Annotated in this window: 51 protein-coding genes (1 of these 51 only partly in view); 22 read left to right on the top strand and 29 right to left on the bottom strand. The window is 70.0% G+C overall.

Annotated features, from left to right (window positions below; all coding sequences use genetic code 11):
* Positions 1-321: 321 nt before the first annotated feature.
* The 10 genes from H149_RS0114240 to H149_RS0114285 form a co-directional block, all read right to left on the bottom strand.
* Entirely contained in the window at positions 322-2,571 is a 2,250-nt protein-coding gene (locus H149_RS0114240; RefSeq protein WP_020650438.1) for a C1 family peptidase, read from the bottom strand.
* 85 nt (positions 2,572-2,656) lie between these two features.
* Positions 2,657-3,889 (bottom strand): multiheme c-type cytochrome, encoded by a 1,233-nt coding sequence (locus H149_RS0114245; protein ID WP_020650439.1) that lies wholly within the window; start codon positions 3,887-3,889, stop codon positions 2,657-2,659.
* Positions 3,890-3,903: 14 nt separating this feature from the next.
* Positions 3,904-4,155 (bottom strand): sulfurtransferase TusA family protein, encoded by a 252-nt coding sequence (locus H149_RS0114250; protein WP_026353183.1) that lies wholly within the window; start codon positions 4,153-4,155, stop codon positions 3,904-3,906.
* A 17-nt stretch (positions 4,156-4,172) separates the two neighbouring features.
* Positions 4,173-5,606: a YeeE/YedE thiosulfate transporter family protein gene (locus H149_RS0114255; RefSeq protein WP_020650441.1), complete on the bottom strand. Its 1,434-nt coding sequence runs from the start codon at positions 5,604-5,606 to the stop codon at positions 4,173-4,175.
* Between the two features lie 14 nt (positions 5,607-5,620).
* Positions 5,621-6,814 carry a selenite/tellurite reduction operon porin ExtI gene (gene extI / locus H149_RS0114260; RefSeq protein ID WP_020650442.1) on the bottom strand — a complete coding sequence of 398 codons (1,194 nt, stop codon included), beginning with the start codon at positions 6,812-6,814 and terminating at the stop codon, positions 5,621-5,623.
* The gene (locus H149_RS0114265) at positions 6,811-7,329 is read right to left on the bottom strand and encodes a hypothetical protein (protein ID WP_020650443.1); all 519 of its coding nucleotides are present in this window, start codon (positions 7,327-7,329) and stop codon (positions 6,811-6,813) included. Before H149_RS0114265 ends, extI begins: the two co-directional genes overlap by 4 nt.
* Positions 7,326-7,637, bottom strand: a complete 312-nt coding sequence (locus tag H149_RS0114270) for a hypothetical protein (protein WP_154654823.1) — start codon at positions 7,635-7,637, stop codon at positions 7,326-7,328. The genes H149_RS0114265 and H149_RS0114270 overlap by 4 nt, the downstream gene beginning before the upstream one ends.
* 65 nt (positions 7,638-7,702) lie before the next feature.
* The gene (locus H149_RS0114275; protein ID WP_026353184.1) at positions 7,703-9,208 is read right to left on the bottom strand and encodes a sulfurtransferase; all 1,506 of its coding nucleotides are present in this window, start codon (positions 9,206-9,208) and stop codon (positions 7,703-7,705) included.
* Between the two features lie 201 nt (positions 9,209-9,409).
* Positions 9,410-10,840: a bifunctional D-glycero-beta-D-manno-heptose-7-phosphate kinase/D-glycero-beta-D-manno-heptose 1-phosphate adenylyltransferase HldE gene (gene hldE / locus H149_RS0114280; protein WP_020650446.1), complete on the bottom strand. Its 1,431-nt coding sequence runs from the start codon at positions 10,838-10,840 to the stop codon at positions 9,410-9,412.
* Positions 10,841-10,918: 78 nt separating this feature from the next.
* Positions 10,919-11,842: a branched-chain amino acid transaminase gene (locus tag H149_RS0114285; RefSeq protein WP_020650447.1), complete on the bottom strand. Its 924-nt coding sequence runs from the start codon at positions 11,840-11,842 to the stop codon at positions 10,919-10,921.
* A gap of 134 nt (positions 11,843-11,976) precedes the next feature.
* On the opposite strand from H149_RS0114285, the gene H149_RS0114290 reads away from it, so the two are divergent.
* The 4 genes from H149_RS0114290 (at position 11,977) to H149_RS24245 (ending at position 16,344) form a co-directional block, all read left to right on the top strand.
* Complete coding sequence (locus H149_RS0114290) at positions 11,977-13,056, top strand: glycosyltransferase family 9 protein (protein ID WP_020650448.1); 1,080 nt, start codon at positions 11,977-11,979, stop codon at positions 13,054-13,056.
* On the top strand, positions 13,053-13,403 hold the full coding sequence (locus H149_RS0114295; RefSeq protein ID WP_020650449.1) for a YciI family protein: 351 nt from the start codon (positions 13,053-13,055) through the stop codon (positions 13,401-13,403). The genes H149_RS0114290 and H149_RS0114295 overlap by 4 nt, the downstream gene beginning before the upstream one ends.
* A 96-nt stretch (positions 13,404-13,499) precedes the next feature.
* Positions 13,500-14,996, top strand: a complete 1,497-nt coding sequence (locus H149_RS0114300) for an alanine/glycine:cation symporter family protein (protein ID WP_020650450.1) — start codon at positions 13,500-13,502, stop codon at positions 14,994-14,996.
* A gap of 139 nt (positions 14,997-15,135) precedes the next feature.
* Entirely contained in the window at positions 15,136-16,344 is a 1,209-nt protein-coding gene (locus H149_RS24245; RefSeq protein ID WP_020650451.1) for a Fic family protein, read from the top strand.
* A gap of 155 nt (positions 16,345-16,499) precedes the next feature.
* On the opposite strand, the gene kdoO is transcribed toward H149_RS24245, so the two are convergent.
* Positions 16,500-17,378, bottom strand: a complete 879-nt coding sequence (gene kdoO / locus H149_RS0114310; protein WP_020650452.1) for a Kdo hydroxylase KdoO — start codon at positions 17,376-17,378, stop codon at positions 16,500-16,502.
* A gap of 65 nt (positions 17,379-17,443) precedes the next feature.
* Here kdoO and H149_RS0114315 point away from each other — a divergent pair, with 65 nt between their 5' ends.
* The 3 genes from H149_RS0114315 (at position 17,444) to H149_RS0114325 (ending at position 20,531) form a co-directional block, all read left to right on the top strand.
* A complete protein-coding gene (locus H149_RS0114315) occupies positions 17,444-18,544 on the top strand; it encodes a glycosyltransferase (RefSeq protein ID WP_020650453.1) in 1,101 nt (366 codons plus the stop codon).
* On the top strand, positions 18,541-19,284 hold the full coding sequence (locus tag H149_RS0114320) for a polysaccharide deacetylase family protein (RefSeq protein ID WP_020650454.1): 744 nt from the start codon (positions 18,541-18,543) through the stop codon (positions 19,282-19,284). Before H149_RS0114315 ends, H149_RS0114320 begins: the two co-directional genes overlap by 4 nt.
* A 116-nt stretch (positions 19,285-19,400) precedes the next feature.
* Entirely contained in the window at positions 19,401-20,531 is a 1,131-nt protein-coding gene (locus tag H149_RS0114325) for a glycosyltransferase (protein ID WP_020650455.1), read from the top strand.
* Here H149_RS0114325 and H149_RS0114330 read toward each other — a convergent pair.
* The 7 genes from H149_RS0114330 to H149_RS23310 form a co-directional block, all read right to left on the bottom strand.
* Positions 20,501-21,598 (bottom strand): glycosyltransferase, encoded by a 1,098-nt coding sequence (locus H149_RS0114330; protein ID WP_020650456.1) that lies wholly within the window; start codon positions 21,596-21,598, stop codon positions 20,501-20,503. The genes H149_RS0114325 and H149_RS0114330 overlap by 31 nt on opposite strands.
* Positions 21,598-22,749, bottom strand: coding sequence for a glycosyltransferase (locus H149_RS0114335; protein WP_020650457.1), 1,152 nt, complete (start codon positions 22,747-22,749; stop codon positions 21,598-21,600). Before H149_RS0114335 ends, H149_RS0114330 begins: the two co-directional genes overlap by 1 nt.
* A complete protein-coding gene (asnB, locus tag H149_RS0114340) occupies positions 22,746-24,563 on the bottom strand; it encodes an asparagine synthase (glutamine-hydrolyzing) (RefSeq protein ID WP_020650458.1) in 1,818 nt (605 codons plus the stop codon). The genes H149_RS0114335 and asnB overlap by 4 nt, the downstream gene beginning before the upstream one ends.
* Before the next feature lie 126 nt (positions 24,564-24,689).
* A complete protein-coding gene (locus tag H149_RS0114345; protein ID WP_020650459.1) occupies positions 24,690-25,355 on the bottom strand; it encodes a sulfotransferase family 2 domain-containing protein in 666 nt (221 codons plus the stop codon).
* Positions 25,352-25,708, bottom strand: a complete 357-nt coding sequence (locus H149_RS23305; RefSeq protein WP_154654826.1) for a hypothetical protein — start codon at positions 25,706-25,708, stop codon at positions 25,352-25,354. Before H149_RS23305 ends, H149_RS0114345 begins: the two co-directional genes overlap by 4 nt.
* A 65-nt stretch (positions 25,709-25,773) precedes the next feature.
* Entirely contained in the window at positions 25,774-26,967 is a 1,194-nt protein-coding gene (locus tag H149_RS0114350; RefSeq protein WP_020650460.1) for a glycosyltransferase, read from the bottom strand.
* A 570-nt stretch (positions 26,968-27,537) separates the two neighbouring features.
* The gene (locus H149_RS23310) at positions 27,538-28,500 is read right to left on the bottom strand and encodes a glycosyltransferase family 2 protein (RefSeq protein WP_020650461.1); all 963 of its coding nucleotides are present in this window, start codon (positions 28,498-28,500) and stop codon (positions 27,538-27,540) included.
* Positions 28,501-28,581: 81 nt separating this feature from the next.
* Between H149_RS23310 and H149_RS23315 the strand changes: the two genes are divergently transcribed.
* Complete coding sequence (locus tag H149_RS23315) at positions 28,582-29,349, top strand: glycosyltransferase family 25 protein (protein ID WP_020650462.1); 768 nt, start codon at positions 28,582-28,584, stop codon at positions 29,347-29,349.
* A gap of 163 nt (positions 29,350-29,512) precedes the next feature.
* Complete coding sequence (locus tag H149_RS21120) at positions 29,513-30,736, top strand: glycosyltransferase (RefSeq protein WP_083930994.1); 1,224 nt, start codon at positions 29,513-29,515, stop codon at positions 30,734-30,736.
* A 15-nt stretch (positions 30,737-30,751) separates the two neighbouring features.
* Here the strand turns inward: H149_RS21120 and H149_RS21125 are convergent, their stop codons facing one another.
* From H149_RS21125 to H149_RS0114380, 3 genes are all read right to left on the bottom strand, one after another.
* Entirely contained in the window at positions 30,752-31,753 is a 1,002-nt protein-coding gene (locus H149_RS21125) for a glycosyltransferase family 2 protein (RefSeq protein WP_020650464.1), read from the bottom strand.
* 13 nt (positions 31,754-31,766) lie between these two features.
* Complete coding sequence (glnE, locus tag H149_RS0114375) at positions 31,767-34,571, bottom strand: bifunctional [glutamate--ammonia ligase]-adenylyl-L-tyrosine phosphorylase/[glutamate--ammonia-ligase] adenylyltransferase (RefSeq protein ID WP_020650465.1); 2,805 nt, start codon at positions 34,569-34,571, stop codon at positions 31,767-31,769.
* A gap of 76 nt (positions 34,572-34,647) precedes the next feature.
* A complete protein-coding gene (locus tag H149_RS0114380) occupies positions 34,648-36,147 on the bottom strand; it encodes an amidase (RefSeq protein ID WP_020650466.1) in 1,500 nt (499 codons plus the stop codon).
* 73 nt (positions 36,148-36,220) lie between these two features.
* On the opposite strand from H149_RS0114380, the gene H149_RS0114385 reads away from it, so the two are divergent.
* Positions 36,221-36,991: a methyltransferase family protein gene (locus H149_RS0114385; protein WP_020650467.1), complete on the top strand. Its 771-nt coding sequence runs from the start codon at positions 36,221-36,223 to the stop codon at positions 36,989-36,991.
* 388 nt (positions 36,992-37,379) lie between these two features.
* Here the strand turns inward: H149_RS0114385 and H149_RS0114390 are convergent, their stop codons facing one another.
* From H149_RS0114390 to H149_RS0114410, 5 genes are all read right to left on the bottom strand, one after another.
* Positions 37,380-37,733, bottom strand: a complete 354-nt coding sequence (locus H149_RS0114390; protein WP_020650468.1) for a DMT family protein — start codon at positions 37,731-37,733, stop codon at positions 37,380-37,382.
* A gap of 126 nt (positions 37,734-37,859) precedes the next feature.
* Positions 37,860-38,507, bottom strand: coding sequence for a DUF1134 domain-containing protein (locus H149_RS0114395; protein ID WP_020650469.1), 648 nt, complete (start codon positions 38,505-38,507; stop codon positions 37,860-37,862).
* A gap of 98 nt (positions 38,508-38,605) precedes the next feature.
* Positions 38,606-39,037 (bottom strand): tellurite resistance TerB family protein, encoded by a 432-nt coding sequence (locus tag H149_RS0114400; protein ID WP_020650470.1) that lies wholly within the window; start codon positions 39,035-39,037, stop codon positions 38,606-38,608.
* Between the two features lie 15 nt (positions 39,038-39,052).
* Entirely contained in the window at positions 39,053-39,793 is a 741-nt protein-coding gene (locus tag H149_RS0114405) for a DUF6588 family protein (RefSeq protein ID WP_020650471.1), read from the bottom strand.
* A 74-nt stretch (positions 39,794-39,867) separates the two neighbouring features.
* Positions 39,868-40,533 (bottom strand): alpha/beta hydrolase, encoded by a 666-nt coding sequence (locus H149_RS0114410; protein WP_245540534.1) that lies wholly within the window; start codon positions 40,531-40,533, stop codon positions 39,868-39,870.
* A gap of 92 nt (positions 40,534-40,625) precedes the next feature.
* Here H149_RS0114410 and H149_RS0114415 point away from each other — a divergent pair, with 92 nt between their 5' ends.
* Both H149_RS0114415 and H149_RS0114420 read left to right on the top strand, forming a co-directional pair.
* Positions 40,626-42,467, top strand: a complete 1,842-nt coding sequence (locus H149_RS0114415) for a DCC1-like thiol-disulfide oxidoreductase family protein (RefSeq protein WP_020650473.1) — start codon at positions 40,626-40,628, stop codon at positions 42,465-42,467.
* Positions 42,464-43,303, top strand: coding sequence for a TatD family hydrolase (locus H149_RS0114420; RefSeq protein ID WP_020650474.1), 840 nt, complete (start codon positions 42,464-42,466; stop codon positions 43,301-43,303). The genes H149_RS0114415 and H149_RS0114420 overlap by 4 nt, the downstream gene beginning before the upstream one ends.
* 66 nt (positions 43,304-43,369) lie before the next feature.
* Here the strand turns inward: H149_RS0114420 and H149_RS0114425 are convergent, their stop codons facing one another.
* From H149_RS0114425 to H149_RS0114435, 3 genes are all read right to left on the bottom strand, one after another.
* Positions 43,370-44,008, bottom strand: coding sequence for a peroxiredoxin (locus H149_RS0114425; RefSeq protein WP_020650475.1), 639 nt, complete (start codon positions 44,006-44,008; stop codon positions 43,370-43,372).
* A gap of 148 nt (positions 44,009-44,156) precedes the next feature.
* A complete protein-coding gene (locus H149_RS0114430; RefSeq protein WP_020650476.1) occupies positions 44,157-46,082 on the bottom strand; it encodes a CocE/NonD family hydrolase in 1,926 nt (641 codons plus the stop codon).
* Positions 46,083-46,315: 233 nt separating this feature from the next.
* On the bottom strand, positions 46,316-47,692 hold the full coding sequence (locus H149_RS0114435; protein WP_039749080.1) for an MATE family efflux transporter: 1,377 nt from the start codon (positions 47,690-47,692) through the stop codon (positions 46,316-46,318).
* Positions 47,693-47,868: 176 nt separating this feature from the next.
* Here H149_RS0114435 and H149_RS0114440 point away from each other — a divergent pair, with 176 nt between their 5' ends.
* The 10 genes from H149_RS0114440 to hemH all read left to right on the top strand — a co-directional run.
* Positions 47,869-49,182 carry an Nramp family divalent metal transporter gene (locus H149_RS0114440; RefSeq protein WP_020650478.1) on the top strand — a complete coding sequence of 438 codons (1,314 nt, stop codon included), beginning with the start codon at positions 47,869-47,871 and terminating at the stop codon, positions 49,180-49,182.
* A gap of 28 nt (positions 49,183-49,210) precedes the next feature.
* The gene (gene cutA, locus H149_RS0114445; protein WP_020650479.1) at positions 49,211-49,570 is read left to right on the top strand and encodes a divalent-cation tolerance protein CutA; all 360 of its coding nucleotides are present in this window, start codon (positions 49,211-49,213) and stop codon (positions 49,568-49,570) included.
* Positions 49,570-50,028, top strand: coding sequence for a protein-disulfide reductase DsbD domain-containing protein (locus H149_RS0114450; RefSeq protein ID WP_083931005.1), 459 nt, complete (start codon positions 49,570-49,572; stop codon positions 50,026-50,028). Before cutA ends, H149_RS0114450 begins: the two co-directional genes overlap by 1 nt.
* A 1-nt stretch (position 50,029) precedes the next feature.
* On the top strand, positions 50,030-50,554 hold the full coding sequence (locus H149_RS0114455) for a TlpA family protein disulfide reductase (RefSeq protein ID WP_020650481.1): 525 nt from the start codon (positions 50,030-50,032) through the stop codon (positions 50,552-50,554).
* Between the two features lie 129 nt (positions 50,555-50,683).
* The gene (gene aroQ, locus H149_RS0114460) at positions 50,684-51,127 is read left to right on the top strand and encodes a type II 3-dehydroquinate dehydratase (protein WP_020650482.1); all 444 of its coding nucleotides are present in this window, start codon (positions 50,684-50,686) and stop codon (positions 51,125-51,127) included.
* A gap of 25 nt (positions 51,128-51,152) precedes the next feature.
* The gene (accB, locus tag H149_RS0114465; RefSeq protein WP_020650483.1) at positions 51,153-51,596 is read left to right on the top strand and encodes an acetyl-CoA carboxylase biotin carboxyl carrier protein; all 444 of its coding nucleotides are present in this window, start codon (positions 51,153-51,155) and stop codon (positions 51,594-51,596) included.
* A 22-nt stretch (positions 51,597-51,618) separates the two neighbouring features.
* The gene (gene accC / locus H149_RS0114470; RefSeq protein ID WP_020650484.1) at positions 51,619-52,980 is read left to right on the top strand and encodes an acetyl-CoA carboxylase biotin carboxylase subunit; all 1,362 of its coding nucleotides are present in this window, start codon (positions 51,619-51,621) and stop codon (positions 52,978-52,980) included.
* A 313-nt stretch (positions 52,981-53,293) separates the two neighbouring features.
* A complete protein-coding gene (locus tag H149_RS0114475) occupies positions 53,294-54,583 on the top strand; it encodes an acetyl-CoA C-acetyltransferase (protein ID WP_020650485.1) in 1,290 nt (429 codons plus the stop codon).
* Between the two features lie 163 nt (positions 54,584-54,746).
* Positions 54,747-56,156, top strand: a complete 1,410-nt coding sequence (locus tag H149_RS0114480) for an amino acid permease (protein ID WP_020650486.1) — start codon at positions 54,747-54,749, stop codon at positions 56,154-56,156.
* Positions 56,157-56,208: 52 nt separating this feature from the next.
* On the top strand, positions 56,209-56,706 hold the 5' end (the start) of the coding sequence (gene hemH / locus H149_RS0114485; protein WP_051101875.1) for a ferrochelatase. Its footprint extends 585 nt past the window's final position; the window shows 498 of its 1,083 coding nt (coding positions 1-498); the start codon lies at positions 56,209-56,211; its stop codon lies off the right edge, out of view.

Consider the following 56,706-nt stretch of genomic DNA (forward strand, 5'->3'; position numbering starts at 1 on the left):
CTGGTCGGGATGCTTGAGCGGGTGGTCAGTGACGAGGGGGGCATGGCCGCCGGGTCGGCGGCTGGCGGCGGTGAATTGAATATTTCAGGACCGACGACTTAACGAACGTCCACGGAAAGCTTTGAACTACGAAACACCAACTGAGCGATATCGACAAGCCGTTGCGTCGGTCGGTTGACTCCGCATCCCTATTCCGTCATGGCGAGGAGCCGCAGGCGACGAAGCCATCCAGTAGCGCCCTGCGGAAGCGACGTTCCTGGATCGCCGCGGCCGCCGCGCGGCCTCGCGGCCTCGCGGATGACAGATTTACTCAGAAGTTCACTAGTAGTCGAGCCACTCCAGCGGTGCCACCAGCGGCTCGCCGCGGATGCGCTGCAGCGTCTCGGTGATGACCTCGATGTTGGCGTCGAAGGAACCGTGCGTGGCCGGGATGCGGTCGCCGCGCCGCGTCGTCAGCACGGTCGGATCGCGCCAGGTCGCGCCCTGCCCGGCCGGCCAGCGCGCCTGCCAGGCCTGCATCGACGCCAGCTCGGTCTCGGCCCAGTGATCGGTGCTGTGCGCGTAGCGCGAATCGAGCGCGCGTTCCATGCCGAGCAGCGGCATCTTGCGCTGGTCGTCGAGCGCCCGCGAGACGAGGTACAGCAGCGACTTGCCGTAGGCCTCCCGCTTCGGCGACGGCAGCGCGTCGGCCTTCTCATTGGCGTCCGAAAGGTGATGGAGGAACAGGCGTTCGAGCGGCAGCAGGCCGCTGTCGGCGGCCGGCAGATAGTGATCGACAGCGAAACGTACCGAGCAGGCCGCAGCGTAAAGGCTGCAGCTCTGCACGGTCAGGCCGGCACCGGCCGCGCCCAGCTCGTTGAGCCGTGACAGCAGGTGACCGAGCAGGATTGAGCCGGCCGAGTGGCCGATCAGATGCAGGCGCAGCGGCCGGCCGGCCTTGGCGGCACGCTGCGACAGGCGCAGCAGGTTCTGCGCGAGCAGGTCGAGGCCGCGCCCCGGCTGCGCGCCGAGCGCGGCGTTCTCGCGCATCTCGCTCCAGACGCCGCGACCGAACAGGCGCGCGAGCACTTCGACGGCACGATCGCGCACGTCGCCGAGCACTTCGAGCGCACCGGCGGCGCGCTCCGGCGCCTCGCCGCCGAGCGCCTTGCGCGCCCAGTCCTGGACGATGTCGGCCAGCGTCTCGCCGGGGCCGGTGCGCCAGGTCAGGAACAGCGGATAGATGCCGTTGGCGGCGAACATCGGCGCCAGCATGCGGACGCGTCGGATCGAGTCGTCCTCGCTGTTGAGACCGCCGTGCGCGTAGATCGCCAGCACCGGCGCCCGCGTGCGGTCGGCGCCGAACTGCCGCCACGGCGAGTCGTAGGCGATCTCGCGCACGTAGTCCTGCGCGCCGGCGTCGACGCCGTGCGTGAAGTCGCGGACCATGATCTGGCCGTTGTTGCCGCTGACCAGCGTGTGCGCGTAGGCACGCGCCGTGCTCCACGGCTCGTACGGCGCGTAATCGTAGGGATGGTCGACCGGCCACGGATCATCCGGCGGATTGTTCGCGGCGCGCGTCGCCGGATCGAGCGCGCCGAGCGCCTGGCCACCCGGCACCGGCCAGCGCGCGCCGGCCAGCCGCGCGTCCGACGGCAGCACCGGCACGCCGAGCGCGACCGCCCAGGCATCGGTCGCGTGCGCGATCCAGTCCTCGTACGGCAGCAGGCCGAAGCCGCCGGCGCCCCAGATGCGGCCCCAGGAGTTCTGCACGACGAAGCCGCGCTCGTTGTAGCCGACCAGCGCGAAGGCGTGGCCGCCGAGCTTGTTCGGCTGCTTCGGCAGCGCGATCACGGGCAGGTCGCGATGCCGGCGCGGCGCCGCCCGCGGCCGCGCGCTGACCAGCGTCTCCCAGCCGTCATGCACCTGCGCCGAGACGTAGACGGCGCCGATCTCGGCGATCGCCGCCTGCAGATCGACGACCGAGGCGCGCTCGACGCGGTAATAGACGCCGAGCGTGCGCGAAGCGGCGTCGGTCTCCCAGCCGTCGAGCGGCGGCACGAACAGCGGCTTGCCTTCGGCGTCGAAGCGGTACGGCCAGCGCGCCTCGCTGCAGACGCCGTGCTTGTGCCAGCCCTTCAGCGCGCCGCGGCAGCTGGAGCCTTCGTAGCGCTCGCCCGGCCACTCGTCGTAGCGTCGCGCCAGCTCGTAGAACATGCGCGGACTGACCGGCGCGAAGCGCGTGCGCAGCCCGGCGCCGACGTGACGGCGCCACAGCAGGTAATTGGCGACGCAGGCCAGGCCGAAGCCGGTGCAGGCGCCGTCGCGGCCCTGGTCGAGCACGAGGCCGGCGCGCACGTAGGCCGGCAACAGCCTGGCGACCATCGCATCGTCCGGAAAGCGCGGCGGCAGCGATTGCAGCGGCGGGCGGTACGGCAGGTCGCGGAAATCGAGGCGGTCCGGGCGCGCATCGAACAGTCGCGTGTTCAGCGCGGTCGGCGCGCGCTCCGCCTGCCGGGCCTGCACCGCGCGGGCGTGGCGCCCGTCGACCGGCTGGCGTGAACCCTTCTTCCCCGTCGCGGCTTTGGCCATCGTCGTTCTCCCGTTAGCGCGGCGAGCATGCTACGGCAGGCCGCGGCACGGTGTGACGGCGCGCTCAGGCGCAACCGGCACGCGCTCAGCGCTCGCGGCGCAGCGGCGCGCGCAGGCGCAGGGCTTCGTAGCGGGTCGCCGCCGCTTCGTCGCGCGCCTGCCGCAGCAGGTTCAGGGTCGCGGCGTCGAGCTGCGCGCCATCGCGGGCGAGCGAGCGTTCGAAGAGGCGCACATAGTGCTCGCGCGGCGCGACATCGACGCGCAATTCGACGACGCTGCCGTCCGCGGCGGCATCGAGCGGTGCGTCGAACTGCAGCGCCGCCCCGGGCGGCAGGCGCGTGTCGTCGATCTCGCGATCGAGATCGAGGCCGACGCGCCAGCCGATGACGCGCTGCGCCAGCGTGCGGATCTCCCGCCCGTCGGCATCGACCAGCGTCAGCGTCGCGGTGACCTCCGGGACCATGTAGGTCGGGAAGAAGTGGCCGGCGCCGACGTTGCGCAGGCGGGCCTGCGCGCGCCAGCGGCCGTCCGCGCCCGGCTCCAGGTCGAGCCGCACGTCGAGCGCCTTGAGCACCATGTCCTTGCTGTGAATGCCCTGCCACTGATGCCGGCGATCCGGCATGTGGCAGCTCTGGCAGGACTGCCCCTCGGCGGCGTAGCGGCTCGCCTGCCACTGCGCGTAGGTGTCCTCGTGCAGCTTGCCGGCGGTGGCCGGGCCGTCCGGCGGAAACTGATGGCAGGCGGCGCAGAAGCGGCTGTCCTCGAACGCGGCGGCGGCGACGAAGCCGCCGTGCGGCGCGCCTTGCGCGGCGCCGCCCGACCGCGGCGGCGGCCCGTAGCGCTGGTGCGCGCGCACATGGCAGGCCGCGCAGACCAGTCCGTCGTGCGCGAGCGTCTCGGGCACATGGTCCGGCGCCGCCGACGCCGGCCGCTGCGGCCAGGCGAAGGCCTGCGCGACGAGCGCCTTCTGCTCGGCGAGCGGCGCATGGCAGTCCATGCAGCGGTTGGCCTGCGCCTGCGTCATCAGGTGGAACTGCCACTCGATGCCCGGCCCCATCGCGCGGCTGTGCAGGCTGCGTCGCCAGTCCTCGTGCTGCTGCACATGGCAGCTGCCGCAGGCCGCCGGATCGAGCGAGCGCTCGAGCGCCGAGTACGCGGCCGGCGGCTCGCCCTGCGCCGGCAGCGGGCGCTGCCAGTGCTGGGCGAGGAACGCCGACGTCGCGTCGGTGTCGCGTCCGAACCCGTACCGCGCCGCCACGGCGACCGCCGCCGCGGCGAGCCCCGCGGCCGCGATCCGCAGCGGCAGTCGATGGCGCACGCGGCCGCGTGCGCTCAGGCCTTGGCGATCGTCCAGGTGAAGGTCCCGCCCTGCTTGTCGCGTCCGACCAGTTCGTGCCCTTCGGTTTCGCACATGAAGAGGATCGATTCGCCGGACGACGGATTGTCGAAGCGCACCGTCAGCCGCTCGCCGCTGGCGAGGTCCTGCAGCGCCTTGTCGGTGTAGACCTGGACGTGCGGGCAACCGTATCCGGTGATGTCGAGCAGATAGGCGCCGTCGCCGACGCGTTCGAGTTTGTAGGCCATGCCGATGACTCCGATGTTCAGGCCGGACCGGCGGCGGCGAGCCGGCGGTCGATCCACCACTTGAATGCGCGCACGCCGCCGTAGCCGCCCGCCACCAGGCCGGCGAAGAAGATCCAGCCGCTCGGATCGCCGTTGGTGACGGTCGCGAAGAACGCGCCGATGTTGCAGCCCATGCCGATGCGCGAGCCGAGCCCCATCAGCGCGCCGCCGGCGAGCGCGAACACGGCGGTCTCGGCGCTCGGCAGCTTCCACTTGAACTCGCCGTTCAGATTGGCGATCACGGCGGCGCCGGCAATGATGCCGATCGACATCAGCCCCGGCGCGTTGAGCCAGGGCGCGGGCACGCCGTTGTCGAGGCCGAAGAACAGATTGTCGCGCATCGCCAGGCCCAGCTTGTCGAGCGCCCAGCCGGCCCACTGCGCTTCCTGCGTGGTGATGTACCAGTAGCCCGGATCAAACACCGTGTCCTGCAGCGACAGGCCTTCGCTGTGGCCCATCTGCGCCAGCAGCTCGCCGAAATTGAAGATGCCGTAGTGGTCGCGCAGCGCGCTGGTGATCCACATCTGCAGCCCCGCCAGCGCGCCCAGGCCGAGGCCGACCAGCGCCGTGCGCTTGGAGGCCGTCAGCATCACCCAGATGCCGCGCAGGTGGTCGCCGATCCGCGCCTGCGCGACCTTGGCGCGGCGCAGGTATCCCTTGCGCCAGGCCGTCGCGTAGAGCAGCGCCAGCAGCGCCGCCGCCGGCAGCAGCGCCGTCAGCAGGGCATTGGCGACGGCACCGGCCACCGCGCCCTGCACGCCGAGCGCCTGCGCAACGGTTTCCGCCGGCAACGTCCAGAGATAGCCGGCGGTGAACTGGTCGAACCAGCCATCGGTGATGCCGAGCGCGGCCGGCATGTCCTGTGCGGCAGCAGCTTCGGCCCAGGCCTTCGGCACCGCGCGGTTGCTCCAGCTGCTGGCGCTGACGAACAGCGCCTGCGACACCGAGATCGCCAGCAGCACCAGCATCGACGCCACGTTGCCCTCGCCGCTCTTGTACAGCGAACTCGACGCGCAACCGCCGGTGAAGATCATGCCGAAGCCGAAGATCGCGCCGCCGATCAGCACGTGCCAGCCGAGCGGATGCGGCGCGAAGGTGTTGACGCCGGCCACGTGCACGATCGCGGCGATCAGTGCGTACAGCACGATCGCGACGATCACGCCGACCGCCATGCGCGGCACGCGCACCATGAAGAGGTCGCGTACCGCGGACGCCATGCAGAAGCGGCCGTACTGCAGCAGCAGTCCGTAGGCGACGCCGAACCAGGCGTAGACCAGCAGGTAGACGTAGCGCGTGTCCAGCGCCAGATAGACGCCGGAGACCAGCGCGACGGCGAGGACGATGCCCGCGGCGCTGGGCAGGCCCGCGCGTCCGCCGGCCGGCGACCACGCACCGGATTCGCTGACAGCCATGTCGCGTCGGCTCCTCAGAGGATCAGCTGGAAGCCGAGCGTCAGCTGCCAGTTGTCCTGCGCGGCCTGGCTCGACGGATCGGCGCGGTGGTAATCGACGTCGTCGTACTCCAGCGTCAGCTTCAGCTGCTGGCCGTCGATGTAGTAGTTGAGGCCGCCGCCGTTGAGCTGGTTGTCGAGGTAGCCGCTGTTCAGGTTGTAGTCCGAGCGGTCGTGGCGGGCGAAGACCTGCAGGCGGCCGATGCCGATTTTCTGCGGGAACAGATAGCCGCCCTTCACGTAGGAAGCGTGCAGCTCGGTGTTGCTCGGCAGATTCGCGTCCGGCGCCTGGTTGATGGCATCGCCGACGCCGTAGTGCAGATAGGCGCTCGACAGCGTCACCGTGCCGAAGCCGAACGGATACTCGAAGAAGCCGTCGACGGTCCACGCCTTGTAGTCCTTGGCGTCGCTGCGCGTCGCGTAGTTCGCATAGGCGACGTCCGGCTGGTAGTCGTAGGCGGCGCCGATCGTGAGGATCTTGCGCGTGCCCAGATACGTGCCGCGATAGCCGTAGTCGAACTCGGGGTCCAGGGCGCTCCAGTGAACGCGCGCCGTGACGCGCGGCGATTTCTTGGCAACCTCGTCGCCCTCGCGACCATCGGCCACCATCACGCGGTACTGCAGCGCCGCGTCGGCGAGATTGCCCCAGATCGCGATGCCGTCGTCGCGCGTGCCGCCGAAGGGCGTGTACGACATCAGCGAGCGATCAAGCGTCAGCGGTTCCAGGCAGCCTTCCAGGTTCTCGCGCGAGAACGTGTTCTTGAAGCGCCCGAGGATGAAGCGCGCGCCGTCGGCGTAGTCGATCGTCACATAGGCGTCGCGGTAGTAGACCGACTTGTCGTTGTCGCCGTCCTTGCCTTCGTTGCCGGCTTCGAGCTGCGCGTAGAAGCCGATGAGGTCGTTGTACTGACCGCTGAACGTCAGGCGGTTGCGGCGCAGGAAGAAGTCGGTGCTGCTGCCGCCGTCGGTGGCCGACGTGTAGCTGCTCGCCTGCGCCCAGGCCTGCAGCGAATAGTCGAGCGTCAGATAGCGCTGATCGTCGACGTTGATCGTCACGCCGGCCTGCGCGGTGCCGGCCCAGGCCATGGCGCCCAGCACGCAGGCCTTGACCGCCCACTGCGGCAGCGGGACGGCGTTCGACACCGGCTTCGGGGTGCTCGGGATGTTCACGACTGCGGGCCTCCGTTCAGGACCTGCTGATAACGACGGGTAAAGGACTCGACCTGCGCCGGGTTGTGGCAGGTCGCGCAGGTTTTCTCGGGCGCGGCGAGCGGCTGGGCGACCAGCTTCTCGTGCGCGATTTCCTGCTTGAGGATGCGCGGATTGCCTTGATGGCAACCGGCGCAGGAGTAGTTCACCGCCTGGTGATCGACGTGCCAGGGATGCAGCCTGGCGTCGAGCGACGGCGACGGCGCGCGCTTGCCGTTGTGGCACTTGAAGCAGCTCGAAGCGCCGAGTCCGCAGGCATTGGCGGGCGCGACCGGCGACAGCGCCGCGAGGTCTTCACCCCAGGCGTGCAGCGCTTCATCGCCCCAGGCGCTGGCCGGCGCTGCCGCACGCGGCGACTCGCCCGCAGTCGAGAAGATCCAGCCGCCGGCACCGACCAGCAGCAACAGCAGCCACAGCAGCAGGCCGCGCCCGAGCCAGGCACCGACGCGGCGGCCGAGATGACGAAGCGCGTTCACGGCGTCTCTCCGCGGGCCGCGCCGTGCGTGGGTTGAGCGCTATCCGCCGCGGCTGCGGTGGACGCTTGAAGCGGCGATTGCGCGACGCTGATGTCGGCCTCGCTCAGGCCGCCACTGCACATGCAGACCGGGCCCTGGCGGTACTTGAGCCGCGACGAGGGCGGCGGCGGCTGCGAACCGAAGCTGACGGTGTACTGCTTGACGGCGGCCGGCGCACGGGCGGCCGCTCGCGGCTCGTCGGCATGCGCGGCGGACAGGCCGGCGAGGAACAGGCAGAGCGCTGCCGCGGCGCGACTAGCATGGCGCATCGGATTCTCCATGAGAGAGCGAAAGAAGGGGCGCGGCGTCCGCCGCGCCCGTCGATACGGAACGGTTAGCCGCCGCAGGGATTCGGCGGCGGCGAGCTGCCGCCGGTGGTGCTGCCGCCCGTGGTCGCACCGCCCGTCGAGCCGCCGTCGTCGACCGGATCGTTGGCGCGTGCGTAGGCCTTGTCGGCGAGGATGGCCTCGTCGGCATGCTCGGCGCCGGCATTGACCACGTAAGGCGTCGTGCTGGCGTCGTTGCGCGGCGCGATCTGCGCCTGCACCCCGGGCTTGAAGAACGACAGCACGTCGGTCCGCCACACCGACTTGGCCGGCAGGATGAAGTTGCCGTTCTTGTCGGCGATGTACGACAGCGAGTTCCACTCGATCATCGACCCGTCGTAGAGGCGCGTCGGATGGCCGAGGATCACGGCGCTGGCGACGGTCGTGATCGCCGCGCGCACCGCCGTCTCGCAGTAGGTATAGACCACGTCCCCCGGCTGGTAGGCGTTGCCGGAGCCGACCGGCTGCAGCGTGCCGTCGCGGAAGCCCTTGCCCGCCGCATCGACCTCGCCGTCGAAGTAGGCCTTGATCTCCGCCTTGGACTTGTAGCGTCCGTCCGCGCCGCCGTTCACCAGCACGTTGGTGTACTGCAACTGCAGCGCACCGCGCGGATGGCCCTGCCGCGAACCGCCGTTCTGGAAGCTGCTGGTGTAGTTGTAGCCCTCGGGCGGCGCGCCGCTCTCCAGCAGCTCGCCGGCGCTGAACTGATCCAGGCTGCGCGCATCCCACAGGAAGATGCCGTCCGTGCTGCGGTTGCCATCCTCCAGCGGCAGGACGTTGATGACGTCCTCGAGCGTGGCCTGCAGCGCCGTGTTGTCTTCCTTGAGGTCACGCACGCTGCCGGCGTACTTGTTCGTCACCGGGCTCGCGGTCGCGGCGAAATCGGTGGCGCTCCAGCCGCCTTCACTCGAAGCCAGATACTGATTGCCGCCGTTGAGCACGGCGAGATGATCGGCGGCGACGCCCCAGTAGCGCAGCGTGTACCAGCAGCGACCCTGGATCATCGCGTTGGACGCGCTGCCCGTACCCGGCGCGCAGACGATGAGATCCTCGCTGGGATTGACGCCGTAGCGGCGCAGCAGCGCATCGATCTGCGCCCCGGAGAGCACCATGCCGGGCGTCTTGATCACGCCGTTCGAGCGTTCTTCCTGCCAGGCGTTCTCCTGGTAGGAGAAGACCGTTTCGTTGTCGGCCTTGATGAACTCGGCGCCGGCCGGACCCTTGCTGATCTGGAAGATCACCAGATTGCCCTTGATGCCGGCCGGGCGCTCCTGCAGCCAGTTGTCCTTCCAGCGCTTCAGGGTCTTGCCGGTGATGAGGCCGCTGCGGTTGTCGTCGTAGTCGTCCGCCGACTCCTGCGCGATCTGCGCCGGCGTGTTGACGATCCGGCTCGCCGCCGGCGTCGTCTCGGCGCCGGAGCGATCCTCTCCGCCGCAGGCCGCGAGCATCGCGATCACCATGCTGGCGGCAACAAGCCGCCCTGCCCCGCCGTCGCGGCGCCAGCTTCTCGACATCGTCTGTTCCTCGTGTTTTCCGGGAGCCGTCGCGTCTGCCGGATGACAGAACGCCCTGAGACGGCTCGTAGCGGCCGCGAGATTAGGAGCTCGCTCCGGCCCGAGGAAGGAATTCGTGAAGCTATGGTTATGCCGAGACTGCAGCGCAGCGCCGCAACGCGCGAAGCGCAGGGCGGCGCGAGCGCCGCGTGCAGGCTTGCCTCAGCGGCGCGCCTTGTCGATCAGGCTCGTGGTCGAATAGCCGTCGTGGAACGGCAGCACCAGCACGCGGCCGCCGTTGGCAGTGACGGCGTCGTAGCCGGCGATCTGCTCGGGCCGGTAATCGCCGCCCTTCACCAGCAGATCGGGCAGCACGCGGCCGATCAGGCGCGCCGGCGTGTCCTCGGCGAACGGCACGACCAGATCGACACAGCGCAGCGCCGCGAGCAGCGCCATGCGGTCGGCGGTCGCGTTCAGCGGCCGCGTCGGGCCCTTGAGGCGGCGCACCGAGTCGTCGTCGTTGACGGCGACGATCAGCAGATCGCCGAGGCGGCGCGCATCTTCGAGATAGCGCGCGTGGCCGACGTGCATGACGTCGAACACGCCGTTGGTCATGACGATGCGCTTGCCGGCGGCGCGCGCGCGCGCCACGGCCTGCAGCAGCACGGCCTCGTCGACCACGCCGCCGTCGACGTCGCGGCGGCCGCTCAGCGCGGCGCGCAGTTCGTCGCGTGACACCGTCGCCGTGCCGAGCTTGCCGACGACGATGCCGGCCGCGGTGTTGGCGAGCCGGCACGCGGTCGCCAGCGTGCTGCCGGCGGCGAGCGCGGCGGCGAGCGTGGCGATCACGGTGTCGCCGGCACCGGTGACGTCGAAGACTTCGCGCGCCTCGGTCGGGATGTGCAGCGGTGCCTGACCGGGCTCGATCAGCGTCATGCCGTGCTCGCTGCGCGTGATCAGCAGCGCGTCGAGCCGCAGTTCCGCGCGCAGCTGCTCCGCCTTCGCCACCAGCTCGGCCTCGTCGCGGCAGCGGCCGGCGACGGCCTCGAATTCGGCGAGGTTCGGCGTCAGCAGCGTGGCGCCGCGGTAGCGCTGCCAGTCGCTGCCCTTCGGGTCGACGAGCACCGCCTTGCCCTGCGCGCGCGCCGCCGCGACCAGCGCCGCGACGTCGCGCAGCGTGCCCTTGCCGTAGTCGGACAGCACCACGACGCGGCACGCGCCGAGCGCTTCGGCATAGCGCGCCGCCAGCTCGGCGGCGTCGAAGGCGCCGACCGCTTCGAGCGCTTCCTCGAAGTCGAGGCGGATCAGCTGCTGGTTGCGCGACAGCACGCGCAGCTTGGTGATGGTCGGCGCCTGCTCGGTGCTCACGAACTGCGCGCGCACGCCGCGCGCCGCCGTCTCGTCGGCGAGCAGGCGCGCGGCCTCGTCGCGGCCAACGACGCCGAGCAGGCTCGCCTGCGCGCCGAGGCTGGCGATGTTGAGCGCGACGTTGGCCGCGCCACCCGGCCGCGTCTCGTCGCGGCGGATGCGCACGATCGGTACCGGCGCCTCCGGCGAGATGCGCGAGGTCGGCCCGATCCAGTAGCGGTCGAGCATCACGTCGCCGGCGACCAGCACGCGGGCCGCCGCGAAGTCGGGCAGCAGCGCGCTCATCGCGCGACCCGGCCGGCGGCCATGGCGTATATGCGGATCGGCAGCGCCGGCAGGTCGGACATGCGCGCGTTCAGGCGCTCAGAGATGCGCCAGCCATTCCGGATAGTGGCTGCTCTGGCCGTTGACCAGCGCCAGGTACGCCGCCTGCAGCTTGGCGGTGATCGGGCCGCGGCGGCCCTCGCCGATCGGACGGTTGTCGACTTCGCGGATCGGCGTGACTTCGGCGGCGGTGCCGGTGAAGAAGGCTTCGTCGCTGATGTAGACCTCGTCGCGCGTGATGCGGCGCTCGACGACCTTGTAGCCGAGGTCGCGCGCGAGCTGGATCACCGTGCGGCGCGTGATGCCGTCGAGCGCGCTGGTGACGTCCGGCGTGCTGATGACGCCGTTGCCGACGACGAAGATGTTCTCGGCGCTGCCTTCGGCGACGAAGCCGTCGGTGTCGAGCATCAGCGCCTCGTCGTAGCCGTCGCGCAGCACTTCATTGAGCGCCATCGACGAGGTCAGGTAGTTGGCGCTGGCCTTGGCGCGGCACAGCGAGGCGTTGACGTGCTGGCGCTGGAACGAGCTGGTCTTGATGCGGATGCCGCGCTCCATGTTGTCGGCACCGAGGTACGCACCCCAGGTCCAGGCGGCGATGATCACGTGGGTGTTGAGGCCGGTGGCGCGCAGGCCCATGCCTTCCGAACCGTAGAACACCATCGGCCGGATGTAGGCGGACTCGAGCTTGTTGGCGCGCAGCACTTCCTTCTGCGCGGCGTTGAGCTGGTCCTGCGTCCACGGCATCTTCATGCCGAGGATCTTGGCCGAGTTGAACAGGCGCTTGGTGTGATCCTCGAGACGGAAGATCGCCGTGCCCTTCGGCGTCTTGTACGCGCGCACGCCCTCGAAGCAACCGACGCCGTAATGCAGCGAGTAGGTCAGCACGTGGGTCTGGCATTCGCGCCAGGGCTTGAGTTCGCCGTCGTACCAGATATAGCCGTCGCGGTCGGCAAAAGAAGTCATCGGTAATCCTGCCTTTGGGGGCGCATGGGTGACGAAGGCGCGCATTATAGGCCCAGTGCCGGACCTGTCAGGGCCGCTTGCGCGCGTCGCCGCCACACCGCAGCATGCGCGCTCGACTTCGCCTGCCAGCTGCTGTGTCCGATTTCCTCATCGCCCCGCCCGCGCCCGCCACGGCCGATGCGCCGCGCATCCTGATCGTGCGGCTGTCCGCGCTCGGCGACATCGTTTTCGCCAGCAGCATGCTCGACGCGCTGCGGCACCGCTGGCCGCGCGCGCACATTGCCTGGCTGGCGCAGCCGGGCTTCGCCGCGATCCTCGGCGACGATCCGCGCATCGACGAGCTGATCCGCGTGCCGGCCGAAATCTTCAAGTCGCCGGCGGCGCTGTGGCGGCTGCGCCGCGAGCTGCGCGCGCGCCGCTACGACTGGGTGTTCGAGGTCCAGGGGCTCGCCAAGTCGCGCCTGCTCGCCTGGCTCGCCGGCGGCTGGCGCGCCGGCTTTGCGTCGAAGGAGCCCGGCGCGTTCCTGATGCAGCGCCTGCTGCCGAAAGGCGGCGATATCGCCGACATCGCCTCGGAGTACCGCTACTTCGCCGCGGCACTGAGCGGCGAGCGCGCCGGCCCGCCACGGCTGCCGGTATCCGACCCCGCCCGCGCCGCGATCGACGCGCAGCGCACCGCGCTCGGCCTGCCGGCCGGCTTCGTCGCGCTGTGCCCGTTCACGACGCGGCCGCAGAAGCACTGGATCGAATCGTACTGGCCGCAGCTCGCGCAGCGCCTGCACGAGGCCGGCCTCGGTCCCTGCGTGCTGTTCGGCGGGCCCGGCGACGTCGAAGCCGCCGCGCGCATCGCCGCGGCGACGACGGCGCCGCTCGTGAACCTGGTCGGCAAGACCAGGCTCGGCGAGCTGCCGGCCTGGCTCGCGCAGGCGCGGCTGGTGGTCGGCGTCGACACCGGGCTCACGCACACCGGCATCGCCGTGCGCACGCCGACGGTCGCGCTGTTCGGCTCGACCTGCCCGTACCGGCAGGGCGCCGAATCGCCGCTGGCGGTGCTCTACGACGCCCTGCCCTGCGCGCCCTGCCGCCGTCACCCGAGCTGCGACGGCCGCTACGACTGCATGCGCGGGCTGACGCCGGCACGCGTGGCGGCCACCGCCCGCCAGCTGCTCAATCTGCCACCGTCAAACCAAGCCGCCGCCCCGGAGCCCGCATGAGCTACCTGCTGCTGATCGTCGAACCGCTCGGCCAGCGCGCCGAGCGCACGCCCGCCGAAGGCGAAGCCGCCTACGCCAGCATGCTGCGCTACACCGAGGAGCTGCGCGAACGCGGCGTGCTGATCGCCAGCCAGTCGCTGCTCACCGCACGCAGGCGCCTGCAGGTCCGCGACGGCCGCACGACGGTGCTCGACGGCCCGTACGCCGAGGCCAAGGAAATGATCGGCGGCTTCTTCTACTTGAACTGCGACAGCCTCGACGACGCGTTGGCGCTTTCTGCCAAGTGCCCGGCCGCGCAATGGGCGACCATCGAAGTGCGCGAGGTCGGTCCCTGCTGCGCGGACTAGTGGGGCCGGCTTGCGCCGGTCCCGATTCTTGCTTGCGAATCGGCAGCGGACCTTGCGGCCGTCGCCTGGCGGCACCCTTTTGCATGGAGATTTGCTGTGGATGCCATCATCGGCGCAATCAATGACCTCATCTGGAGCCGGGCGCTGATCGTCCTGTGCCTCGGCGCGGGCCTGTACTTCTCGATCCGCACCCGTTTCATGCAGGTGCGCGGCCTGCCGGAGATGCTGCGCCTGACGATCCGCGGCCAGAAGTCCGAGGCCGGCGTGTCCTCGTTCCAGGCGCTGGCCATGTCGCTGTCCGGCCGCATCGGCATCGGCAACATCGCCGGCGTCGCCACCGCCATCGCCGTCGGCGGCCCCGGCTCGATCTTCTGGATGTGGGTGATGGGCTTTCTCGGCGCGTCGACCTCGTACATCGAATCGACGCTGGCGCAGATCTACAAGGTCAAGGACGCCGACGGCCGCTACCGCGGCGGCCCGGCCTACTACATCGAAAAGGCGATGGGCCTGAAGTGGTACGCGATGACCTTCGCGGTCGCCACCATCATCGCCGCCGGCTTCCTGATGCCGGGCGTGCAGGCCAACGCCATCGCCGACAGCGCCGCCAACGTCTGCGCCGGCAGCTCGCTGTGCGGCGCGATGGACGGCCAGTGGTTCGGCCTGCCGGCGCGCGACGCGTTCAAGCTCGGCGTCGGCATCCTGGTCGCCGTCATGCTCGGCGCCATCATCTTCGGCGGCGTCAAGCGCATCGCCAACTTCGCCGAGGTCGTCGTGCCGTTCATGGCCGGCGGCTTCATCCTGATGGCGCTGACGGTCATGGTGCTCAACGCCGAGCGCGTACCGGAGATGTTCTCGATCATCTTCCAGAGCGCATTCGGCGCGCATGCCGCGTTCGGCGCGATGTTCGGCCTGGCGGTGGAATGGGGCGTCAAGCGCGGCATCTACGCCAACGAAGCCGGCCAGGGCACCGGACCGCACGCGGCAGCCGCGGCCGAAGTCTCGCACCCGGCCAAGCAGGGCTACGTGCAGGCCTTCGCGATCTACTTCGACACCATGCTGGTCTGCACCTCGACCGCGTTCCTGATCCTGGCGACCGGCAAGTACAACGTGCACGCCCCGGGCGGCGGCGCGGCGCTGTACGAAGGCGTGCCGGGCGTCGAAGAAGGCCCGGGCTTCGCGCAGGCGGCGGTGGAATCGGTGCTGCCGGGCTGGGGTTCGGGCTTCGTCGCGATGGCGCTGTTCTTCTTCGCCTTCACGACCATCATGGCCTACTACTACATGGCCGAGACCAACCTCTCCTACCTCAACGGCGACCGCCACCGCCCGCTGCCGGTGCTGCTGCTGCGCCTGGGCATCGTCGCGATGGTGATCTTCGGCGCCTTCCGCAACGCGCAGCACGCCTGGGCGCTCGGCGACATCGGCGTCGGCCTGATGGCCTGGCTCAACATCATCGCCATCCTCATCCTGCAGAAGCCGGCGCTGATCGCGCTGAAGGATTACGAGGCGCAGAAGAAGGCCGGCAAGGACCCGGTGTTCGACGCCGAGGCCGCCGGCATCCGCAACACCAGCCTGTGGAAGCGGGACAAGACGTAAGGCGGAGGACCCTCTCCGCTGGCATGGCGTGAGCGGCAGCATCGCGTTTTGCGACGACAACGGAACCGGCATTCCGAACCTGCTGCGACGGAATATACTTTAGGCCCGTCAAGCAGATAAACCGGAACAGGAACCGGCAATGCTGGCCGCGACGCGCCTGTCGTTCTACCTGCTGGAGAGCCCGGACATCCGGGAGCGGGAGACTGCGCTCGCCCGCCAGAGCGGCGAACTGGCCGGCCGCCTGCCGCCCGCCACGCGCGCCGCGCTGGCCCGGTGCCTCGAAGGCATCAACAGCTATTACTCCAACCTGATCGAAGGCCAGGGCACGCGGCCGATCGAAGCCGAGCGCGCGCTGCAGCGCAGCCTCGCCGAACGCAAGCCCGGCAAGGCGGACGATCTGGCCGCGCTCGCCGTCGCCCACATCCGGACCGAGCGCTGGATGCGCCAGCGCCTCAAGGACGAGCTGGCGCTGGACGTAGCCAGCCGGGACTTCATCTGCGCGCTGCACCGGCACTTCGTCGGACAGCTGCCCGACTCGCTGCGCGTCGTCACCGGACACGACGGCGAAACGGCCGTGAACGTGCCCGGCGCATTGCGCACGCGCCACGTGGACGTCGGCGCGCATCGGGCGCCGGCTCCCGAGGACGTACCGGACCTGCTCGCCGCCTTTGCGGAAGGCTGGAGGCACCTGCCGAAAACGCCCGCGCACCTGCTGCTGGCGCATCACCGCTTCGCTTGGATCCACCCGTTCCTGGACGGCAACGGCCGCGTCGCGCGCCTGCTGAGCACGGCCATGCTGGCGCGCTACGGCTTCGAGGCCGACGGCCTGTGGTCGCTGTCGCGCGGCCTCGCCAAACGTCGCGATCGCTACTACGAACACCTTGCCCTCGCCGACTCGGAGCGGCAGGGCGATTTCGACGGGCGCGGCGCGCTGTCGCTGAAGGGCGCAACGCAGTTCGCGAACTTCATGCTCGATACCTGCGAGGACCAGATCGCCTTCATGGCGGCACGCCTGCAGATCGAACACGTGAAGGATCGCGTCGCGCGCTTCTGCGCCGAACGCAAGCTGGTGCTGGGCCGCGACGAGCGCGCCGCGCCGCTGCTGATCGAGGCCATGTTCATGGGCCGGCTGGAACGCGGCGCGGCGCCGCGCCTGCTCGACCTCGGCGAGCGCGCCGCGCGCGCCGTGGTGTCGGAATGCGTCGAGGATGGCTTGCTCACCGCGCCCAGTCATCGCGGCGATCTCACGCCGGTGTTTCCGGTCTACGCCGCCGCGTATCTGTTCCCGCATCTGTTCGAAATCGACGATCCGCAGGCGGCGATGCGGGAAACGCTGCTCGTCGCATAACCCGGCCACCTCACCCGCGCGCGCCCGGTCGCCGGGCACATCGCCGCACGCATGAGCCGGGCGACTCTGGCAGCGTCGGCCTCATCCGGCACGCTTCACCGCCGCAAGCAAGGTGGCGATGCAGCCGCCGACCGTTCCGCTTCCGCGACGCGACTTCAGACCAGCGCGCGGCCGGCGAGCCGTTCCAGCACGCGCAGCGGCGAGCGCTCCGGGTAGCGCTGCGCGGCGACCGGCACGTAGTAGGTCTGTTCCAGCATGAAGCGGCCGGACAGCACGGCGTGCGAGGCCTGGTCGGAATAGACGATCCAGGTTTCGCCGGGCTGGAACTCGGCGGCGGTCTTGGCGACTTCGCGCTGGTAGTCGAGATCGGCCTTCATGGCGTCGTGCAGCGCCAGCATGTAGTGATCGTAGGCGCTGCGCTTCGACTTGGTGATCTTCACCAGCGCCATCAGCCGCGCCTGCAGCGGGCTGTCGGGCGGCAGGCGCGGGAAGAAGCGCGCGGCGACCTGATCGAACGGCTCGCCGACGTTCCAGCGGCGCGGCTCGCCGTGCGGGTTGACGTTGTTGAAAAAGCGCAGCAGGCGGCGGCCGTGCACCGGCGTGGCCGGAAAGGCGTCGACGTGCAGGCGCGTGTCGTCGTGGCGCCAGGACTTCGGCACGCGGCCGGCGATCTCGGCCGGGCGGTAGCTGGTACGTCCGTCGCGCATCTGGCCGGCGTACGGCGCGAACAGCTGCAGCGCCAGCGCCCGGGTCGAAGCGTGATAGCGGCCGAGCATGCCGCGCAGCAGCGCTTCGAGCGGGGCGTCGCCGTCGGCGCCTTTGACCGAATCGTCGGCCGGGTTGTAGCTGATGTTCTTGCGCGCGCCGCTGAGCAGGCGGTCGGACAGCAGGATCTGCTCGTCCGCGTTCACGACGAAGGGCAGCGGCAGGCGCAGCACGCAGCCGGCCTCCAGCACGTCGAGCGCGTGCGCCGCCAGCTCGGGCGCCACCGGCGCGTGCCAGTCGCGGATCGCCAGCGTTTCGATCGGGTTCATCGTCGGGTCCGGGACCAAAGAGGCGCCCAGTATAATGGCCGGCATTCCCCGGCCCGCGGTTCAAAATGTCCAAGCTCAAGGTGATGCACGTCGAAGCCGGCGAGAACTTCTACGGCGGCGCGCGTCAGGTCGCCTTCCTCGTCGATGGGCTCGCCAGACGCGGCGTCGACAACGTCGTCGTCTGCCCGCGCGGCTCGCTGACGGCGCGGCGCATCGCCGAGCTGCCGGTGACGCTGCGCGAGATTCCGATGCACGGCGATCTCGACCTGCTGCTGACGCCGCGCCTGCTCGGCCTGCTGCGCGCCGAGAAGCCCGATCTGCTGCACCTGCACAGCCGCCGCGGCCCGGAAATCCTCGGCGCGATCGCCGGCCGCCTGCACGGACTGCCGATCGTCTACTCGCGCCGCAACGACCACTACGAATCGCCGCGCGTCACGCGCTTCAAGTACCGCCTCTACGACCGCGTCGTCGCGATCTCGGCGGCGATCGGCCAGGTGCTGCAGGACAGCGGCGTGCCGGCCGGCAAGATCCGCGTCGTGCGCAGCGCCTTCACGCCGGACCCGGTGACGCCGCTGTCGCGCGACGCGCTGCGCGAGACTTTCGGCCTGCCGCACGACGCGTTCGTGATCGCGATCGTCGCGCAGCTGATCCGCCGCAAGGGCCACGCCGTTCTGCTCGAAGCGATGCCGCGGCTGCTGCAGGCGATCCCGAACCTGCACGTGCTGTTCTTCGGCAAGGGCGGCTTGCAGCAGGAGCTCGAACAGCAGATCGTCGGCGCCGGCCTCGGCGCGCGCGTCACGCTCGCCGGTTACCGCGAGGATCTGCCGGCGCTGCTCGAAGGCCTCGATCTCATCATTCATCCGGCGTTCGCCGAAGGCCTCGGCGTGTCGCTGCTGCAGGCCTCGGCGAACGGCGTGGCGATCGTCGCCTCGCGCGCCGGCGGCATTCCGGAGGCGGTGCGCGACGGCGTCAACGGCCTGCTGGTGCCGCCGCACGACGTGCAGGCGCTCGGCGACGCGATCATCGCGCTCGCCGGCGACGATGCGCGCCGCCACGCGCTCGGCGCCGCCGGCCGCCGGCTGATCGCCGAGGAGTTCTCGGTCGACGTCATGGTCGACGGCAACCTCGCCGTCTACCGCGAACTGCTGCCCGAGGTGCGCCCATGAGCGGCATCAGCATCTTCATGTATCACCAGGTCGGCCGCTTCGCGCCGATGCGCGACCATCGCGCCAACTACTGCGACGTCGACCGCTTCCGCGCCCAGCTGCGCTATCTGAAGCTGATCGGCGCCAGCGTGCTGTCGATGAGCGATGCGCTCGCCGCGCTGCAGGGCCGCCGACCGCTGCCGCCGCGCGCCGTGGTCCTCAGCTTCGACGACGGCTGCGAGAACTTCCACGAGTACGCGCTGCCGGTGCTCGAAGAGTTCGGCTATCCGGCGATTGCCTACGTCATCGCCGGCATGACCGGCGGCAAGGCCGAATGGCTCGCCGCCGCCGGCCATCCGACGCCGCCGCTGATGGACTGGTCGCGTCTCCGCGAGATCGCCGCGCGCGGCGTCGAGATCGGCAGCCATGCCTACCACCACGTGCGCCTCGCCGGCCTCGACGCGGCGACGCTCGCGCACGAGGTGACGGACAGCAAGCGCCGCATCGAGGACGAGCTCGGCCAGGCCGTGCCGCACTTCTGCTATCCGTACGGCTCGCATGATCTGGCGACGATGGACGCCGCCGCCGCTGCCGGCTACCAGTCGGCCGTCACCTGCCAGCGCGGCGCGGCGACGCCCGCCTTCGATCCGCTGGCGCTGCCGCGCAAGGGCATTTCCTACGGCGACAACGCCCTCGGCTTCGCCTGGAAGCTGCACACCAAGGACCGCCCGAAAGGCGCCGCGCTGCACCGCACCGCCTGAATCCGGCCGCCGCCGGCGGCGACCCGTTTTTTCACCTTCCATAGACGTGGCGCACCGCAGAGTGCGCGCCAGATCGCGCCCCGCTCCGGGCGCGTACCGTCGCGGGAGGTGCCGGCATGCGCATCATCATGGTCGAACACAGCCACCTGCTGGGTGGCGTCGAGCGCCATGTCCTCGACCTGCTGCTGGCGCTGCGCGCGAACGGCCACACCGTCTGCTTCGCCGGACCGCTCGACGGCTGGCTCGGCGAGCAATGCCAGCGTCACGATCTGGCGACGCTGGCGCTGCCGATGCGCGGCATGCTCGACGTGCTGTCGGCCCTGCGGCTGGCGCGCTTCGCGCGGCGCTGGCAGGCCGACCTGCTGCATGGCCATACGCAGCGCGGCACGCGCTACGCGACCTGGGCCGGACGCTGGACCGGCATCCCGGCGCTGGCGACCGCGCATTCCACGCATGCACACCGCCGCTTCGAGCGCGCCGCACGGACGATCTGCGTATCCGACGCGGTGCGCGCATCGCTGCTCGCGCACGGCCTGCCGGCCGCGCGGCTGACGCGCATCCATTCCGGCATCGCCGATCCGGCGCCGCTGGCGCCGCCGCGCGGCGATGCGCGGCGGATGCTCGGCCTCGGCGACGACACGCTGGTGCTCGGCATGATTGCGCGCTTCGTGCGCGCCAAGGGGCATGAAGTCGCGATCGAGGCGCTGGCGCGGCTGCAGCGCGCGAACGCCGTGCTGCTGCTGGCCGGCGCCGACGACAACGATCAGGCCGAGGCCATGCGCCGGCTCGCGGCGGAGCGCGGCGTCGCCGGCCAGATCCGCTTCCTCGGCGAGCGCAGCGACGTGCCGCGCATTCTCGCCGCCTGCGACCTGGTGCTGGCGCCCTCGCATCGCGAGGCGCTGTCGCTGGCGCTGCTCGAAGCGGCGGCGATGGGCGTGCCGGCCGTCGCCAGTCGCGTCGGCGGCATTCCGGAAGCGGTCGAGGACGGCGTCACCGGCCTGCTCGTGCCGGATCGCGACCCGGCCGCGTTCGCCGCCGCGATCGCCCGCCTCGCCGACGATCCGGCCGCGCGCCGGCAGATGGGCGCCGCCGCGCGGCAGCGCTTCCTGCTGCGCTTCGCGCGCGAGCGCATGTGCGAAGCGGTCGAGTCCGTGTACCGCGAAGTGCTCGACGCGCACGCACCGCGCCGGCTCGGCGCCGGCGCGCCGCTGGCGACCTACTCCAGCAGCCCCATCAGCCGCAGATAGCGCTGTGCGCTGGTCGTCGCACGGTATTCGTCGACGGCCTGCTGCAGCGTGGGCGCCGGCAGCGGCGCGCGCAGCGTCGCCGCCATCGCCGCCGCCAGCCCCTCGTCGTCGCCGATCCTGACCAGCGCGCCGTAGCGGCCGCGGTCGAGGATTTCGATCGGCCCGCTCGGACAATCGGTCGACACGCTCGGCACGCCGAGCGCCAGCGCCTCGGTCAGCGCATTCGGCGAACCCTCCCAGGCCGACGACAGCACGAACAGATCGGCGCGCGACAGCCAGGCATACGGGTTCTTCTGGAAGCCGGCGAGCAGCAGGCACTCGGCGACGCCGAGTTCGGTCGCGAGCTGCACGAGCGCCTCGCGATCCTTGCCCTCGCCGAGCAGGATCAGCCGGCTCGGCTGCTGCGCCTGCAGCCGCGCGAACGCACGCAGCAGCGTCGGGAAATCCTTCTGCCGCGTCAGGCGGCCCATGCCGACCACCACCGGCAGCGTCTTGTCGGCGAGCCAGGCGTGCGGCACCGGCTCGGCCGCCTGCGCGGCGAGCCGCGCGGTGATGACCGGATTGCGGATCACGTGCACGCGCGACTCGGGCAGGCCGGTGACACGCACGGTGTCGTCCTTGACGCCCTGCGAGACGGCGACGACGCCGGCGGCATGCGGATAGATGCGGCGCATCGGGAACACGCGCAGCCAGCGGCTGAACGCGTCCTTGCGCTCGAGCGCCGCCGACAGATTGGTGCCGAGGCGGATCCACACCGGCACCTCGCTGCCGCTGCGGCGCTTGGCCTTCAGCGCGGCGCGTCCGGCGCGGTCCTTGGCGACCAGCAGCGCATCCGGCCGCACCTCGCGCAGATAGCGCGCGATCTCCGGCACCGCGGTCCACGCGTGCCGCGCCTGGAGCTGGATCAGGTTTACCGTTGGCGGCACGCGCGAAGCGTGCCCGCCGGCCGACTTGATCGCCAGCAGGTCGACCTGCACGGTGTTGGCGAACTCGGCGCAGAGGTTGGTGACCATGCGCTCGACGCCGCCGTCGCCGGAGAAGGAAATCAGTACACCCAGGCGCTTCATCAAAGCTCCACGTCGGAAGCGCGCGGCGGCAGGCCGAACGCGCGCAGGTATTCATCGGTCGCCGCTTCGATCTCGTAGCGGCGCGCGGCCGCCTGCAGCGTCTCGCGCGGCAGCGGCGCGTCGAGCAGCTGCGCCAGCGCGGCGGCCAGCGCCGCGTCGTCGTCGACCGCCACCAGCGGGCCGTAGCGGCCGTCGGCGAGAATCTCGCGCGGGCCGCTCGGGCAGTCGGTCGCCGCCGACGGCGTGCCGCAGGCGAGCGCCTCGATCAGCACGAAGCCCAGCCCTTCCCAGCGCGAGGCCATCGCGAACGCGTCGGCGTGCGCCATGAACGCGTAGACGTCGCGGCGGAAACCGGGGAAATCGACGTCGGCGCCGACGCCGAGCCCGGCGGCGAGCGCCTGGAACTGCTCGCGCTGGCCTTCCTTGCCCTTGCCGACGATCACCAGTCGCGCCGCCCGCTGCGCGCGCAGCCGCGCGAAGGCGCGGATCAGCGTGTCGCAGCCCTTGCGATGCGACAGCTCGCCGACGGCGACGATCACCGGCACGGTCTGGCCGGCGCCGAACCACGGGTGCTCGGGCGGCGGCGGCTTCTGCGCGAACAGGCTCGCCGGCACGACCGGGCTGGCCACCGCGCGGATGCACGCGCGCGGCAAGCCGGTGTACGCGCTCATGTCGTCGGCGACCGCCTCGCAGGTGACGATCACCTGATCGGCGTGGCGGTACAGATGGCCCATCGACCAGCGCTGCAGCGCGCGCTCGAACGCGCCGCGATGCTGCAGGTCGATCGAAATCGTCGTGCCCGAGCTGAGCACGAGGCGCGTGTCGCGCGCGCCGGCCAGCCAGCGCGCGGCGAGCGCGGTGCGGTTGACGCGATCCTTGTCGGCGAGCAGCGCGGCCGGCCGCTCGCGGCGCAGATAGCGCACCAGCGCCGGCAGCGCCGCGTAGGTGGTACGCACGCCGGTGTCGATGACCCGTACGTTCTCGGGAATCTCGGCCAGATTCGGCCCGTGCTTGCGCACCTTCAGCAGGTCGACCGCATAGCCGCGTGCGGCCAGCGCCGGAATCAGGTGCTGCATCGCGCGATCGACGCCGCTGTGCCCGGACGTCGACAGGAAGATCGCGATGCGCCGGCGGTCGACGGCGCCGCTCATGCCAGCCACGCCAGCGGGTCCTGCTCGCTGCCGGGCACGGCGCCGGAGTTCTCGATGAAGAGGCGGTGCCAGATCGCGAACTGCATCAGGCTCCACAGCTCGCGCGTGACGTCGCCGCGCGCGCGCTGGCGATCGAGCAGCGCCTGCACCGCCGCCGGCTCGCACCAGGCTTCGATCGCCGCCGATTTCGGCAGGCGCCGGCCGAGCGCGTCGAGAAAGCCGGCGTCGCGCATCCAGGTGCCGACCGGCACGTGGAAGCCGCGCTTGTGCCGCCACAGGTGATCCTTGGGCAGGAAACCCTCGGCCCAGCGCTTGATGAAGACCTTGCCGGCCTTGCTCGAAACCTTGAGCCGGCCCGGCAGCGTCAGGCCGAACTCGACGACGCGATGGTCGAGGAACGGCACGCGGCCCTCGATGCTGTAGGCCATCAGCATGCGGTCGGCCTTGACCAGCAGATCGTCGGGAAGATTGGTCTGCAGGTCGGCGTACTGGCGGCGCTGCAGATCGGTCCAGCTCTTCGGCGTCTCGCGCCAGGCGGCGATCACCGGTGCACGGTAGCGCGCCAGCGCCGGCTGCAGCGCCGGCTTGAACAGCCGCCGTACCCACTGTTGATCGAGTTCGGCACGGACGCGGAAACCGCCGCTGCCCGGATAGCGCAGCTGCTTGAACCAGCGCTCGAACGGATCGGGCCGGTAGCGGCCGTAGCCGGCGAAAGCCTCGTCGCCGCCCTCGCCGCTGAACACGACTTTCAGCTCGCGGCCGGCGGCTTCGGCCAGCGCCAGCGTCGGCAGGCAGGCGTAGTCGCGCATCAGGTCGTCGGCCGCCCACACCGCGCGCGGCAGGCGGTGGAACACGGCGCGGCTGTCGAGACGGATCGCGCGGTGCTCGGTGCCGAACTGCGCGGCGATGCGGCCGGCGTCGTCGAGCTCGTCGCTGCCGCCGTCCTGCCAGCCGATCGAATAGGTCTTGATCGGCTGCGAGTGCAGGCGCTTGAGCTGCGCCAGCAGCACCGCCGAATCGACGCCGCCGGACAGGAACACGCCGTACGGCACGTCGGAGCGCATGTGCTCGCGCATTACCTGCTCGAACAGCGGCTCCCACTCGGCGACCGCGTCCTCGTAGCTGCGCTCGCGCGGCGCGCCGACGTCACGCGCCGACCAGTAGCGGTGCGTTTCGGTCCTGAGGTCGGCGCTGATGCGCAGCGCCGTGCCCGGCAGCAAGCGGCGCACGCCGCGGATCACCGTGTCGGCGCCGGTCGAGAACTGGTTCTGGAAGAACTGCGCGAGCGGCTCCGGCGCGATCTCGCGCTGCGGCAGCAGCGGCAGCAGGGCCTTCAGCTCGCTGGCGTAGAGCACGCGGTCGCCGAGTTCGGCGACGTACAGCGGCTTGATGCCGAGCCGGTCGCGCACCAGCCACAGCTCGCGCTGCGCGTGGTCGTACAGCGCATACGCGTACATGCCGTGCAGGCGCTTGAAGCTCGACGGCCCCCACTGCGCGAAGCCGTGCAGCGCGACCTCGCTGTCCGAGCCGGTCAGGAAACGGTGGCCCAGCGCCTCCAGCTCGCGGCGCAGCTCGATGAAGTTGTAGATCTCGCCGTTGCAGACCAGCGCGTAGCGGCGCGCGGCATCGAACAGCGGCTGGTGGCCGCCGGCCAGATCGATGATCGCCAGACGCTGATGGGCGATGCCGAAGCTGCCCGAGACGTAGGTGCCGGCGTCCTCGGGGCCGCGGTGCTCCAGACACGAGGCCATGCGCAGCAGCTCGGCCTCGGCGACCGGGCCGTCGCGGCGCACCATGCCGGCGATGCCGCACATGACTCAGCTCCGGGCCGGCAGCGCCGGCGGCGGTTCGATGGGGCGACGGTCGGGGTTGCGCACGGCGATCGGGCTCATGCCGCGATTATTGCACGCGCTCCGTCGGCGCAAGACGACCGTCCTGTTTCAGGACTCCGGATCGAAGCGGTAGCCGAGCACGTCGATGTCGCGCGCGAAATAGCGGCCGACCAGCTCCGCGAGATCGTCGCTGTAGTAGCGGCGGTAGTCCTTGCTGCGATCGGTCGCCTGGCGCTTGTGCGGCAGCTGCGGCGTCGGCACGCCGATGCGCTTGCAGATCACGTCGAAGTCGTCCTGCAGGCGTTCATAGCGGCCGAGGTAGTCGGTCAGCACCTTGCCGTGCAGGTCGATCAGATAGTCGGTCTGCACCGTGATCGCGGTGTCGAGGTGGTACTGGTACGGGCGCTGCGGATCGAGCTTCCAGCGCGTGAAGTCCTCGAACGACTCGTGCCCCTCCAGCAGATGCGGACGCTCGCGCTTGAGATGGTGATAGGAGCTGACCTGCAGATCCCAGGGATTGCGCACGAACGCGAACTTGAACAGCCCGTCGAAGAACTCGTGCGGCAGCATTTCCTGCGCGGCGATGATCTTGGCGTGGCGCGGCAGCTTGGCGGCGATGCGATGGCCGGTCAGGTGCGAAAGCCGCGAGCAGATGAACTGGGCGATGTAGTACGGGTCCTTCCACTGCAGCGACTTGAGCGCGGCGCGCACGCTGGTGCCGCCGGTCTTGGCGATATGGACGTAGAGGAAGTTGTAGCGGTTCGAAAGGATCATAGATGCGAACTAGAGTTGAGGTTCGCCGGTAAGCGGCGCTTAAGGATCTCGGTGATCGGTGGCTCGCCTGCAGCGCACACTTCGCCAGAATGCGACAGCGCCTCTCCGGCGATGACGCGCTCATAAAGCACCTGATAGCCGACAGCCATGTCGGCAACGCTGGTCACACGCTCGCGGCAGCGGCGCGCCCACAGAGAACGCTCTGCCGGCGACATCGCCAAAGCGCGCCGCGTCGCTTCCAAGGCTTCCTCATAGCTATGCACCATCCAGCCATTGACGACGATGCGTTCGGCTGCGCCATAGGTTGGTGGCGGCACTTGAAACGGCGTCGATGCGAAATGGACGATATGCATGCGCTCAGCTCAGCCTGCGACCGGGGTGCAGACAGCGTCGGAGAAACAATGGCAATGTCGATGCTTCATGCTGAAGCCCCTTTCGCTGCACCGAATGCAACGGTGTCGCGCATGCGCTTCAACAACTCTCCAGCCAGATGCCGCGCTCCGTATTCACGCATGACGGCGAAACGCTCCTCATAGCGCTCGGGGGCGTCGTCAACGGCCATGGCGCTCTCCATCGCTTCGGCGAGCAAAACATCGGAATCCGGGGGAACCGCACGGGCAGTCGCGCCACAGCGCGCAAGCAGCTCGCAGTCCGGGCTTTCTGGCTTCGCAATCAGCAGATACGGCCGGTTAACCACCAGCGATTCCACCGTCTTGGTCAGCGAATAGACGGGCTCCTCGTTGAGATTATCCATGGCTAGCAGCACATCAGCAGCCGCCATCAACGCCAGAACATCCTGGCAGTAACCAACGCGCTCGACATGCTCCGTCAAACCTAGTTCGGTGACGGCGGCATCCAGCCTGCGGCTCGGCGGTCCAGCGAAGGTGAACCGCGCCTGCGGATGACGCGTAAGGTACCGCTGGAAGGCGCGCAGCAACAGCGCTGGATCACGCTTACTGTTAAACGATCCAATATAGGCGAAGCGGTGCGCGAACGGACGCGGCGCCAGAAAGATGGGATCGGGAGCAACATGAGGCACGATTACGCCCCAGTCGGGATGAGGGAAACGCAGCCTTTTGCTCTGATAGTCGCGTGTCTTGGCATTGGTGAAGGTGCACGCTTGCGCACGGTCGGCAAGCCGCTGGAAGTCAGCCTGTCGCTGCCGATCCAGCGGCGGATCGGCAGGCGGCGGGAACGGATCGCTGAAGTGCAGCCATAGCGGCAGTCCATGCCGCACCGCGAGACGGTAGCCAGCCATCAGGCTACTATCCGGCCAGGCACGGGCATAGACGAGATCGACAGGCCTGCGCAAACGGGCCGCCGCAACGCGGCGTGACCAAAGGTAGAGGTTGCAATCCAAGCCGTCGGTCAGTCGAGCCCAGGCACGGAAGAGCCATTTCGGATCGCGCGGCTGCACCGGAAAAACCTGCACCTCAAGCCTCGGGTGCGTATAACCCAGCTCCGCGCGGTCGGACGTTACGAGTGTGACGAAGGCACCCGCGTCGAGCATGCCGCGGACGAGGCGCCCCGTGCAGATGCCCTCGGCCTTGCGGTCGAACAGTGCGCTAACAACCAAGACATGCAAGGGTTGGTCACAGTTACCAATCGCCATAGAAGCCTGAAACAATTCGTTAGGAATCCCTAAGGAAGGTCTGAAAAACTCCGTCATTGCGAGGCCGCGCAGCGGCCGTGGTGATCCAGAGACGTCATCTGCCCCGTGCGCCACTAAATGGCTTCGTTGCCTACGGCGCCTCGCCACGGCGATGGATGAGCTTTTTCAGAGGTTCCCTAATATCTACATAAGGATAATGGAAACCGGAGTGGCAGAATTGGTCGTCCCGAAATTTGCAGGGAGCCGCGGCGAGAACGCCAGTCATCGCTGCGGCTGCTGCGCCTATCGAACAGGTAGCCGATGAGCGGCACATCAACAGACCGCAGATGAGTAAAGCCGGCCAGGACTCGGCATAGGCAACCTCTGAATAACTCCGTCATTGCGAGGCCGCGCAACAGCCGCGGCAATCCAGATACGTCGCTGGCGCAGGGAGCTGCAGGATGGCTTCGTCGCTTCCGGCTCCTCGCAATGACGGAATAGGAACTTATTCAGATCTTCCCCGGGCTACGACGAACTCATCGTCGATCGGAGTGATGAGGCGACGCACGCGCCCGTGGCGCCGCTCCAGCTTCAGCGCCGGTGCGGGCGCAGCGCGTCGAGCACGAGATGCCGTGCGTAGCGACGCAGCTCCGGCGCGTCGAGCAGGCCGCGCGCGGCCAGACCGGCGCGCAGATCGCGGACGTGACCGAGCAGGCGCGGCAGCGCGGCGGTGCGTGCGGATTGCTTCGGAAAGGCCAGGGCCGCCAGATCGGCGGGCGACGGCTCGACGCCGCAGTCGCGCCACAGCCGCGCCATCGCGTGCAGATGATGGCCGCGCATGGCGTCCGGCAGCCGCGCGATCGACTGCGCGGGGTGGCGCCGGTAGCGCACCAGCACCTCGGGCAGCATGTCGATGCGCGCCGCCAGCGCCGTCCGCGCCAGCAGTTCGTAGTCCTCGGCGCAGGCGAAATGCTCGTCGTAGCGCAGGCCGAGCGTCCGCAAGGCCGCGACGCGCAGCATCACGCTGCTGTGCAGGACCGGGTTGCGGAACGCCAGCCGCGTCGCCAGCCGCCGGTGGTCGAGCCGCTCGGCGCGCCGGTTCAGCACCTGTGCCGGAGATTCCGAGGCGAACACTTCGTAGCCGCTCGCGCACAGCGCGCAGTCCGGATGTCGTTCGAGGAACGCCACCTGCGTGGCGAGGCGCTCCGGCAGCGCGAGGTCGTCGGCGTCGAGGATCGCCAGATAGCGGCAGCGGGCACCGTCGAGAATGCGGTTGCGGCTCGCCGGGATGCCGCGCGGCGGCTGACGGAGCACCCGCAGCCGCGGCCAGTCCGCGGCCCAGCGCTCGGCGAGCGCCGCCGTGGCGTCCGTCGAACCGTCGTCGAGCAGCACGACATTGAAATCGTCGAAGCGCTGCGCGCGCAGCGACGCCAGCGTCGGTTCGAGATGGGCGGCGGCGTCGCGGGCGATGATCGCGACGGTGACCAGCGCTTCGGGGAAACGCTCGACCGGCGCATCGGACTCGGCGGAATCGTGGCGCAACGTGATCGGCATGCCAGAGGAGCGGAAGCACCCATGATAGCGTGCGCGGCGTCGCGACCGTCGCGGCGTCAGCCCCCTCCGCCATTGCCCGCCATGCCCGTTTTCGTGATCTCGCTGCACGCCGCCGAACCACTCTGCACCCGGCTGCATCAGCAGCTCGGCGAAGCGCCGACGGTGCTCGGCATCGACGGACGGCCGATGCCGGCATCCCGCTACTTCGAGCTCAACCGCGCGCGCATTCGCCGCCGCCAGCGCCCGCTGACGCCGGGGGAAACGGGCTGCGCGCTCTCGCATCTGGAAGCCTGGCGCCGCCTGCTCGCCTCCGGCGCCGACGCCGCGCTGATCTTCGAGCACGACGTGCAGCCGGGCGCGGCGCTGGCACGCCTCGACACGCAAGGCTTCGCGCCGCATTTCGACGTCGTCGTGCTCGGCTGCCAGCAGGGGCTCGAAGGCGAGCAGCTCCTGTACGGGCGCCGCCTGCCGGCACCGGCCGGCGCGGCGGAACCGCCGCTGTTCGCGGTGCCGAGGCGCTTCACCCGCTATCTGTTCCGCAGCACCGCCTACTGGCTCCGCCGCGACGCCGCTGCGCGCCTCGTCGAAGCGCAGGAGCGCTACCTGCGCCCGGCCGACAGCTGGGGCCACTGGACCGGCGAGCTGGGCCTGCACCTCGGCTTCGTCGATGCCTGTGCGCACCCGCTCGATCTCCGCGACAGCCTGCTCGAAGGCGAGCGCCAGGCGATCGGCTACTCCCTGCCGCGCCCGTCGTGGAAACAGTGGCGCGCGCGCCTGCACGACCGTTACGCGCGCTGGCGCGGCGGTCTCGAACGCTGCTGCGCCGGGCCCGCGCTGTCAGGTCAATGACCAGACGCCGCGCCCGCGCCACCCTAGCCTTCAGCGTGCAGCCAGCTGGCTGCGACACACTGCGCAGCGCAGCGCTTCACGGCCGTGTAGAAACGCGCTCGCCTGCCGCGTCGCGCCGCCCTGGACGGCCGCCGTGATCGCACGTTACGGAATGATCTAGACCATGAGCCCCTCCGACCTCGGCAACGGTGCCGAAAGCCCGGACCCCGCCACAATCCCCCCGCCGCTGCGCGTGGCGCTGCTCAGCAATCTGCTGCACCGGCCGTGCACCGGGCTCGGCGGCGTCGAGCGCTGGGGCGTCGAGCTCGCCAACGGCCTGCGCGCACGCGGCGCCGAGGTCTGGGTCCTCGCCAACGCCCCGCTCGGCAGCCGGCCGTGGGACGAGCGTCTGGATCCGCGGGTGCGCGTGCAGACCGTCGGCGGCTCGCGCGGCATGGCCATCTTCAACACCTGGCGCTGGGCGCTGCACCACCCGGACACGGTGCTGGTCTCGGCCTCGCCGCGCTACAACCTGATCGCCAGCGACGTGCGCCGCCTGCCGGGCCTGCGCCTGCACACGGTGCTGACCGCGCACGAGCACCTCACGTACGCGACCGGCCTGCAATCCGCGGCGCGCCAGCGGCGCCGCCGGCGCGAGCTGCGGCCGCGCTACGCGGCCGCCGACGCGGTGGTCGCCGTCAGCGCCGCGATCGGCGCCGACCTGGTCGAACACTGGGGCGTGCCGCGCCAGCGCCTGCACCTGATCTACAACCCGCTGTCGCCGATGCCGCCGCTCGGCGCCCCGCCGCACCCGTGGCTGCGCGAGCGGGCCACGCCGGTGGTCCTGGCCGCCGGCCGGCTGACCGATGCCAAGGGCTTCGACACCTTGCTCGCCGCCTTCGCGCGCCTGCGCGAGGTCTCGCCGGCACGCCTGCTGCTGTGCGGCGAAGGTCCGCTGCATGGCACGCTCGAAGCGCGCATCGCGCAGCTGGGGCTCGGCGAGCGCGTGCAGCTGCTCGGCCACGTCGAGCCGCTGCACGACTACCTCGGTCACGCCGATCTGTTCGTGCTGTCGTCACGCTACGAAGGCCTGCCCTATGTGCTGCTCGAGGCGCTGCAGGCCGGCTGCCCGGTGGTCAGCACCGATTGCCCGAGCGGCCCCGCCGAGATCCTTGAGCAGGGCCGCTACGGCGATCTGGTGCCGGTCGACGATGCGGACGCGCTGGCCGCCGCGATCGGCGCGGCGCTCGGCAGCGGACGCGCGGCCGTGCAGGCGCGCCTGCAGCAGCGCGCCGCGGCGTTCTCGGCGAAGCGCGCGGTATCCGCCTACGAAACGCTGTTCCGCAGCCTCGGCGGGCCGCGACCCGGCACCAGCGGTGCGGCGCCGGCGCGGTTGCCGGCGCATTAGGCCTGTTGCCGCCGTTCAGCTGCCGGCCGCGGCCGACGACGGCAGGCGCACGGCGGCAGCCGAGGGCGCCGGCCGGGCGCGGACGCTGCGCCACCAGTGGCGCCAGATCGAGACCCGGTGTTCGAGCTTCTTCAGCGGCCCCAGCGGCGCCCGGCGCAGCAGCGCGAGATAGAGATCGCGCTCGGCGGCGGTCGGCTGCGGTCGCGACTTGAACTCACCCTTGACCCGCGTCAGCCAGCTGGCGTCGATCTCCAGGCGGCGGCGCAGATGGGCGATCAGACGCCGGAGCCGGTAGTTCTCGCGCAGGCCGCGCGCGTAGTTCGATTCGCGCTCGACGCTGTCATTGTCGCCGTGGAAGCGGTAGTGCACGCTCGGATGATCGAGGAACAGCGTGCGCGCCGCGCGCAGCGCGGCGTTGCAGACCAGCACGGTGTCGGCCCCCATGCGCCAGTCGGCGGCGATCTCCGGGGCGATGTCGAGCGCGTGGCGCGCCCAGGCCCGACGCATCGAAATGCCGGACGTCGGCACGCCGATCCAGCGCTGTCCGAAGGCGACCGCCAGCACCGACAGCCCCGCATCGTGGTCGCGTCCCTGCGGCAGCCAGTAAGCGAAGCGCGCCTTCCACGAGCCGCTGCGCCGGCCGCAATAGGCGAGATCGGCGTAGACCACGTCGTAGCGCGCCGGTAGCGCGTAGGCCCGCCGCAGCCGTTCGAGGTGGTCGGGCGCCCAGTAGTCGTCGGCGTCGAGAAAGCAGACCACGTCGCCGCGCGCGACGTCGACCGCGGCGCGCATCGCCGCGTACTGCCCGGCGTTCTCATGCTGAAAGATCAGGCGCACGCGCGGATCGTGGCCGTAGGTCTGCTCGAGCCAGTGCGGCGAGCCGTCGGTCGAGGCATCGTCGACGACGATGACCTCGAGTGGCGCGTGCGTCTGCGCCAGCGCCGAGGCGATCGCCTCGGGCAGGAAGCGCCCGTAGTTGTAATGGTTGATCGCGACCGAGAACCGCAAGCCGTCCACGACGAGCCTCCTTTCAAGAAGGCGCCGTCTCCAGGATGCGGCGCCACAGCGCGGCGACGGCCTGACGCTCCGCCACGAAGCGCGAGGCCTCGACCAGCGAGCCCTGCGCCTGCAGCGACTGCGCATGCGTCCACGCGCGCAGGCTGCGATAGGCGGCGATCAGCGCGTCGCGGTCGGCGTCGTCGAGGCTGCCGGCCCGCGCCAGCGCTTCGAGCTGGCGCCAGTTGTCGCTCCACTCGACGATCGCCGCGTCGCGATGCGCGTCGCGCAGCACCAGGTACTGGGCGATGAACTCGATGTCGATCAGCCCGCCCTCGCCCTGCTTGACGTCCCAGCGGCCGCTGCCCGATTTGTCGAGGTTGGCACGCATCTTCGCGCGCATGTCGACAATGTCGTGACAGAGCGTGGCGGCGTCGCGCGTGCGCATCAGCACTTCGCGGCGCACGGCGGCGAAGCCGTCGGCGATCGCCGCCGTGCCGGCGACACAGCGCGCGCGCGTCAGCGCCTGGTGCTCCCAGGTCCACGCCGACTCGCGCTGATAGGCCGCGAAGCTGGCAAGACTGGTGACGAGCAGGCCCGATTTGCCGTTCGGGCGCAGCTCCATGTCGATTTCGTAAGCGCGGCCGGCCGGCGTCTGCGTCGCCAGCCAGTTGATCAGGCGCTGCGCGAGGCGCGCGTAGAACACGCCGTTGTTGATCGCGCGGGCGCCGCCGACGGTATCGCCCTCGAGCTGGTCGCAGTCGTGCAGGAAGACGAGATCGAGATCCGAGCCGTAGCCGAGCTCGATGCCGCCGAACTTGCCGTAGCCGATCACCGCAAAGCCGGCCGCCATGCCGTCGGCGCGGTGCGGCGCGCCGTATTGCTCGCGCATCTCCAGCCAGGCGCGCTGCAGCGCCTCGTCGACCAGCGCCTCGGCGAGCCAGGTCAGGCGGTCGCTGACCTGCACCAGCGGCAACTGCCCGGCGAGGTCGGCGGCGGCGATGCGCAGCGTCATCTCCTTCTGGTAGCGGCGCAGCAGGTCCATGCCGGCCTCGGTATCGGTCGGCGCCAGCTCGGCGGTGCGGCGCGCCAGCTCGCGGCGCAACTCGTCGCGGTCGGGCGGCGCGTACAGCGTGCGTGGATCGAGCAGCGTGTCGAGCAGCACCGGCGACTGCGCGATGAACGCCGTCAGCCACGGACTGGCGGCACACAGGCGCACGAGCTGGATGCGCGCCACCGCGTTGTCGTGCAGCAGCGCGATATAGGTCGAGCGTCCGGCCAGCGCCTGCACGACGCCGAGCGTGCGGCACAGCGCCGTCTCCGGCTGCGGCTGCTCGCGCGCCGCCGCCAGCAGCGCACCGAGCAGGACCAGCAGCTTCTGCTGCGCGCCTTCCGACATGGCACGCACCAAGCGCACGCCGCGCAGTTCGTCGAAGGCCTCCAGCACGCGCTGCGGCTCGCGCCCGAAGCCGGCACCGGACAGCGCGTCGAGCGCCTCGTCCGCCTCGACGAGCCCGAACCACAGCGCGCGTACCAGGCGCGCGTCCGGACCGTCGGCCTCGCCGCCGCGCTCGGCGAAGATGCGGCCGAACTGCTGCTGCACGATGTCGCGCACTGCGCCGAGCCGCGCTTCGAGCGCCGCCCAGTCGGCGACGTCGAGCGCCGCGCACAGCGCCGCGCGCGCCTCGTCCTGCCGCGGCAGCGCGTGCGTCTGCTGGTCGGCGTACATCTGGATCGCGTTCTCGAGCCGGCGCAGGAAGACGTAGGCCTCGTCGAGCTCGGCGGCGACTGCCGCGTCGAGATGGCCGGCTTCGCCGAGATAGCGCAGCACCGGCCGCAGGCGCGTGTCGCGCAGCGCCGCCTCGGCGCCGCCGCGCACCAGCTGGAACGACTGCACGATGAATTCGAGCTCGCGAATGCCGCCGTTGCCGAGCTTGACGTTGTCTTCCTGCCCGCGCCGCACGACATCGTCGGCGATCAGGCGCTTGAGCTCGCGCAGGCTGCCGATCGCGCTGTAGTCGAGATAGCGGCGGTAGACGAACGGCCGCAGTGCCTGCAGCAGGCCGCGCCCGGCCTCGATGTCGCCGGCGACCGGCCGCGCCTTGATCAACGCATAGCGCTCCCACTCGCGGCCGTGCACCTGGTAATACTCTTCCAGCGCGGCGAACGACGCCGACAGCGCGCCGGCCGAGCCGAACGGCCGCAGCATCAGGTCGACGCGGAACACGAAGCCGTCCTCGGTGACCGCGGCCAGCAGCTTCTGCACATCCTGCGCGAGCTTGGCGAAATACTCGTCACTGCTCAGCGCGCGCGCGCCGTCGGTCTCGCCGGCGGCGCGATGGCAGAAGATCAGGTCGACGTCCGACGAAAAGTTCAGCTCGCGGCCGCCGAGCTTGCCCATGCCGAGCACGGTCGGGCGAATCGGCTCGCCCTGCGCGTCGCGCGGCACGCCGTGGCGTGCCTGCAGGCGCCGCTCGCTGGCGCCGAGCGCGGCCTCGATGCAGGCCTCGGCGAGGCCCGAAAGATCGGCCAGCGTCTCGTCGAGCGGCGCCAGACCGGCGATGTCGCGAAAGGCGATGCGCGCCATCTCGGCGCGACGGTAACGGCGCAGGGCGCGCATCAGCGCGGCGTCTTCGTCCAGCCTCGCCAGCGCGGCGAGCGCGTCGGCGTAGGTGCCGGGCGCATGCGGCGCGGTCCAGGCGGCGAACGACTCGCCGTCGTCGAGCAGGCGCGCGCAGGTCTCGCGCACGAAGCGGCTGGCCGCGAACACGCGCGGCGCGTCGATCGCGAGCGCCGGCGCGCGCGCGGTGAAGCGGTTTAGCAAATCGGAATCGGACATGGTCGTGGCGAATGCGCACGCCTCGCGGCGGCAGCAGCCGTGCGTGGCGGACAGCGATGGGAATGGGCGGCGCGCTTCACGCGGCGGCGTGCACCGGCGGCCGGCGCTGCGCCCAGGGTTGTGCCTGCTCGAGTTGCGCGGCGAGGCGGATCAGCAGGCCTTCGCCGCCGGGCGCGGCGCCGAACTGCACGCCGAGCGGCAGGCCGTCGGCGGTCCAGTGCAGCGGCACCGACATCGCCGGCGTGCCGGTGAGGTTGGCGAGCTGCGTGAACGGCACCCACTTCAGGTTCTCCTGCACCATCTGCTCGACGATGCGGGTCTTCAGCACCAGGCCTTCGAGATGCAGCGCCATCAGCACGCGCAGTACCGCCTGCTGCCAGCCCGGCGTGCGGATCTCGCCGACGCGCGCCGGTGGCAGCGCCAGCGTCGGCGTCAGGAACAGGTCGTAGCGCTGGTGGAATTCGCCGAGGCGGCGCGCGTAGTCGTTCCAGCGCAGATAACCCTCGACGTAGGTGTTGGCGCGCGTCGCGCGGCCGAATGCCGCCATCGCGTGCGTATCGAGTTCGAAACCGTCGTTGCCGCTGCCGGTGCGGCGCTTGACCTCGTCCATGGTCGCCGCGCAGGTCGCGAACCACATGGTGATGAAGTCCTTGCCGAGCTGCATGCCGTCGATCTCCGGCTCGGCTTCCTCGACGTGGTGGCCGAGCGATTCGAGCAGCCGCGCGGTGTTGCGCACCGCCTGCATGGCCTCGGCGTCGACCGCCGTGCCGATCGGCGAGCGCGTCGAGAAGGCGATCGTCAGACGGCCCGGATCGCGGCCGACCTCGTCGAGATACGGTCGCTCCGGCGGCGCGATGTGGAACAGCGAGCCGACCTCGGGACCGTGCGTGGCGTCGAGCATCGCCGCGCTGTCGCGCACGCTGCGCGTCAGCACGTGGTCGATCACCGCGCCGTGCATGCGCTCCATGAAGTGCGGGCCCTGCGGCGTGCGGCCGCGGCCCGGCTTGAGGCCGAACAGGCCGCAGTGGCCGGCCGGGATGCGGATCGAGCCGCCGCCGTCGTTGGCGCCGGCGATCGGCACGATGCCGGCCGCGACCGCCGCAGCCGAGCCGCCGCTCGAACCGCCCGGCGTGTGCGCCGGATTCCACGGATTGCGGCACGGCCCCCAGGCCTGCGACTCGGTGATGCCCTTGGCGCCGAACTCCGGCACGTTGGTGCGGCCGAACACGACGACGCCGGCGCGCAGCCAGCGCTCGACGATCTCGGCATGCTCGGCCGGCGCAAGGCGCGCGTTCTTCAGCGCGCGGCAGCCGTACGAGGCCGGCACGCCGGCGTATTCCTGGAAGATGTCCTTGGCCAGGAACGGCAGGCCGGCGAACGGTCCGCTCAGCGCCGTGGCGGCGCGCGCGCGCGCGATCTCGTGCATCGGCATCACCACCGCGTTGAGCTGCGGCTGCAGGCGCTCGGCGGCGGCGATCGCGGTCTCCAGCAGCTCCAGCGGCGTCACCTCGCGGCGCTGCACGAGCTCGGCCAGACCGAGTCCGTCGTAGCGCGCGTAGTCGGCGGCGGAAATCATGGTTCTCCTCCCCAAAGGTTCGTCCTGCGACATAGAGTAGCGGCTCGCCCGTGCGCACAGCGGAGATTCGACGATGCCGAGCCCGACGACCGATCCTGCGACGGACTTCGTCGCCGCGACGCCCGCGCCGGCCTGGGCGCGCGCGCTGCGCCGCTTCAACGACTGGTGGCTGGGCGACATCGGCGGCGGCCCGCGCGTGCTCAAGTTCGCCTGGATCATCAACGCCCAGAAAGCCGGCACCTTCTTCTTCCTCGGCGCGCTGATGGCCTTCTATGCCGGACGCACGCCGGCCGCGACCTCGACGGCGGCGTGGATCTACCTCGCGCTGCACGGCAGCTACGGACTGGTCTGGCTGATCAAGGATCTCGCCTTCTCCGATCCCAACTGGCAGAAGCGCGTGACCTGGGGCGCGGCGGCGGCCGGCGCTTTCGGCCTGGCGATGTACTGGAGCTTCGGCTGGCTGCTGATCTCCGGCACCGCGCAGCCGCGCTATCCGCTGCCGGACGGCGCCTGGTACTGCCTCTGCATCAGCCTGTGCCTGCTCGGCAGCGTCATCATGATCGCCGCCGACGCGCAGAAGTACTACACGCTGCGCCTGCGGCGCGGCCTCATCACCGACGGCCTGCACCGCTACGTGCGCCATCCGAACTATCTCGGCGAGATGATGCTGTACGCCGGCTTCGCACTGCTGGTCGGCCACTGGCTGCCGTGGCTATGGCTCGCCTACGTCTGGAGCACGCTGTTCGCGACCAACATGGTGATGAAGGAAGCGAGCCTGTCGCGCTATCCCGGCTGGGCCGCCTACCGGCGCCGCAGCTGGTGGCTGATTCCCGGCCTGATCTGAGCCGCGCGCGCTCCAGCACCGCCCGGGGCGCGCCACGAGTCAGGCGCCGGCGGCGCAGCCGCGGTTCGCCAGACGAGTCGGCGCGGACGACCTCCCGTCACCGCCGGCGTTCAGGAGCGGAAGATGAAATAGACGGCACCGCACATGTGTCAGCGCGGCCCAGAGGTGCGCCGCGAGTCACGCGCCGGCGGCGCAGCCGCGGTTCGCCAAGACGAGTCGGCGCGTACGACCTCCCGCCACCGCCGGCGTTCAGGAGCGGAAGATGAAGTAGACGGCACCGCACATGCGTCAGCGCGGCCCAGAGGTGCGCCGCGAGTCACGCGACAGCGGCGCAGCCGCGGTTCGCCAGGACGAGTCGGCGCGGACGACCTCCCGCCACCGCCGGTTTTCAGGAGCGGAAGATGAAGTAGACGGCACCGCACATGCAGAGCGCTGCCCAGAGGTAGTCCAGCTTGATCGGCTGCTTCATGTAGAGCACCGCGAACGGCACGAACACGGTCAGCGTGATGACCTCCTGCATGATCTTCAGCTGCGGCAGCGACAGCGTCGTGTAGCCGATGCGATTGGCCGGCACCTGGATCAGGTACTCGAACAGCGCGATGGCCCATGAAATCAGCGCCGCGACGTACCAGGCCTTGTCGCGCAAGTCCTTGAGGTGCGCGTACCAGGCGATGGTCATGAAGACGTTCGACAGCACCAGCAGTCCGGCCGCCTGCGCGGCCACGGCATAGTTGATCGGCATGGAAGGTTTTCCGGAAACGACGCGCGAGTCTGCGGCGGCGGCCCGCGCCGGTGCAACGCACGCTACTGTCCGCCACAAAAAAAGCCGGCGGGAATCCGCCGGCCTTTCTTCGTGGCGAGCTTCGCGTCAGAGCGGCAGGATCGACGCCTCGCGCGTGTAGTGCACGTAGCCGAGGCTGGCGCCGGCGCGCAGACCGACGCCGGTGCGAATCGGCGCGAGCACGATGTCGCCGCTCTTCTGGTAATTGACGCCGACGCCGGCGACCACATAGAGGCTGCCGTCGACGGCCGGAAAGCGCTGGAACAGCTGGCTCGACGAGCGCAGGTTGTAGACCAGCGTGAAGACCTTGGAGGCATTGCCGCCGAAGTCCCAGCCGATCGACGGTCCCTGCCAGTAGACCTTCTGGCTGTCGCCGCCTTTGAACTGCAGCGTGCCCTTGCCGTAGCGCAGACCGACGATCGCGGCGCCGCCGCCTTCGTTGCCGTAGATATAGGCGTTCGGGCGGCCGTAGTCGGAGAACGTGCGCTCGATCGCCTTGGCGAGACCCTCGCTGGTCGAGCCGAAGAACTTCGACGCCGCCTGCGTGACCTCGTCGGCGCTGTAGGTCTGCGACTCGGACGACTGCGCCGGCGGCGCGCCCTCGGCGGGCTGCGGTGCCTGGATGTCGCCGGGCTGCGCGTCCTGGCCGATCGCCGCCTGCGCCGACAACAGGCCGGCGGCGAGCGCGAGGCCGCAAGCAATGCCGGCGAGCCACGGCTTGCGCGTGATGTTCATGGTCTGCTGCTCCTGATGAGGGCCAATAGTGTGCACTAGGCCACGGGGGCTCTTAATCGTGACTGAACTCGCCGCCGGCGCCGTGCGATCCCGCACCGTCAGCCGCCGGCGGCGATGCGCGCGCGCACGAAATCGGCGTGCGGCACGAACAGCAGGTCGGCGAGCTGGCGGATCAGCGCTTCCTCGCGCGGCTCGATGCGGCCGTCGGCGAGCGCGACGCGCCACAGCCAGCCCAGCAGCTGGCGCTTGCCGTCGGCGTCGAGCTCGGCATTGAGCGTGCTGACGAACTCGTGCAGCGAAACCGCGGTGCCGGCGCTGTCGAGCGCGCGCTCGATCAGCGCGTCGGTGTGCGCGGCGTCGAGGCCGAGGCCGTCGGCGAGCTGCGCGCGGATCAACGCCAGTTCCTCCGGGCCGCGCTCGAAGTCGGCACGCGCCGTCTCCAGCAGCAGCACCGCCATCGCCAGGCTGCGGTCGGGAACGGTTTTCGGCGGCGGCGAGAACGCCGCGGTCAGCTTGTGCAGCAGGCTCATCGTCAGGGCAAGAGATCAGAACGACAGACCGAGTCGCAGGTTATAGACATCGTTGCGGCCGAAGCGTTCGTACTCCGGCGTGAGGTCGAAGAAGAACATGGCGATGCGAACGCCGGCGAAGAAGCGGCCGGCGTCGACGCTTTCGTCACGCAGGTCGTAGGTCTGCTTGACGCCGTCGGCCGCCTTGGTGCGCGACGACACATAGCCGCCGCCGACGTACGGGGTCAGGAACGCGAAGCCCTTCGACAGCACCGCATCGACGCCCCAGGCGCTGTAGTCGAAATCGTCGATGTTGTTGGTCGAGGTGTAGTTGGCGCCGATCGCCAGTGCCGGCATCGCCACGCCGCCGTCGAGCACCGCGTAGCGCACCTGCGCGCCATAGGCCGCGGCGCCGCCGGAGCTCGGAATGCCGGTATAGAAGAAGCCGACGTCGAAGCCGAGCGGCAGGCCCGCGGTGACAACGCCGCCGGCCATGCCGATTTCGCTGATGTCGCGGCTGGTCAGCGTGCGCCAGGCGTCCTCGTTCTTGACCGGCGCGTAGCTGCCGATCGCGGCGACGCTGAAGCCGAGCAGGCCGGCCGGTTCGGCCGGACCGAGAATCTTGTAATTGACGAGCGCGGTGACGTCCTTGGCGACGTCGCGGAACGCCTCGGCGCAGCTCATGCCGGCGGCCGGCGTGCAGTCGATGCGGAAATCGTCGGCCCAGGCCAGCGGCGCGGCGGACGACAGAGCGAGAACGGCGATGAGGCGGCGCATGATGGAACTCCCTTGGATCTCTCAGGTGGTACCGGCGCGCGCCGAGCATAGCAGCAGCGCGCGGCCGTGAATTTCTAGTCGGCGAAATGCTCGCGGATGAACGGCAGCACAACCTCGTTCAGATCGGCGATGCGGTTGTGGAAGAAGTGGCCGACGCCGTCCATCGTCACCAGCTGCGGCGGCGGAGCGTAGGTCTCGAGGATCTGGCGCGTCGGTTCGTAAGCGACGACTTCGTCGTCGCGGCCGTGCACGACCAGCCACGGACAGCGCGGCCGCGGCGGCGGCGGCGCATCGGCGAAATACTTGGCGAACGGCGGCGCGATGCTGATCTGCGCGACCGGCGCCAGCCGCGCGGCGGCCGCGGTGCTGACCCAGGCGCCGAACGAGAAACCGGCCAGCAGCAGACGGCCCTGCGGCAGGCGCTCGCCGAGCCACTGCGCAAGGAACACGGTGTCGTCGGTCTCGCCGCGACCCTCGTCGTGCACGCCCTGGCTGCGACCGACGCCGCGGAAGTTGAAGCGCAGCGCGTAAAGCCCGGCATTCTGCGCGCACGAGGCGAGCGCATAGGTCACCTTGTTGCTCATCGCGCCGCCGTACAGCGGATGCGGATGGCAGACGACGGCATAGCCTGGCTGCGCCGAGGGCACGCGCGGCCCCGAGATCATCGCCTCGATCAGGCCGGCCGGGCCGGGAATCAGCACGGTCTTGTTGTCGCCGGCGGCGGGGAGATCGGGGTGCATGCGCATCGCAGGTTCGGTCGGGGGGCGCCATTTTGCCTCAATGCACGTTTTCGCTTGCCAAGGCTCCCGGCGACCGGTCAGCATCGGCGCCCATGAACGCTCCGCCCGCCGATCTGACGTCGCGCTATCCCCGCCTCGCCGAGATGGTCGGCATCGACCTGCGCACGCTGGCGCTGTTCCGCGTCGTGCTCGGTCTGGTCCTGCTCTGGTGCGTGCTCAGCTCGTTCCGCGACCTGACGGCGTTCTGGACCGACGCCGGCGTGATGCCGCGCGCCTGGCTGATCGAAACCGACAGCCTCTGGCGGCTGTCGCTGTACCTGGCCAACGGTCAGGCCTGGTTCGCCGGCCTGCTGCTGCTGATCCAGGCGGCCTGCGCGCTGCTGTTCGCGCTCGGCTGGCGCACGCGCGTCGTCGGCATCCTGTCGTTCGTGCTGTGGGCCTCGTTCATCAATCGCAATCCGGTGGTGCTGATCGGCGGCGATCTGCTGCTGTGCTGCCTGATGTTCTGGTCGATGTTCCTGCCGCTGGCGGCGCGCTACTCGGTCGACGCGGCGCTGTCGACGAATCCGCCGCCGGCGCAGCACCTGCACGTGTCCTGGGCCTCGCTCGGCCTGCTGATGCAGGTGATGTCGGTCTACTTCTTCAGCGCGATCCTCAAGTCCGGCCGCGAGTGGTGGCCGGACTTCACGGCCGTCTACTACGCGCTGATGCTCGACCGCCACGCGCTGCCGCTCGGCCACTGGCTGCTGAACTTCCCCGGCCTGATGAAGTTGCTGTCGGTCTATGTCTACGTCCTCGAACTGCTCGGCCCGATCCTGATCTTCACGCCGTATTTCCTGCGTCCGGTGCGCTTCGCGCTGATGCTGGCGTTCATGGCGATGCACGTCGGTTTTCTGCTGTGCCTGCAGATCGGCCACTTTCCGTTCGTCAGCCTCGCCTCGCTGACGACGTTCACCGGCGGCTGGGTCTGGGACGCGCTGGCGCGCCGCCGCGCCGCACGCCAGACCAGCGGCGCGCTGCGCATCTATTACGACCGCGACTGCGGCTTCTGCCTGAAGTCGGTGCTGCTGATGCGCCAGCTCCTGCTGCTGCCGGACGCGCAGATCGCGCCGGCCCAGGACACGCCGCGCGCGCGCACCTTGCTGGAGGCGAACCACTCCTGGGTGGTCATCGACCGCGACGAGCAGGCCTACCTGAAATGGCCGGCGTTCACCGTGCTGCTGCACCGCTCGCCGCTGTTCGCCTGGCTGTGGCCGCTGCTGCGCCGGCCGGCGCTGGTCGCGCCGGGCAACGCCGTCTACCACTTCGTCGCCCGCCATCGCGGCGCCTTCGGCCGCGTCAGCGCCGCGCTGCTGCCGCAGCGGCCGACCGCGTTCGAGGTCGGCGCGGTCTGGTACCGCGTCGCCGGCGCCTTCGTCGCGCTGGTGCTGATCTGGAACCTGCACACGATCCATGTGCTGCCGGGCGCCAGCTACCGCGCGATGATTCCGCTGTTCCGCGTGCTGCGCATCGACCAGCTCTGGAACATGTTCGCGCCGTTCCCGCTCAAGGACGACGGCTGGTGGGTGTTCCCGGCGCGCCTCGCCGACGGCACCGAGCTCGACCTGCTGCATCCGCGGCGCGGCGCACCGGACTACGACAAGCCGGACAACTACGCGCTCGACCAGGAGAACATCCGCTGGCTGACCTATCGCGGCCGGCTCTGGGACCGCGCCTACGCCGGCCATCGGCTGTGGTATGCGAAGTATCTCTGCCGGCAGTGGAACGACCGTCTCGGCGCCACGCCCGAGGATCGCGGCCGGCGCCTGATGACCTTCAAGATGGTCTACATGCTCGAGCGCACGCCGCCGCCGGGCCAGGCCGCGAGCGTCGAGCAGCAGGTGGTCTGGCGCCACGAGTGTTATCCGGACGAAACCAAGGGCCAGATTCCGTGAGCGCGGTCGCCGCCGGCGCCGGTCTCGACCTCGTCGACATCGGCGCGAACCTCGCGCACGACAGCTTCCACGCCGACTTCGAGGCGATGCTCGAACGCGCGCGCGCGGCCGGCGTCACCCAGATCGTCGTCACCGGCAGCTCGCTGGCCAGCGCCGAGCAGGCGCTGCTGCTGGCGCAGCGGCATCCGGGCCGGCTGTACGCGACCGCCGGCCTGCATCCGCACCACGCCGCCGAATGGAGCGATGCGCTCGGCGCGCGCCTGCGCGCGCTGGCGGCGGCGCCGGAACTGGTCTCGATGGGCGAATGCGGGCTCGATTACTTCCGCAACTTCGCGACGCACGATGAGCAGCGGCGCGCCTTCGCCGCGCAGCTGGCGCTGGCGATCGAGCTGCGCAAGCCGCTGTTCCTGCATCAGCGCGACGCGCACGCCGATTTTCTGGCCATGCTCAAGGCGCATCGCGCCGAGCTCGGTGACGTCGTCGTGCACTGCTTCACCGACACGCGCGAGGCGCTGAACGACTACCTCGCGCTCGACTGCCACATCGGCATCACCGGCTGGATCTGCGACGAGCGCCGCGGCGCGCACCTGCTCGAAGCGGTGCGCGACATCCCGGACGCGCGCCTGCTGATCGAGACCGACGCGCCGTACCTCTTGCCGCGCAACGCGCCGAAGCACCTGACGCGCGACCTGCACCGGCGCAACGAGCCGGCCTTCCTTCCGTGGGTGCTCGAGGCCGTGGCCCGCGCCCGCGGCCAGACGCCCGCCGAGGTCGCGCAGCACAGCACGGCGAACGCGCGCCGCTTCTTCGGACTGCCGGAGCCGCCGCGGCACTGAAGCGGCGGCGACGGCGCCATGCAAAAGGGCCGCCTCGCGGCGGCCATTTGCGACCCTCGATCCGGCTCAGCCCTGTTTCGGCTGGGCGACCAGACGCAGATACGGCTTCAGCGCCTTCCAGCCCTGCGGGAACAGCTTCCTGGCGTCCTCGTCCTTGAGCGCCGGCACGATGATGACGTCCTCACCCGGCTTCCAGTTCACCGGCGTGGCGACCTTGTACTGATCGGTCAGCTGCAGCGAGTCGATGACGCGCAGGATCTCGTCGAAGTTGCGGCCGGTCGATGCCGGGTAGGTGATGATCAGGCGGACCCTCTTGTTCGGGTCGATGATGAACACGCTGCGCACGGTGAAGCTGTCGCTGGCGTTCGGATGGATCATGTCGTAGAGATCGGCGACCTTGCGGTCGGCGTCGGCGATCAGCGGAAAGTTCAGCGCCGCGCCCTGCGTCTCCTCGATGTCCTTGCTCCAGCCGTAGTGGTCCTCGAGCTTGTCGACCGACAGGCCGATCGCCTTGACGTTGCGCTTGTCGAACTCCGGCTTGAGCTTGGCGGTGTAACCGAGCTCAGTCGTGCAGACCGGCGTGTAGTTCTTCGGGTGCGAGAACAGCACGCCCCAAGAGTTGCCGAGCCACTCGTGGAAGCGGATGCGGCCTTCGGTGGTCTCGGCTTCGAAATCGGGTGCGATGTCGCCCAGTCTCAGGGTCATGTCGGGTCTCCGTCCGGCGGTAAGGAAGGCCCGTATTAGGAACCGCGCCCGGGACGACTTCAAGGCATAAGCCAAGACCGCTTGGCGATAAGGCGCGCGCCCTGCCCGCGCGCCGACCGCGGCGCGCGGGCGCGGCCGAGATCGCCGTTCAGCGCACGACCGGCAGCAGCAGGCGGCTAGCGTGCGCGGCGCCGCGATGGACGCTCTGGGTCGCCGCCCGGTAATCGGCGGGCCGCGCGTCGAAGAGGTTGTCGACCCAGGTTTGCGGATTGCGGTCGTAGAGCGGGAACAGGCTGGACTGCACCTGCACGCCGATGCGATGCCCCGGCAGGAACACGTGATCGACGTTCGGCAGCGCGAAGCGGTAGGTCTCGACCTTGCCCGGCGTCAGCGCCCGCGGCGCGTCGAAGCCGTGCACGTAGCGACCACGGAAGATCTCGATGCCGACCGGCAGCTCGAAGCCGGCCAGGCTCGGCTTGGAACCTTCCCGGGCCGGTTCCGGCGAGTCGTCCGGATAGATGTCGATCAGCTTGACGACCCAGTCGCTGTCGCGGCCCGAGGTCGCCGCGTACAGCTCGACGCCCGGCGCGCCCATGATGTGCAGCGACGCGTCGAGCGGCGCGCTTTCGTAGACCAGCACGTCCGGGCGATCCGAGACGAAGCGCTGGTCGTGCACCAGCCACGGCTTCCACTGGAACGGATCGCCCATGTGGATCGGCCGCGGCAGGAACGGCACCGGCTTGGCCGGATCGGAGACGTAGTCGTCGTGGCCGGCCTGCGCCGGCTTGTCGAAGCTGAGACCGAAGCCGGCGCTCAGGTACAGCGGCGTCGGCGTGCCCATCGGCCAGCGCGGCGATTCGTTCCAGCGATCGGCGCCGGTCGCGTAGCTCAGCGCCGCCGGCGTGCGCGGGTCCGCACCGTCCTTGAGGTAGTGGTCGAAGAACGGCTTGAGATAGCGCGTGCGGAATTCGGCGGCGGTGTCGCCGCGGAAGGTCAGCGCACCGAGCTCGTAGCCGTAGTGATTGACGCCGGAGTGGCGCCACGGGCCGATGACCAGCGAGACCGGCGCCCGGCGCCGCGGCGAATCCGCGAGCGCCCGGTAGACCGCCGGCGCGCCGTACGAATCCTCCTGGTCCCACTGGCCGACGATCAGCATCGTCGGCACCGTCAGCGGCCGCTGCGCCAGCAGCGCGTCGACCGCCTGCAGCGACCAGAACGGCGTGTACGCCGGGTTCTGCATTAGCTTCTGCACGAACGGGATCGCGTCGAGCCCCCATTGCCGCGCGAAGTCGCCGGCCGAACCGGCCTTGAGATAAAGCGTGTAGTCGTCGCCGGCACCGTGCGGAATCGCGCTGCCGCTGCCCTTGTCCTGGCTCATCTCCAGCGCGTAGTCGAAGCTGCTGACGCGAAACGCACCGTTGTGGAACCAGTCGTCGCCGCGCCAGCCGTCGACCATCGGGCTCTGCGGCGCGGCGGCCTTGAGCGCCGGATGCGGATCGATCTCGGCCATCAGCGCCGTGAAGCCGAGATAGCTCGAACCGATGATGCCGACCTTGCCGTTGCTCTCGGCGACGTTCTTCACCAGCCAGTCGATGGTGTCGTAGGCGTCGGTCGACTCGTCGATGCCGCTGTCGTTGAGCGGCCCGGCGAGCGGGCGGTTCATGATCCACTCGCCTTCCGAGTGATGCAGGCCGCGGATGTCCTGGTAGACGCGGATGTAGCCGTCGTCGACGAACGGCGCGTCCATCGCCGGCAGCACCTCGGTGAGCTTCTGGCTGGCGACGCGCGCGGTCGACTTCTGGGCGTCGTACGGCGTACGCGACAGCAGGATCGGCGCGTCCTTCACGCCCTTGCGCATGAAGATCACGGTGTACAGCTTCACGCCGTCGCGCATCGGCACCATCTCGACGCGCTTGATGAAGTCGGCCGACGGGCGCAGCTCGTCGTAGGCCGTCACGATGTCCGGCGTCATCGGCGTGACGCGCGCCGGCGCGGCGCCGGCGGCGGCAGGGGCGGCAAACGCGAGAGCGGCAGACAGCAGCAGTCCGGCAGACAGCGACGCGGCAGTTTTCATCGATCGGTCCGGTGGTCGGCTATCAGGATTCCCGCACGGCACCCGTGCACCGATGGCGGGTGCCCCCAGGACGGCGAGCATAGGCACGGCGCCGGCCTGCGGCAACGCATCGACTGCTGGCCGACGATCCTCCTGCCCTCGCGCATTCCTCGCGAGCGGTGCTCCCCGGCTCGCACGGCAACGGATACGCGGCCTCTGCCGTCAGCCGGATCGTGCGCGACGTACGGGCGCCGTCAGTGGCGCGCCGCGGCGACCGGCACGGCCGCCGGCGCCGTGCGGCGCAGGAAGCGCAGCGCCAGACCGATCGCCGCGACCGTCAGGCCGAAGATGAAGCCACACCACACGCCGGCCGGCCCGAGCTCCGTGCGCAGCGCCAGCCAGGCGGCGAGCGGCAGGCCGACGATCCAGTACGCGGTGACGGTGATCAGCATCGGCAGGCGCGTGTCCTTGATGCCGCGCAGCGCGCCGTTCGCGGTCGCCTGCACACAATCGACGATCTGGAAGATCGCCGCGTAAACGAGGAAACCCATCGCCAGCTTCGCGACCGGGGCGACGTTGGTGTAGAGTGCGACGATGGTATCGGGCAGCAGCAGCATCAGGCTCGCCGAGAACACGGCGAAGCCGACACCGATCGCCATGCCGACGCGGCCGCGCAGCGCGACCGCGGCGGCGTCGCCGGCACCGGCGGCAAGGCCGACGCGCACCGTCGCGGCCATGCCGACCGACAGCGGGATCATGAACATCACCGAGGTGAAGTTGATCGCGATCTGGTGCGCCGCCATGGTCTCGGAGCCGAAGCGCGCGACGATCAGCGCGCCGATCTGGAACAGGCTCGACTCGGCGAACAAGATCGCGGCGATCGGCAGGCCGAGCGGCAGGACCTGGCGCGTCGCGTCGCGCCACGGCCATGCGCCCGGACCGAGGATGTGCAGCGCCCGCAGCACCGGCGTGCGCCAGTACTGCGCGGCGTAGACGAAGACCATCGAGCAGTCGGCGAGCGCCAGCGCGTAGCCGGCGCCGGCCGGGCCAAGCTCCGGCAGGCCGAGGCGGCCGTACATCAGCCCGTAGCCGAGCGTGCCGTTGACGACGAAGCCGACCAGCCCCGACACCAGCGACAGCCGCGTCAGGCCGTGCGCATCGGCGGCGTTGCGCTGGACGAAGTTGATGCAGGCCGGCACCGGCGCCAGCGCGATCGCGCGCAGATAGCCATCGGCGTAGGCGCGCGTATCGGATGCCAGACCGAGGAGGTCGAGCACCGGCTCACGCAGCAGCAACAGCAGCGCCGTCCACAGCAGGCCCATGACGATCGCCAGCAGCAGCGCGCCGCGCACGAAGCGGCCGATCTCGAGCGGATCGCGGCGCGCGCCGATCTTCTGCGCGACGATCGGCGACACCGCCATGAACAGACCGGAGAAGAACACGAACAGCAAGAAGAAGACGTTCGCGCCGACCGCCACCGCCGCCAGCTGCGCGGCGCCGAGGCGCCCGGCGAGAATGGTGTCGACCGCGCCCATGCTGACGAAGGACAGCTGAGCGACGACGATCGGCCAGGCGAGCTTGAAGTATTCGCGCGCCTCGGCGCGGAACACGTTTCGTTCGAGAGTGTGCATATCGGCAACCGCGAGAGGTGATCTCCCGCCGTCGGCGGGAACGAAGCGCCGCCGGAACCAGCGGGGCGCGTAGTCTGGGCATTTTCGCGCGGCGATGCCAGAGTACGAACGACGCAGCCGCCACCGCAGGCGCGTCCGCCCGCCACGCCCGCCACCGCTTCGCCGCCGATCCCTCCATGTTCAAGCTGCCGACGACCGCGACCGCACCGTTCTGTCCGTCCGAGGTGCGCGGCAGCGTCGCGATCCGTCCCGGCCTGCCGGCGTGGAAGAAGCTGCTGGCGTTCTGCGGCCCCGGCCTGCTGGTCTCGGTCGGCTACATGGACCCCGGCAACTGGGCGACCGACATCGAGGCCGGCGCCAAGTACGGCCATGCACTGCTGTTCGTGGTCGCCGCCGCCAGCCTCGCGGCGATGCTGCTGCAGACGCTGGCGATGAAACTCGGCGTCGCCACCGGCTACGATCTCGCGCGCCTGTCGCGCGAGCATTACGGCCGCCGCGCCAATACCGCGCTGTGGCTGCTCGCCGAGCTGGCGATCGTCGCCTGCGATCTCGCCGAGGTGCTCGGCAGCGCGCTCGCGCTGCATCTGCTGTTCGGCGTCAGCGTGCTGACCGGCGTGGTGCTGACGGCGGCGAGCACGCTGGTCGTCATCGGTCTCAAGGGCAAGGGCTTCCGCCGGCTCGAAGCGATCGTGCTGGCGCTGGTGGCGACGATCGCGTCGTGCTTTCTCGTCGAACTGCTGCTGGCCGGCCCCGAATGGAGCGCGGTGCGCGAGGGCCTGATGCCGCATGCCGGACTGGCGACCGACCGCGAGGCGGTGTACCTGGCGATCGGCATCGTCGGCGCCACGGTGATGCCGCACAACCTCTACCTGCACTCGTCGATCGTGCAGACACGACGCCTCGGTGAAGGCGAGGCGGCGCGGCGCGAGGCGATCCGCTTCCTGCGCGTCGATACCGTCGTGTCGCTGGCACTGGCGATGCTCGTCAACGGTGCGATCCTGGTGCTGGCGGCGACCGCGTTCCACGGCACCGGCTATGCCGACGTCGCCAGCATCGAGGACGCCTACCGTCTGCTCGAACCGGTAGTCGGCACCGCCGCCGCCGCGCTGCTGTTCGGCATCGCCCTGCTCGCCGCCGGCCAGAGCTCGACCTTCACCGGCACGATCGCCGGGCAGATCATCATGGAAGGCTTCCTCAACCTGAAGATCCCCTGCTGGCGGCGGCACCTGATCACGCGCGCGCTGGCGCTGGTGCCGGCCTTCATCGGCGTCGCCGTGCTCGGCGAGCACGCGGTCGGCACGCTGCTGGTGCTGAGCCAGGTCGTGCTGAGCCTGCAGCTGCCGTTCGCGCTGTACCCGCTGCTCCGCTTCACCGGCCGGCGCGACATCATGGGCAGCTTCGCCAATGGTCCGCTGACGCGCATCGCCGGCTGGAGCCTGTTCGTCGCAATCAGTGCGGCCAATCTGTGGCTGCTCGCGCAATTCCTGTAGCCGTCGCGGAATCGGTAAGCTTGCGCCGATGAATCCTTCCGCCGCCACCGGGCCGCAGCCGGCCACCGCGCCGGCCGCCGCGCTCGCAATCACCCTGGTCAGCTGTCCGCCGGACGCCGCCGAGCGCATCGCCCGGCACCTCGTCGACGCGCGTCTGGCGGCCTGCGTCAGCGTGCTGCCGCAGCTGCGCTCGATCTACCGCTGGCAGGGCGCCGTCGAGCAGGCGGACGAAGCGCTGCTGCTGATCAAGCACCCGGCCGCGGGCTTCGAAGCGCTGCGCGCGGCGGTCCTGCGCGAGCATCCGTACGAACTTCCGGAAATCGTCGCGGTCCCTGTCGGGGCCGTTCACCCGCCCTATCTCGACTGGATTCTCGCCTCGTGCGCCTGATGCCTGCCCGCGGCTTCGCCGCCCTCGCCCTGCTCGCCTGCACCAGTGCCGGCGCCGCGCCGGGCAATGCCCTCGAGCGCCGCGCCAGCGTCGACGACTTGCTGCCGGCGGCGCAGGCCTTCGACCTGATGCCGATCGAGCGGCGCGGCGCGCAGCTGCATCTGAGCTGGAACATCGCGCCGGGCTACTACCTGTACCGCCAGCGTATCCGCGTCGAGCTGCTCGGTCCGACCGCGGCCGGCCTGCGGCCGATCCGCCTGCCGCAGGGCATCGACCACGTCGACGAGCATTTCGGCGCCGTGCAGATCTACCGCGGCCTGCTCGAAGCCGAGGTGCCGCTGAACCTGCCGGCGGCCGCGGCGCAGCAAGCGCTGCGACTGCGCGTCAGCTTCCAGGGCTGCGCCGACGCCGGCGTCTGCTATCCACCGCAAACCCTCACGCAAACGCTGAATCCCTGACATGCGCAAGCCTGCCGTCTTCATCGCCCTCGCCCTGCTCGGCGCCGCCGCCGGCGCGCTGTCGTACCGGCACTTCGCGCAGCCGAAGGTCGAGCGCGCGACGACCATCGCCCCGGCGCTGAGCTTCGCGACGCTCGACGGCAAGACGCTGGCGCTGTCGTCGCTGCGCGGACGCTGGGTGCTGATCAACTTCTGGGCCTCGTGGTGCGCACCGTGCATGGACGAGCTGCCGCATCTGGTCGCCGCACAGAGCAACTACGGCTCGCTGGGCCTGCAGATCATCGGCCCGGCCCTCGACGAGCCGGCCGCGGTGCAGCCGCTGCTGCGCCGCTTCCAGATCAACTATCCGGTCGCCGCCAACTTCAGCGCCGGCGACGCCGCGATGCGCGAGCTCGGCAACGACCGCGGCGCGCTGCCGTTCTCGGTGCTGATCGATCCGGACGGCTTCGTCGCCGAACGCGTGCTCGGCGGCATGAGCGCCGAACAGCTGCAGCAGCTGCTGCAGCGGCATCTCGGCCGCTCCTGAGCCCGGACCGCCAAACGCACCGAAATGCCGCGATCTTGTAGGTAACTGCCTGTAAATCCTATTTCGCGCTTGTTTTCGGCGACAGGGCTGCGGCAGAATCGGGCCATACCAAGAACGCGAGCACTCTGCTTGAGCCACCTGCTGCTGATCAACGGGCCCAACCTGAACCTGCTGGGCACCCGTGAGCCGGGCGTGTACGGGCACCAGACCCTGGCCGACATCGAGCGAGAGCTGGGCACCGAGGCCGCACGGCTCGGCCACCAGCTGTCGAGCTTCCAGAGCAATCATGAAGGCGCGCTGGTCGACCGCGTCCAGCAGGCCCGTGCCGACGGCGTCGCCTTCATCCTGATCAACCCGGGCGCGTACACGCATACCAGCGTGGCGCTGCGCGACGCGCTGCTGGCCGTCGCCATCCCGTTCATCGAAGTGCATCTGTCGAACGTCCACGCCCGCGAGCCGTTCCGCAAGCACTCGTATCTGTCCGACATCGCTTCGGGCGTCATCGCTGGCTGCGGCGCGCTGGGTTACCGGCTCGCACTGCAGGCGGCGCATGCACGCCTTTCGCAAAACTGACAAGCGCATCCCTGAGGAGGGAGCAATGGATTTACGCAAGATCAAGACGCTGATCGATCTCGTCGAGCAGTCCGGCATCTCGGAGCTGGAAGTGCGCGAGGGTGAGGAATCAGTGCGCATCAGCCGCCAGATGGCGGCGCCGGTGCAGCCGGTCTATGCCGCGCCGCTTCAGGCGCCGGCAGCGCCGGCCGCCGTGGCCGCGCCTGCAGCGCCGGCCCCGGTCAAGGCCGACAACCGTCACATCGTCAAGGCGCCGATGGTCGGCACCTTCTACCGCGCGCCGTCGCCGGGCGCCAAGCCGTTCGTCGAGATCGGCCAGACCGTCAAGGCCGGCCAGGTGCTGTGCATCATCGAGGCGATGAAGATGCTCAACCAGATCGAGGCCGACAAGGCCGGCGTCGTCGTCGAGGTCCTCGCCGAGAACGAAAAGCCGGTCGAGTTCGACCAGCCGCTGTTCGCCATCGAGTGAACCGGAACAGCCCCTTCCGGCCATGAAAGAGATCAAGAAAATCCTCATCGCCAACCGCGGTGAGATCGCCCTGCGCATCCTGCGCTGCTGTCGCGAGCTCGGCATCAAGACGGTCGCCGTCTATTCGACCGCCGACCGCGAGCAGAAGCATGTCGCGCTCGCCGACGAGGCCGTCTGCATCGGCCCGCCGCAGGCGGCGCGCTCCTACCTGAACATGGCGGCGATCATTTCCGCCGCCGAAGTGACCCAGGCCGACGCCATCCATCCGGGCTACGGCTTCCTGTCCGAGAATGCCGACTTCGCCGAGTCGGTCGAAAAATCCGGCTTCATCTTCATCGGCCCGCGTGCGGAGACGATCCGCCTGATGGGCAGCAAGACCAACGCCAAGGCCGAGATGATCGCCGCCGGCGTGCCCTGCGTGCCGGGCAGCAACGGCGTGCTGCCGGACGACGACGACGAGTGCATCCGCATCGCCGCCGAAGTCGGCTATCCGGTGCTGATCAAGGCTGCCTCCGGCGGCGGCGGCCGCGGCATGCACGTGGTGCGCGCGGAAGGCGATCTGATCCAGAAGATCCAGCTCGCGCGCACCGAGGCGCAGGCCGCGTTCAAGGACGGCTCCGTGTTCATGGAGAAGTACCTGGAGACGCCGCGCCACATCGAGTTCCAGGTGCTGTCCGACGGCCAGGGCAACGCGATCCATCTCGGCGAGCGCGACTGCTCGATGCAGCGCCGCAACCAGAAGGTCGTCGAGGAATCGCCGGCGCCGGGCATCACCGAGGAGCAGCGCGAGGAGATCGGCACGCTCTGCGTCGAGGCGTGCAAGCGCATCGGCTATCGCGGCGCCGGCACCTTCGAGTTCCTCTACGAGGACGGCCGCTTCTACTTCATCGAGATGAACACCCGCATCCAGGTCGAGCACCCGGTGACGGAGATGGTCACCGGCGTCGATCTGATCAAGGAAATGATCCGCATCGCCGACGGCAAGCCGCTGAAGAAGAAGCAGGGCAACATCCGCATGCGCGGCCACGCGATCGAGTGCCGGATCAACGCCGAGAACGCGCGCACCTTCGTGCCCTCGCCCGGCGAGATCAAGAAGTACCACGCGCCGGGCGGCCCGGGCATCCGCCTCGACTCGCACTGCTACGCCGGCTACAAGGTGCCGCCGCACTACGACTCGATGATCGGCAAGCTGATCGCCTACGGCTCCGACCGCAAGAGTGCGATCGCGCGCATGCGCCAGGCGCTGGCCGAGATGGTGATCGAGGGCATCCAGACCAACATCCCGCTGCAGCGCCGCATCATGGCGGACCCGGTGTTCAAGGAAGGCTCGCACCACATCCACTACCTCGAGAAGATGCTCGAGCAGTGGGCGACGGAGGAGTGAGCAAAGCGAGAAGGCCTTGAAGGGCAAGCTCGCCTTGCGAACGCCCGGCCGGTATTTGCCCATGGCGAGGCACGACGCAAGGTCCTGCCGAGTCGGGCAAGGACGGCCGGGCCGGCGGTCGATTCGGCTGGACCGTCGCGCCAGTGGCGGTCGCGCAGCAACAGGAAAAGCCCCGGCCCGCCGGGGCTTTTTCGCATCTGCAGCGCATGATCAAATGCCCGCGCCATGTGGCGGTGCAGCAATAGTCAGCCCGAGCCCCCCTCACTAAGCTCGCCGCCATTTCCGGTTTTCCATTGCATTGCAGGAGAGACAGATGAAGCCCTACGGCCGCAAGGTGGCGATCCTCGGCGGATCGCGCATTCCGTTCGCCCGTTCGAACACGGCGTACGCGACGAAGTCGAACCAGGACATGCTGACGACGGCCTTCAAGGGCGTCGTCGACAAGTTCCAGCTGCATGGCGAAGCGCTCGGCGAAGTCGCCGCCGGTGCGGTGCTGAAGCACTCGCGCGACTTCAACCTGTGCCGCGAGTCGGTGCTGTCGTCGGGCCTGGCGGCCGAAACGCCGGCCTATGACCTGCAGATGGCCTGCGGCACCGGCCTGCAGGCAGCGATCAACATCGCCAACAAGATCGCGCTCGGCCAGATCGAGTCGGGCATGGCCGGCGGCACCGACACCACCTCGGACGCGCCGATCGCGGTTGGCGAGAAGCTGCGCAAGATCCTGCTCGAACTCAACCGCGCCAAGACCACCGGTCAGCGCCTCGCGGCGCTCGCCAAGTTCCGTCCGGCGATGCTGGCGCCGCAGATTCCGACCAACGGCGAGCCGCGCACCAAGATGAGCATGGGCCAGCACACCGAAGTGATGGTCAAGGAATGGAAGATCCCGCGCGAAGCGCAGGATCAGCTCGCCTACGAGTCGCACAAGAAGGCCGCCGCCGCCTGGGAAGCCGGCTTCTTCGACGATCTCGTCGTGCCGTTCTCGGGCCTGTCGCGTGACAACAATCTGCGCGCGGACATCACCCTGGAAAAGCTGGCGTCGCTGTCGCCGGCCTTCGACCGCAAGTCGGGCCAAGGCACGCTGACCGCCGGCAACTCGACGCCGCTGACCGACGGCGCCTCGGCGGTGCTGCTGGCGTCGGAAGACTGGGCCAAGGCGCACGGCTACAAGCCGCTCGCCTACATCACGCACGCCGAGACCGCCGCCGTCGACTTCGCCGGCCGCAAGCACGAAGGCCTGCTGATGGCGCCGGCCTATGCCGTCGCGCGCATGCTCAACCGCGCCGGCCTGAAGCTGCAGGACTTCGATTTCTACGAAATCCACGAAGCTTTCGCCGGCCAGGTGCTGTGCACGCTGAAGGCCTGGGAAGACCCGAAGTTCTGCCGCGAGAAGCTCGGCCTCGATGCGCCGCTCGGCGCGATCGACCGCGCCAAGATGAACGTCAAGGGCGGCAGCCTCGCCGCCGGCCATCCGTTCGCGGCGACCGGCGGCCGCATCCTCGCCTCGCTGGCGAAGATCATCGACGAGAACAACGGCGGCCGCGGCCTGATCTCGATCTGCGCGGCCGGCGGCCTCGGCATCACCGCGATCGTCGAGCGCGCCTGAGGCTCCGGGCGATCGCCGGCAGCTCCGCTGCCGGCGTCGCCTGCGCACCATAGCGATATGAAAAGCCCGGTTCGCCGGGCTTTTCGTTTCTGGTGGTCTTTCCGCTCGGGCGCGGAGCAGGCTTTGTGCATAATCGACCGATCCTCATCGGGAGTCCCGCTTCATGAGCCTGCTGCGCACCAAAGCCATCGATCCGAACGCCCATACCGGGTTGCGCCGCTGCCTGACGGCCTGGGATCTGACCCTGCTCGGCATCGGCTGCGTGATCGGCACCGGCATTTTCGTGCTGACCGGCGTCGCCGCCGCCGAGCACGCCGGTCCGGCGATCGTGCTGTCGTTCGTGATCTCGGGATTGGCCTGCGCGTTCTCGGCCCTGTGCTACGCCGAGCTGTCGAGTGCGATCGGTGGCAGCGGCAGCGCCTACGGCTACGCCTATGCCGGCATCGGCGAGTTCCCGGCCTGGATCATCGGCTGGCTGCTGCTGCTGGAATACACGGTCGCCACCGCCACCGTGTCGATCGGCTGGTCGGGCTACTTCGCCAAGATCCTGTCCGGCTTCTTCGGTTTCGAACTGCCGGCGGCGTGGACGTCGTCGCCGTCCGAAGGCGGCATCTGCAACGTGCCGGCGATGGCCATCGTGCTGGTGCTCGCCCTGCTGCTGTCCTGGGGAGTGAAGGAATCGGCGCGCTTCAACGGCGTGATGGTGATCGTCAAGCTGGCGACGATCCTGATCTTCATCGCGATCGCCGCGCCGCACGTCGATCCGGACAACTGGTCGCCGTTCATTCCCGAACGCGTCGTCGACGCCAACGGCCAGTCGCATTACGGCATGATGGGCATCGCCACCGCCGCGGCGCTGATCTTCTTCGCGTACATCGGCTTCGACGCCGTCTCGACCGCCGGCGAAGAAGCGATCAATCCGCAGCGCGATCTGCCGATCGGCATCCTGGCGTCGCTGGCGGTCTGCACGCTGCTCTACATCGTCGTGTCCGGCATCCTGACCGGCGTCGTGCCGTACCAGCAGATCGACCTCAAGGCCCCGATCGCCGCGGCGATGGGCCGCCTCGGCATCAGCTGGGCGCAGGGTCTGGTCGCGACCGGCGCGATCTTCGGCATCACCACCGTCATGCTGGTGCTGTACTACGGCCTGACCCGCATCGTGCTGGCGATGAGCCGCGACGGCCTGCTGCCGTCGGCGATGGCGACGCTGCATCCGCGCACGCAGACACCGGTCAAGCTGATCTTCAGCAGCGGCATCGTCATCGCGCTGATCGCCGGCCTGTCGCCGATCGGCAAGGTCGCCGAGCTCGTCAACCTCGGCACGCTGGGCGCGTTCTTCCTCGTCTGCCTCAGCGTCATCGTCCTGCGCCGCACGCGTCCGGACATGCCGCGTCCGTTCCGGGTGCCGGCCGTACCGCTGGTGCCGATCCTCGGCATGGGCTTCTGCGGCTGGCTGATGCTGAGCCTGCCCGGACTGACCTGGGTAGCGTTTTCGATCTGGATGGCGCTCGGCCTGACGCTCTACTTCGCGTACTCGCGCCGGCACAGCGCGCTCGCTCCGAAGATCGCCTGAGCGTCCGCGCCGATCTTCAACGCGGGCGGTCGGCCCGCGTATGATCGCGGCGATGCCGAACCCGCCTTCCACTCCGAACGTCGACGCGCACGCCCGCGCACTGCGCAGCGGCGTGCTGCTCGTCAACCTCGGCACGCCGGATGCGCCCGAGGCTCCGGCGATCCGCCGCTACCTCGCCGAGTTCCTCAGCGACCGGCGCGTCGTCGAACTGCCGCGCCCCTTGTGGTGGCTGATCCTGCACGGCTTCATCCTGCCGTTCCGGCCGGCACGCCTCGCGCATGCATACCGCAGCATCTGGACGCCCGACGGTTCGCCACTGCTGGCGATCAGCCGCGCGCAGCAGGCCGGCCTGCAGGCGCGCCTCGGTGCCGACATTCCCGTCGCGCTCGGCATGCGCTACGGCACGCCGTCGATCGCCGGCGCGATCGATCAGCTGCTGGAGGCCGGCGCGCGCCGCATCGTCGTGCTGCCGCTGTATCCGCAGTATTCGGCGACGACCACGGCCTCGGTGTTCGACGCCGTGCTCGCGCACGTGCAGCCGATGCGCTGG

This window comes from Solimonas variicoloris DSM 15731 (assembly GCF_000382285.1).
Taxonomy (GTDB): domain Bacteria; phylum Pseudomonadota; class Gammaproteobacteria; order Nevskiales; family Nevskiaceae; genus Solimonas; species Solimonas variicoloris.

Coding starts and splice junctions, on each gene's coding strand:
- H149_RS0114475 (WP_020650485.1), top strand. CDS start 53,294: ATGAAGCCCTACGGCCGCAAGGTGGCGATCCTCGGCGGATCGCGCATT.
- H149_RS0114250 (WP_026353183.1), bottom strand. CDS start 4,155: ATGGCCTACAAACTCGAACGCGTCGGCGACGGCGCCTATCTGCTCGAC.
- H149_RS0114325 (WP_020650455.1), top strand. CDS start 19,401: ATGCGCATCATCATGGTCGAACACAGCCACCTGCTGGGTGGCGTCGAG.
- H149_RS0114455 (WP_020650481.1), top strand. CDS start 50,030: ATGCGCAAGCCTGCCGTCTTCATCGCCCTCGCCCTGCTCGGCGCCGCC.
- H149_RS0114275 (WP_026353184.1), bottom strand. CDS start 9,208: ATGTCGAGAAGCTGGCGCCGCGACGGCGGGGCAGGGCGGCTTGTTGCC.
- H149_RS0114350 (WP_020650460.1), bottom strand. CDS start 26,967: ATGGCGATTGGTAACTGTGACCAACCCTTGCATGTCTTGGTTGTTAGC.
- cutA (WP_020650479.1), top strand. CDS start 49,211: ATGAATCCTTCCGCCGCCACCGGGCCGCAGCCGGCCACCGCGCCGGCC.
- H149_RS0114255 (WP_020650441.1), bottom strand. CDS start 5,606: ATGGCTGTCAGCGAATCCGGTGCGTGGTCGCCGGCCGGCGGACGCGCG.
- H149_RS0114335 (WP_020650457.1), bottom strand. CDS start 22,749: ATGAGCGGCGCCGTCGACCGCCGGCGCATCGCGATCTTCCTGTCGACG.
- H149_RS0114385 (WP_020650467.1), top strand. CDS start 36,221: ATGCCGAGCCCGACGACCGATCCTGCGACGGACTTCGTCGCCGCGACG.
- H149_RS21120 (WP_083930994.1), top strand. CDS start 29,513: ATGAGCCCCTCCGACCTCGGCAACGGTGCCGAAAGCCCGGACCCCGCC.
- asnB (WP_020650458.1), bottom strand. CDS start 24,563: ATGTGCGGCATCGCCGGCATGGTGCGCCGCGACGGCCCGGTCGCCGAG.
- H149_RS0114270 (WP_154654823.1), bottom strand. CDS start 7,637: ATGCGCCATGCTAGTCGCGCCGCGGCAGCGCTCTGCCTGTTCCTCGCC.
- kdoO (WP_020650452.1), bottom strand. CDS start 17,378: ATGAACCCGATCGAAACGCTGGCGATCCGCGACTGGCACGCGCCGGTG.
- hldE (WP_020650446.1), bottom strand. CDS start 10,840: ATGAGCGCGCTGCTGCCCGACTTCGCGGCGGCCCGCGTGCTGGTCGCC.
- H149_RS0114415 (WP_020650473.1), top strand. CDS start 40,626: ATGAACGCTCCGCCCGCCGATCTGACGTCGCGCTATCCCCGCCTCGCC.
- H149_RS0114285 (WP_020650447.1), bottom strand. CDS start 11,842: ATGACTTCTTTTGCCGACCGCGACGGCTATATCTGGTACGACGGCGAA.
- H149_RS0114440 (WP_020650478.1), top strand. CDS start 47,869: ATGTTCAAGCTGCCGACGACCGCGACCGCACCGTTCTGTCCGTCCGAG.
- H149_RS0114390 (WP_020650468.1), bottom strand. CDS start 37,733: ATGCCGATCAACTATGCCGTGGCCGCGCAGGCGGCCGGACTGCTGGTG.
- H149_RS0114345 (WP_020650459.1), bottom strand. CDS start 25,355: ATGATCCTTTCGAACCGCTACAACTTCCTCTACGTCCATATCGCCAAG.
- H149_RS0114315 (WP_020650453.1), top strand. CDS start 17,444: ATGTCCAAGCTCAAGGTGATGCACGTCGAAGCCGGCGAGAACTTCTAC.
- accB (WP_020650483.1), top strand. CDS start 51,153: ATGGATTTACGCAAGATCAAGACGCTGATCGATCTCGTCGAGCAGTCC.
- H149_RS0114405 (WP_020650471.1), bottom strand. CDS start 39,793: ATGCGCCGCCTCATCGCCGTTCTCGCTCTGTCGTCCGCCGCGCCGCTG.
- H149_RS23305 (WP_154654826.1), bottom strand. CDS start 25,708: ATGCATATCGTCCATTTCGCATCGACGCCGTTTCAAGTGCCGCCACCA.
- H149_RS23315 (WP_020650462.1), top strand. CDS start 28,582: ATGCCCGTTTTCGTGATCTCGCTGCACGCCGCCGAACCACTCTGCACC.
- glnE (WP_020650465.1), bottom strand. CDS start 34,571: ATGTCCGATTCCGATTTGCTAAACCGCTTCACCGCGCGCGCGCCGGCG.
- H149_RS23310 (WP_020650461.1), bottom strand. CDS start 28,500: ATGCCGATCACGTTGCGCCACGATTCCGCCGAGTCCGATGCGCCGGTC.
- H149_RS0114330 (WP_020650456.1), bottom strand. CDS start 21,598: ATGAAGCGCCTGGGTGTACTGATTTCCTTCTCCGGCGACGGCGGCGTC.
- H149_RS24245 (WP_020650451.1), top strand. CDS start 15,136: ATGCTGGCCGCGACGCGCCTGTCGTTCTACCTGCTGGAGAGCCCGGAC.
- H149_RS0114430 (WP_020650476.1), bottom strand. CDS start 46,082: ATGAAAACTGCCGCGTCGCTGTCTGCCGGACTGCTGCTGTCTGCCGCT.
- accC (WP_020650484.1), top strand. CDS start 51,619: ATGAAAGAGATCAAGAAAATCCTCATCGCCAACCGCGGTGAGATCGCC.
- H149_RS0114425 (WP_020650475.1), bottom strand. CDS start 44,008: ATGACCCTGAGACTGGGCGACATCGCACCCGATTTCGAAGCCGAGACC.
- H149_RS0114240 (WP_020650438.1), bottom strand. CDS start 2,571: ATGGCCAAAGCCGCGACGGGGAAGAAGGGTTCACGCCAGCCGGTCGAC.
- H149_RS0114450 (WP_083931005.1), top strand. CDS start 49,570: ATGCCTGCCCGCGGCTTCGCCGCCCTCGCCCTGCTCGCCTGCACCAGT.
- H149_RS0114380 (WP_020650466.1), bottom strand. CDS start 36,147: ATGATTTCCGCCGCCGACTACGCGCGCTACGACGGACTCGGTCTGGCC.
- H149_RS0114435 (WP_039749080.1), bottom strand. CDS start 47,692: ATGCACACTCTCGAACGAAACGTGTTCCGCGCCGAGGCGCGCGAATAC.
- H149_RS0114395 (WP_020650469.1), bottom strand. CDS start 38,507: ATGAACATCACGCGCAAGCCGTGGCTCGCCGGCATTGCTTGCGGCCTC.
- H149_RS0114295 (WP_020650449.1), top strand. CDS start 13,053: ATGAGCTACCTGCTGCTGATCGTCGAACCGCTCGGCCAGCGCGCCGAG.
- H149_RS0114320 (WP_020650454.1), top strand. CDS start 18,541: ATGAGCGGCATCAGCATCTTCATGTATCACCAGGTCGGCCGCTTCGCG.
- H149_RS0114400 (WP_020650470.1), bottom strand. CDS start 39,037: ATGAGCCTGCTGCACAAGCTGACCGCGGCGTTCTCGCCGCCGCCGAAA.
- H149_RS0114410 (WP_245540534.1), bottom strand. CDS start 40,533: ATGCACCCCGATCTCCCCGCCGCCGGCGACAACAAGACCGTGCTGATT.
- H149_RS0114480 (WP_020650486.1), top strand. CDS start 54,747: ATGAGCCTGCTGCGCACCAAAGCCATCGATCCGAACGCCCATACCGGG.